The following is a 57,222-nucleotide window of genomic DNA, read 5'->3' on the forward strand; positions in this document are numbered from 1 at the left end:
GGCGCGGGCGCTGAAGCCCAGATTGCTCCAGAACGCGGTATCGCTGTTGAACGGCATCTCCCAGGCGCGGAAATGCTGCTGGTCCAGGAACACCGCGATCTGCTGGCGGTAGACCTGGTAGTTGACCCGGTCCTGCGCCGACAGCTGCGCCTGGTCGATCGCATCCAGTTCGCGCAGCACCTGCTGCCAGTAAGCGGTGCGCAGGTTCTGCGTGGCCAGATCGACCTTGGGCAAGTGATCCGCTGCCGCTCCCTGGCTGTCTTCGTCGTCGGCGCCGGCGGACTGCTCCTGGCGCCATTTCCACTCGCGCAGGTACAGCGCCTTGAAACGCGTGCCGGCGTCGCTGCTCGCCGTGGCCGCGGCGGGTGGCGCGGGTTCTGCGGCAGCGGCGACGCCCTGCCCTGCGAGCGCACAGACGATCGCCAGCAACAGCGGTGCGCGAAGTCGGGAATTCAGGCTCATTGCGCTTTCTCCGAAGTGGCGGCCGCGCCGGCCTTGGCCTGCGCGATCCAGGCGTCGATGCGGGCGTCGAGCAGGTCCAGCGGCATCGCGCCGCCGCCGAGGATCTGGTCGTGGAAGGCGCGGATGTCGAAGCGTGCGCCGAGTTCGCGCTTGGCCTTCTCGCGCAGGGCCAGGATGTCCAACTCGCCGAGCTTGTAGCCCAGCGCCTGGCCCGGCCACACGATGTAGCGGTCGGTCTCGGCCTGGATGCTGGGCTCGTCGTCGGACGGATGCGCGTGGAAGAAATCGATCATCTGCTGCCGGGTCCAGCGCTTGTAGTGCACGCCGGTGTCCAGCACCAGTCGGTTGGCGCGCAGCAGTTCGCCGGCCAGGCGGCCGTAGTCGCTGTACGGATCCTGGTAGAAGCCCACGTCCTTGCCCAGGCGCTCCGCATACAGCGCCCAGCCTTCGACGTAGGCGTTGTAGCTGGATTGCTGGCGGAACGGCGGCAGCGGCAGGCTCTGCGCGAGCGAAATCTGCAGGTGATGGCCGGGCACGCCTTCGTGATACGCGGTGGCCTCGATGTTGACCAGGGTGCGCTGCGCGTAGTCGCTGGTATTGACCATCACCAGCGCCGGCTTGCTGCCTTGCGCGTCGCTCTGCCAGTACTCGGCGCCCGGTGCGGTGCTGCGGAACTCGGCCATCGCACGCACTTCCAGCGGCGTCTTCGGCAAGGTGCCGAACAGCTTGGGCAGCTGCGGCTGCATCTGCGCGATGTCGTCGCGGTAGCGCTGCAGGATCTGCTCGCGCGAACTGGCGAAGAACTTGCGGTCGCGGGCCACCGCCTTGCGCAGCGCAGGCAGGTCGGCATAGCCGAGCTGCTTGGCGATGGCGCTCATCTCGCCTTCGATGCGCGCCACTTCGGCCAGGCCGATCTGGTGGATCTGCTCGGGCGACTTGTCGGTGGTGGTCTGGGTATGGATCGCGTAGCGGTAGCGGCGCTCGCCATCGGGCAGCGACCACAGTCCTTCCTGCGCGCGGCCCTGCGGCGCGTATTCGTCGGCGACGAAATCGGCCAGCTTGGCGTAGGCCGGACGCACCTGCTGGTCGATCGCCGCGAGCATCGCCTCGCGCAGGCGCGCGCGCTCGGCCGCCGGCACCGCGTCAGGGAAGCTCTTCAGCGGCAACGCGAACGGGCTGTCGGCGCCGGCCGGCGCGGCGATCGCGCGCACCTGCGCCGGGATCCGTTCGAGCAGGTATTTCGGCTGCACCAGCCCGTCCTTGGCGCCGGCGCGCGACAGCGCCACGACCTGGTCGAGCAAGGCCGGGATCGCCTGCAGGCGCTTGATGTAGTCCTCGTAGTCCTTGACGCTTGCGAACGGGAACGCCTGCGCGTAACCCGGCAGCGCCAGCTGGATGCCGCCGACCGGCTCCAGCGGCATCTCGTCGTTCTTCAGCGCGATCGCTTCCAGCCGGTCGCGCAACTGGCGCAGCATCATCTGCAGGCTCAGTTGGTCCTGCGCCGACAGCGCCTTGCCGTCGATCGCCTCGAAACGCTTCAGGAAATCCGCGGTGGCCTGTCGTTCGGCCTGCAACGCCGCCGGCGAGTAATCGCTCCAGCGGTCGTTGTAACGGGTGTCGCCGATGATGCTGGCGAACTCCGGATGGTGCTCGAGCTGGTACTGCCACTGCGCGTCGAGCAAGGCGGCGAAGGCCTGGCCCGGCTGTTGCGCCGGTGTACCCGCCGCGGCCGCCGGCTGCGGCGAGGCGGGCGGCGTGGCCGGCTGGCATGCGGCCAGCAACGCCGCGGCCAGCGCGCAGGGAAGCAACAGGCGGGCGAATCTCATCGACGGACTCCGGTAAGCGAATGGAACCTCTGCGGCGGCACCGTGCCGGCGGCCGCCGCCTGCATCAGGCGAACGGCCGATCGATCGCCGGCGACGGCGGCGTGAACCACTGCGCGCCGTGTTCGGTGACGTAGAAATGGTCCTCCAGGCGCACGCCGAACTCGCCCGGCACCACGATCATCGGCTCGTTGCTGCAGCACATGCCCGGCGCCAGCGCGAGCGCGTTGCCACGCACCAGGTACGGCGCCTCGTGGATGCTCATGCCGCAGCCATGGCCGGTGCGGTGCGGCAATCCCGGCAGGCGATAGTCCGGGCCCAGGCCGGCCGCCTGCAGCACCTCGCGCGCCGCCTGGTCCACCGCCGCGCAGCTAACGCCCGGACGCACCGCGGCGAACGCGGCCGCCTGCGCATCGTGCTCCAGCTGCCAGATGCGCCGCTGCTTCTCGCTCGGTTCGCCGAAGATGTAGGTGCGGGTGATGTCGGAGTGGTAGCCGTGCACGGTGCAGCCGGTGTCGATCAGCACCAGCTCGCCGGCACGCAACGCCTGCACGCCGGGAATGCCGTGCGGGTACGCGGTGGCATGGCCGAACTGCACGATGCAGAAGGTGGAGCCGTTGTCGGCGCCGAGCGCACGGTGCGCCTGGTCGATGAAGCGCACCAGTTCGGCGGTGGTGATGCCTTCGTGGATCAGGCCGGCGGCTAGCCGCTGCACCTGCAGGGTCATGTCGCAGGCCTGCTGCATCAGCGCCAGTTCCGCCGCCGACTTGCGCATGCGGCAACCATCGACGATCGGCGTCGCGTCGCGGATCGCGACCCGGTCCAGCACCGCGCTCAACCCGCTGTGCACGGCGAAGGCGATGCCGGGATCCAGCGCCAGCGCCTGCGCGCCGAGCTCGCTCAGCGCCTCGGCGACCAGCGCATGCGGATCCTCGTGCTCTTCCCACAGCCGCTTGCGCACCGGGATGCGCAGCACCGCGTCCAGCGAGCCTTCCTCGAACGCCGGGCAGATCAGCAGCGGATCGCCTTCGGCGGTCAGCAGCATCGCCACCAGCCGCTCGCTGGCGCCCCACGGCACGCCGGTGAAATAGCGCAGCGAGGCGCCGGCGCCGATCAGCAGCGCATCGGCGCCCTGCGCGCGCAGCAGTTCGCGCGCCCGCGCCAGCCGCTGCTGATATTCCTGCGGCTGGATCGGCGGCGCCTGCGCCGGCCATGGCGCCAGCTGCGCATGCGCCATGGCCAGGCTCAGCCCGCCGATCTGCGCGGTGGCGCTCATGCCGCGCGCTCCACGTCGGCGACGCTCCACTGGCCGTCGATCAGCCGCTGCACGCCGCCGGGATTGCGGTCGCGCAGCAGTTCCGGCAACAGCGCATCGGGCAGGCCGTCGTAGCTGTGCAGCGCGGCGAAGCGGCGGATCGCGGCCGGCATGCCGACCGCGGTGAAGCCCGGATGGCCGGTGCTCGGGTACGGACCGCCGTGATTCATCGCCGCGCTGACCGCCACGCCGGTCGGCATCTTGTTGCAGATCAGGCGTCCCACCCGCGGCCGCAGCGCGGCGGCAATCGCGGCGAACAGCACGTCGTCGCTGCCGTCGGCCGCACGGTAGAGCGTCCCGGTGAGGTTGCCCTCCAGGCTGTGCGCCAGCGCGGTCATCTGCGCCAGGCCGTCGACACGCACCACCAGGCTGACCGGACCGAACGCCTCGGTCTGCAGCGCCTCGGGCTGTTGCAGGAAGGCCTGCGCCGAAACCGCCAGCAAGGTCGGCGCATGCCGATAGCCCGGCTCCGGCGCGGCGTCGCCGCCGGCCAGCACCGCGGCGCCGGCATTGCGCAGCGTGGCCACGCCGCGCTGCAGGTGCTCGAGCACGCCGCGCGAGAACAGCAGGCTCGGCGCGGCGCCGGCGAAGTGCGCGCTGGCCGCGGCGACGAACGCATCGCCGTCCTCGCCCTCGGGCACCACCACGATGCCGGGATTGGTACAGAACTGGCCGCTGCCCATCGTGCACGAGGCGAAGAATTCCTGTGCCAGCGCGGTACCGCGCTCGGCCAGCACGCCCGGCAGCAGGAACACCGGATTGACGCTGGACAGCTCGACGTAGGCCGGCACCCCGGCACGGTCGGCCGCGGCCTTGAGCGCCAGTCCGCCGGCACGGCTGCCGGTGAAACCGATCGCGCCCAATCGCGGATCGCCGGCCAGTTCCAGGCCCAGCGTGTTGTCGAAGTGGTACAGCAACTGCACCGCCGCGGCCGGCAGGCCGTTGTCCAGCAGGGCCTGGTGCGCGAGCTGCGCCAGGCGCTGGCTGGTGGCCGGATGCGACGGATGCGCCTTGGCGATGACCGGATTGCGCGCGGCGATGGCCGAGGCGAAATCGCTGCCGGCCACCGCGTTGAATGCGAACGGAAAATTGTTCGGGCCGAACACCAGCACCGGCTTGTGCAGCGGCCCCAGCTGCGCGCGCAGGCCGGCGGCGGTATCGATCACCGGCTGCGTCCAGCTATGGCGGCGCACCGCCTGCGCGGCCTGGCGCAACTGCCCGCTGGCGCGCGGCAACTCCACCTTGGCCAGGCGCGGTTCGACCGGCAAGCCGGTCTCGGCATGCGCCAGCGCGACCAACTGCTCCACGTCGGCATCGATCGCCGCGGCGTAGCTGTCGAGGAACCCGGCGATGCGTTCGGGCGCCGCCGCGGCCAGCGCGTCGGCGACCAGCACCGCCGCGCTCAGCGCCGCTTCCAGATCGGCGGCGCCGCTGACCGGGAACTCCGGTCCGAACGCGTTCCCGTCGCGCGGGTCCTCGGCGCGGAAGCTGCCGCGCGCTTCCAGCGACGGCTGCCAATGGCCGGCAAGCAACAGCGGCTGCATGCTCATCTCAGAGCCCGGGGTGGGTGGCGATGGCGTGGTCGATCACCTTCAGCGCCGCTTCGCGCTCGGCGCCGTCGACGACCAGGCGCGGCGCGCGCACGCGCTCGCTGCCCAGGCCGACCTTCTCCTGCACCAGCTTGATCAGCTGCACGAACTTGGGCACGGTGTCCAGGCGCAGCAGCGGCAGGAACCAGTCGTACAGCGCCTTGGCCGCCGGGTAGCCGCCGTCGCGGGCCAGCTCGAACAGCTTCACCGACTCCTTCGGATACGCGTTGACCAGGCCGGCGATCCAGCCCTTGGCGCCCATGCTGAGGCCTTCGACGATCGCATCGTCCATGCCCACCAGCAGCACCAGGCGGTCGTTGAGCAACTCGCCCAGCGCGGCGAAACGGCGCACGTCGCCGGAGGATTCCTTGACCGCTTGCAGGTTCGGGAATTCGGCGGCCAGCTCGGCGATCTGCGCCGGGCTGAAATCGGTCTTGTAGGCGACCGGGTTGTTGTACAGGATCACCGGCAGGTCGGTGGCGGCGATGACCGCACGCGCATGCGCGCCCATCTCGCGCCAGTCGGTGGAGTACACGTACGGCGGCAGCACCATGAGCCCGCCGCAGCCGACCTGCTTGGCCGCCTGCGCCAGGCGCACGGCCTCGTCGGTGGACAGCGCGGCGATGCCCGGCACCACCGGGATGCGGCCGTCCAGCGCCTGCACCAGGGTCTTCAGGATCGCGACCTTGTCGTCGAAGCTGAGCGTGGCGGCCTCGCCGAGCGAGCCCAGCGGCACGATCGCGGTGCAGCCGGCGTCGACCATGACCTGCGCATGCTTGGCCAGGAACGCGTGGTCGATGCTGCCGTCGGCGTTGAACGGAGTGGTGATGGCCGGCAGCACGCCGTACCAGAAAGAAGCCTTGCTCATGGGATTACACCTTGTCGAGGGTTGTGAGTGGAGGTTCGGGAAGAAGCGGATCGGGAAGCGATTGGGCGAGCGCGTCCAGGCGCACCGGGAACAGCGGCGGCCGGCGGCCGTCGTCGGAAAAATCGTCGTGCCGCGGCGCCAGCCCCAACTCGGTCAGCGCACTGCCGCAGATGCGGCCCTGGCAGGCGCCCATGCCGCAGCGCGAGACCAGCTTGGCGTCGCGCAGGTCGGCATGGCCGCGCAGCGCCGACAGCGGCACGTCCTCGCAACGGCACACCAGCGTGTCCGCCGCGGCCAGCGTGTGGATGCGCGGGTCCAGCGCGAACTGGCGCTGCAGCAACGCGGCGAACGCGCGCGCGCGCCGCCGCTGCGGCTGCAATGCCTGCGCCGCGGCCGCCTGCCCCGCTGCCAGGTGCCCGGCGATGGCGCCTTCGACGCGCGCGCAATCGCGCCCGCCGATGCCCAGCGCCTCGCCGGCGGCGTACACGCCTGCGACGCTGGTACGCAACTGCGCGTCCACCGCCACGCACGGATGCACGCCGCTGCGCGCCAGGCGGCAGCCGAGCAGTTGCGCCAGTTCCACGTTCGGCACCAGTCCGTAGCCGACCGCCAGCTGGTCGCACTCGAGGCGGCGGCGGCCGCGCGGGCCGTCGATCTCCACCGACCGCAGCTGGCTGTCGCCGTGCGCCGCCAGCACCACGCTGCCGCTGTGATAGCCCACGCCGGCCAGCTGCGCGCGCAGGCTCAGCGCCTGCAGCGCCTTGTCCGGCCAGCGCCACGGCAGCTGCGCGGCGAAACCGGCCAGCGCGCGCAGCGGCGCCTGTTCGACGATGCCCAGCACCTGCGCGCCGTGGCGGCGCAGCGTCGCCGCGCTGGCCAGCAGCAGCGGACCGCTGCCGGCGACCAGCACGCGCTTGCCGGCCAGCGGCCAGCCCTGCTTGGCCAGCGCCTGCGCGCCGCCGGCGCCGGTGACGCCAGGCAAGGTCCAGCCGGGGAACGGCAGCAGCAATTCGCGCGCGCCGGTGGCCAGCACCAGCGCGTCGTAGCCGATCCAGCGCGCGCCCTGCGGGCCATCGGCCAGCAGCTGCCGGTCCTGCGCCATCAGCAACTGCGTCTGCGACAGAAATTCGATCTTGCTCGCCGCCAGCTGCGCCAGCACCCGCGCGGCCAGCTTCGGCGGCGCATGGGCCACGTCGTGGCGCCAGATCTGGCCGCCGGCGCGCGCCTGCAGATCGACCAGCGCCACGCGCCGGCCATGCCCGGCGGCGGCCAGCGCCGCCGCCAGTCCGGCCGGACCGGCACCGGCCACGACCACGTCGTACTGCAGCGCGCGCGGCTCAGCCATCGGTCCACACCTGCATGCCGTCGCGGACCGGAGTGATGCAGGCGCGCAACTGGCCGAGGCCGTCGATGCGCACCCGGCATTCGCTGCACACGCCCATGCCGCACAGCGGCGCGCGCGGCTGGCCGTTGCGCGAGCGGCGGAAATGCACCGCGACCTGCGCCACCGCCGCGGCCACGCTGCTGCCGTCCAGTACCTCGACGGCCTGACCGTTGATCTGCAGGCGCAGCATCGGCGCGCTCACGACAGCGCCCGCGCCGGCGCGAACGGCGCCGGGTCCAGCACGGGAGTGCGCTGCAAAATCAGATCCAGCAACAGCCGCGCGCTGCCCAGCGCGGTGGTCACGCCCAGCCCTTCGTGGCCGGCCGCGACCCACACGTCGGCACGCTCGGGCACCGCGCCCAGGTAGGGACGGCCGTCGGGGGTGGCCGGACGCAGCCCGGTCCACACCCGGATCGCCTGCAGCTGGCGCAACGCCGGCAGGAACGCGAACGCGCGCTCGAGCATGCGTTGCAGCATCGGCATCGACACGCTGCGGTCGCTGGCATCGAATTCGCGCGAGGAACCGATCAGGATCTGCCCGGTCGGCCGCGGCTGCACGTTGAATGCCACGCTGCTGCCGTCGCTGCCGTGCGCGCTGTCGGCATAGCCCAGCTCCAGCAATTGGTGGCCGACGAAGCCCGGATAGCGATCGGTGATGACCAGTTGGCCCTTGCGCGCGCGCATCGGCAGTTCCGGCAGCAACTCCGGCAACGCGCAGCCGGTGGCGACCAGCACCGGCCCGCTGAGGGTGCTGCCGTCGTCCAGGCGCAGTCCGCCGGCGGCCAGCGCCAGCGCGCGGCGCCCGGCGAACAGCTGCGCACCGGCGGCGAGCGCACGCTCGACCAGATGCCGCGCCATCCGCGGCGGATACACCACCGCTTCGGCGGCCACGCGCATGCCGCCGGCCAGCCCCGGCGCCAGCGCCGGCTCCAGCCGGTACAGCGTCTCGGCATCGATCGCCTCGGCATGCACGCCGGCCGCGGCCAGGCGCTGGATCTTGGCCGGGATCGCCTCCAGCTCGCGCGCCTGCCGCGCCACCCACAGCGTGCCGCAGCGGCTGAACTCGGCCGCCGGCAACTGCGCGAATTCTTCCCACAGGCGCAGCGAATAGGACGACAGCGCCAGTTCCGCCGGATCGTCGTCCATCGCCACCAGATGACCCATCGCCGCAGCGGTGGAACCGCCGCCGATCGTGCCCGACTCGACGATCGCCACCCGCAGCCCGGCGGCGGCGGCCGCATCGGCGCAGGCCGCGCCGACGATGCCGGCGCCGACGACGATCAGGTCGAAACCGCTCATCCGGCGCCGATGCCCCAGGCGAACGGATCCTGCGCATCGATCAGCAGCTGCGCGCGGGCGGTGATGTGCGCCTGCCCGGTGATCCGCGGCAGCACGCCGCGGGTGCCGGGCACGTAGCTGCCTTCGAACAGGCTGCCGAGGATGCCCTCCTGGCGCCACACCTGGCCGGCGGCCAGCTTGCCGTCGGCGGCCAGGCACGCCAGCTTGGCGCTGGTGCCGGTGCCGCACGGCGAACGGTCGTAGGCCAGGCCCGGGCACAGCACGAAGTTGCGCGCGTCGGCGCCGGTGTCCGGCGCCGGGCCGTTGATCTCGATATGGTCGATCTCGCCGTCGTCGGCGCCGCGGATGCCGGCCGCCTCCAGCGCCAGCCGCAGCGCCTCGGTGTACGCGGTCAGCGCGCGCTGGTTGCGCAGCTCCAGCGCGCACGGCGTCTGCTCGGTGATGAAGAACCAGTTGCCGCCCCAGGCCACGTCGCCGCGCACGCGGCCGTAGCCGGGCACTTGCACCTCGATGCCGGCGGCATGGCGGTAGCTTTCCACGTTGTCCACCGAAACCCGGCCGTCGCCGTGCAGCTCCACTCCCACCGTGCCCACCGGGGTTTCGATGCGGTGCGTGCCCGGCGCCAGCCGGCCCAGCTCGGCCAGCGTGCGCACCAGGCCGATGGTGCCGTGGCCGCACATGCCCAGGTAGCCGACGTTGTTGAAGAAGATCACCGCGGCGCAGGCGTCGGCCGCGATCGGCGGCAGCAGCAGCGCGCCGACCATGGTGTCCGAGCCGCGCGGTTCGCAGGCGATGGCGCTGCGCCAGCGATCGAAGCGATCGCGGAACAGATCGCGCCGTTGCGCCAGCGGGCCGGTGCCCAGGTCGGGGAAGCCGGCGACGACGACACGGGTCGGTTCGCCGCCGGTATGCGAGTCGATCACATCGAGTGTATGCATAGGTCCATGCTCACATTCCGGGCCGCCGGCGGCTAGCAGCGTTTGCTTGTCATAAATGCGGAAATTCGCACAACCCCGGCGTCCCCGCAGGCCCGGTTTAGGCTAGGATCGGTGCTCAGGGGTGGGCATGCCGCGGCTTGCCTGCCGCCGCAGCCTACAACCGCCCGGTGAGTGCAGATGGATACTTTGATTTCCGCATTGGAGATGCAGACGCTGTTCGATGCGCTGCCGGACGTGGTGTTCTTCGTCAAGGACCGCGACGGCCGCTACACCCACGTCAACCTGACCCTGGTGCGGCGCCTGGGCAAGAAGTACCGGGCCGACCTGATCGGCAAATCGGCGCTGGAAGTGTTCCCGCTGCCGCTGGGCGGCAGCTACCTGATGCAGGACCGGCGCGTGCTGTGCGGCGAAATGATCGAGAACCAGCTGGAAGTTCACCTGTTCCCGAACCGCACCCCGGGCTGGTGCCTGACCTTCAAGCGCCCGCTGTGCGAGCAGAACGAAGTGATCGGCGTGGTCGGCATCTCCCGCGACCTGGGCCAGCCCGACAGCCGCCATTCGGCCTACGAACGCATCAGCCGCGCGATGGAGCACATGCAGACCCACTACGGCGACAACCTGCGCGTGCAGACCCTGGCCGACCTGGCAGAACTGTCGGTGGCGCAGCTGGAACGGCATTTCCGCCGCGTGTTCCAGCTGACCCCGCAACAGCTGCTGACCAAGATGCGCATCGAAGCGGCGATGCGCCTGCTGCACGGCGAGGACAGCATCGCCAGCATCGGCCAGGCCTGCGGCTTCGCCGACCAGAGCGCGTTCGCGCGCCAGTTCAAGGCCACCGTCGGCATGACCCCGCGCGACTACCGCTCGATGAAGGGCAAGCTCTGAGAGGCCGGGATTGGGGATTCGGGATTGGGGATTCGTAAGGGCGCTGCATCTGCAGGAGGCAAAAATGCCGCTGTTGCGAATCCCGAATCCCCAATCCCCAATCCCGGCCCCACAGGGGCCTAACAGGCGCTAGTGGTAGCATTCCCGGTTTCCGGTACACGCGTTATCCATGGTCAGCCTATTCCGTCGCAACAAGCCCCAGGACCACGCTGGCGATAGCCGCAGCACCCAGCGCTACAGCATCGAGGAACTGGCCGCCGCCTTCCCCAAGCCGGCCGGCGCAGCGCCTGCCGCCGAGCCCGCCGCCGTTGCAGCGCCTGTCGCTGAACAGGCACCGCCGCGCACGGCGCCAGCCGCAGCGCCAGTGGCGCGCGACAGCGGCCGTCCGAGCGCCGACGCCGCACCGCTGCCGCCTGCCCCGATCGCCGTGCCGCCCCCCGGCGCAACGCCGCTGCCGCCACAGGCGCCGACCGCGCCAGCGGAAGCGCGCGTTCCCGCCCCGGCCGTTCCCGCCGTGGCGACGCCCAGCGCGCCCATGCCCACGCCGGCGCCGGCGAGCGCGCTCGCCGCAGGCGACGACCTGCAGCGCAGCGACGCCGCGCCGGCCGCACCTGCCGGCAAGCCGGGCTGGCGCGAACGCCTGCGCAACAGCGCCATCGCACGCAGCTTCGGCGGCCTGTTCTCGCGCAATCCCAAGCTCGACGACGACCTGCTCGACGAGATCGAGACCGCGCTGATCACCGCCGACGTCGGCGTGCCGGCCACCACCGCGCTGATCGAGAACCTGCGCAAGCGCATGAAGGCGCGCGAATTCGTCGATGCGCAGGCGCTGCTGCGCGCGCTGCGCGCCGACCTGATCGCGATCCTGCTGCCGGTCGCCAAACCGCTGCAGATCGACCGCACTGCCAAGCCGTTCGTGGTGCTCACCGTCGGCGTCAACGGCGTCGGCAAGACCACCACCATCGGCAAGCTGGCCAAGCGCTTCAAGGACGACGGGCACAGCCTGATGCTGGCCGCGGGCGACACCTTCCGCGCCGCCGCGGTGGCGCAGCTGCAGGCCTGGGGCGATCGCAACGGCGTCACCGTGATCGCGCAGGGCCAGAACGCCGACGCCGCCTCGGTCGCGTTCGACGCGCTGCAGGCCGGCAAGGCGCGCGGCACCGAGGTGCTGATCGCCGACACCGCCGGGCGCCTGCATACCCAGACCGGGCTGATGAACGAGCTGGGCAAGATCCGCCGCGTGCTCGGCAAGCTCGATCCGGCCGCGCCGCACGAAGTGCTGATGGTCATCGACGGCACCACCGGCCAGAACGCGCTGTCGCAGCTGCGCCAGTTCCACGCCGCGGTCGGCGTCACCGGGCTGGTGGTGACCAAGCTCGACGGCACCGCCAAGGGCGGCGTGGTGTTCGCGCTGGCGCGCGAGTTCGGCATCCCGATCCGTTTCGCCGGCATCGGCGAGCGCCCGGAAGACCTGCGCGTGTTCGACGCCGAAGCCTTCGTCGACGCCCTGCTGCCGGAAGCGCTGGGCGCCTGACCCAAAGCCCCTCTCCCGTCGGGAGAGGGGTTGGGCGAGGGTACGGCGAAGTCCGCTGCGCAGTCACTTGCGCTGTCCGAACCGCGCTGGGCTTCGCCCGTACCCTCATCCGCCCCTTCGGGGCACCTTCTCCCGAGGGGAGAAGGAAAGACAAAGCCAGCATGCGCCAGCCCCCAGACACCTTCGCCCCCCGCCTGCTCGCCTGGTTCGACCGCAGCGGCCGCCACGACCTGCCCTGGCAGCATCCGCGCAGCCCGTATCGCGTATGGCTGTCGGAAATCATGCTGCAGCAGACCCAGGTCGCGGTGGTGATCCCGTATTTCCTGCGCTTCCTGCAGCACTTTCCGACCCTGCCCGACCTGGCCGCGGCCGGCACCGATGCGGTGATGGCGCAATGGGCCGGGCTGGGCTACTACGCCCGCGCGCGCAACCTGCATGCCGCCGCCAAGCGCTGCGTGGAGCTGCACGATGGCGAACTGCCGCGCGATTTCGATGCGCTGCACGCGCTGCCCGGGATCGGCCGCAGCACCGCCGGCGCGATCCTGAGCCAGGCCTGGAACGACCGTTTCCCGATCCTGGACGGCAACGTCAAGCGCGTGCTGACCCGCTACCACGGCATCGCCGGCTATCCGGGCCTGCCGGCGGTGGAGAAACCGCTGTGGGCGATCGCGCAGGCGCACGTGGCCGCGGTCGCCGACGGGCGCATGGCCGACTACACCCAGGCGCAGATGGATTTCGGCGCCACCCTGTGCACCCGCGCCAACCCGGCCTGCGTGCTGTGCCCGCTGCAGGACGACTGCGTGGCGCGCCGCGATGGCCTGGTCGAGGCATTGCCCACACCGAAACCGGGCAAGACCCTGCCCGAACGCGAAGCGCTGGCGCTGCTGCTGGAAAACGCCGCCGGCGAGCTGCTGCTGCAGCGGCGCCCGCCGAGCGGCATCTGGGCCTCGCTGTGGACGCTGCCGCAGGCCGAGAGCGAGAGCGAGCTGCGCGCCTGGTTCGAACGCGAGATCCGCGGCCGCGGCTTCGACGATGCCGAGCCGATGCCGCCGATCGTGCACACCTTCAGCCACTACCGCCTGCACCTGCAGCCGCTGCGCCTGCGCAAGGTCGCCTTGCGCGACGCGGTACGCGACAATGACGACCTGCGCTGGGTCGCGCGTGCCGACCTGTCCGCACTCGGCCTGCCCGCCCCGATCCGCAAACTGCTCGACGGCCTCTGATCGTCGCCCACCGCGCCACCAGGAACCGCCATGTCCCGCACCGTCTTCTGCCAGTACCAGCAACGCGACGCCGAAGGGCTCGACTACGTGCCGTATCCCGGCGAACTCGGCCAGCGCGTGTTCGCGCAGATCGGCAAGGCCGGCTGGCAGGCATGGCTGGCGCATCAGACCATGCTGATCAACGAGAACCGGCTGTCGCCGCGCGATCCCAAGCACCGCGCATTCCTGGAAACGGAACTGGAGAAATTCCTGTTCCAGGGCGGCGCGCCCAAGCCCGAAGGCTACGTGGAACCCGAACAGGAATCCTGAGCCCAGGCAAGCCACGCCCCCTGTAGGAGCGGCTTCAGCCGCGACAGAACCCATCCGCAAAGTCCGCCGCAGCCGCAGCCACTCCTACACGCTGCGCCCGCCCGCTTCGATAGCGACCGCAGAACGCCTGACGCCGACGCTACTGCGCCGGCGCCGGCTGCTGCGACCGCTCCTGCACCTTGGCCTCGCGCAACTCCTTTTCCGAGGTACGCAGCGCTTTCACGTCGAGCGGGCGAATGCTCTGGATGCGGCACGGCAGGCGGATCGCGCCCGGGCTGCCGCCGATCACCAGCACGTCGTCGAAACGCGCCGACACCCGGTCGCTGAAGTGGGTGATGGCGATCGTCGGCGCAAAGTCCAGATCGGGGCAGCGGCCGCTCAGCTCCAGCAGATAGGCCTGGTTGGGCCGCGTCCACACCGCCAGCGCGCTGTCGCCGAGCGCGGTCCAGCCGCTGATCCGGTTGTAGTACTGGAAGTCGCGCACCGGCGCGGCGGCGTGCGCGCGGTACAGCGCCAGGCGCTCGTCGTCGCTGATCCGGTTGGTGGCGCAGCCGGCCAGCGCGGCCAGTCCGAGCAGTGACAGCAAGAGACGTTTCATGGCGAATGCTCCGGTGGCGATGCGCGAATGATGCACCCGCGCCATGCCGTGCCGCGTGCGTGCGCGCAGCGCGTTCAGCCACAAGGCAGCTGGCGGACCGAAGCCGCGGCGGGGGCCCAACCCCGTTGCCGGCCATCGCGCGTTTGCAGCCTCGGACCCACACCGAGCGCCCACCATGCAACTACGCCCGCACTGCACCGCCCTGCCGTCCCTGATCCTCGCCGCGCTGCTGGCAGGCTGCAGCACCACCAGCGACGATCGCGTCGCCGCACGCGCGCCGGCGGCGATCGATGCCGCCGCCGTGCCCGAGGCCTACATCCCGAGCGAACGCCTGGCCGAGCCCGCGCCGCCGCGGATGCTGGCCCCGCCATCCCCACCCGCGCCGCCGGCGCAGGCCGCAGCGTCGGTCGCGCCGTCGGTGGCCGGCAATACCGGCATCGACGTCTACATGCCTATGCCGCCGCTGGACCGCGAACGCTACGAACATCCAACCGACAACCCAGTGCACAGCGCGCGCGAACAGCCGCTGTCCACCTTTTCGATCGACGTGGACACCGGCAGCTACGCCAACGTGCGGCGCATGCTGCGCGATGGCCAGCGCCCGCCCGCCGATGCGGTGCGCGCCGAGGAATTCATCAACTACTTCGACTACGCGCACCCGGCGCCGCGCGACCGCGACACGCCGTTTCGGGTATCCACCGAGCTGGCGCCCGCGCCGTGGAATCCACAGCGGCAGCTACTGATGATCGGCATCAAGGGCTACGACGTCCCGCGCCAGGCGATGCCGCCGGCGAACCTGGTGTTCCTGATCGACACCTCCGGCTCGATGGAAAGCGCGGACAAGCTGCCCTTGCTCAAGCAGGCCTTCGCCATGCTGGTGCCGCAGCTGCGCGCGCAGGACCGCGTCTCGATCGTGGTCTACGCCGGCGCGGCCGGACTGGTACTGCCGCCGACGCCCGGCGACCGCCATGCCGAGATCCTCGCCGCGCTGCAACGGCTGCAGGCCGGCGGCAGCACCAACGGCGGCGACGGCATCCGCCTGGCCTATGCGACCGCGCGCAAGAGTTTCGTCGCCAGCGGCAGCAACCGGGTGATCCTAGCCACCGACGGCGACTTCAATGTCGGCACCATCGACCGCGGCGCGCTGGAGACCCTGGTCGCCGACCAGCGCCGCAGCGGCGTGGCGCTGAGCACGCTCGGCTTCGGCCGCGGCAACTACAACGACGCGATGGCCGAACGCCTGGCCGACGTCGGCGACGGCAACCATGCCTACATCGATTCGGCGCGCGAGGCGCACAAGGTGCTGGTGCAGCAGATGCAGGCCACGCTGCTGACCATCGCCCGCGACGTCAAGATCCAGGTCGAGTTCAATCCGGCGCAGGTCGCCGAATACCGCCTGATCGGCTACGAGAACCGGTTGCTGGCGCGCGAGGATTTCGCCAACGACAAGGTCGATGCCGGCGAGATCGGCGCCGGCCACAGCGTCACCGCGCTGTACGAGATCACCCCGGTGGGCAGCGCGCCGCAGCGCCTGCCGGCCTTGCGCTATGCCGCACCGGCGCCGGCGGCGCAGACGCCGCTGCACGCCGGCGAACTGGCGCAGTTGCGGCTGCGCTACAAGCTGCCGGGGCAGGAGCGCAGCCGCCTGTTGCAGAGCACGATCGCGACCGCCGCGGCGACGGCACAGCCAAGCGCGGATCTGCGTTTCGCCGCCGCGGCCGCCGCCTACGCCGACCTGCTGCGCGGCGGTACCCACATCGATGGCTGGGACTGGGCGCAGGTGGCCGACGCGGCGCGCGCGGCGACCGGCGAGGACCGCAGCGGCGACCGGCGCGAGTTCGTCGAATTGCTGGCGGTCGGGCAGCGCCTGGCCGCGCCACAAGTGGCGGATGCGGTGGATGCGGCAGACGCGGCCGCAGCGGCGGCAGCGCAGGTGTCCACGCGCTGAGCGCAGGCGTGCGCAGGCTGCGCACGCCCCGACATGAGCAGCCGCAGACGCCGGCTCAGTCGCCCGCGCCTGCCGCCACGCTCAACGCTGCGCGGTCTTCGCCGATTCGCAGAAGCGCTGCCGGTACTCCATCGCCTTGGGCATCAGCGCCTGCAGGTTCTGGATCCGCGTGCCCGGATTCGGGTGCGTGGACGAGAACTCGGGCGGCGCCTGGCCGCCGCTGCTGGCGCTCATCCGTTCCCACAGCGGCACCGCCTCCTGCGGATCGAAGCAGGCCGCGGCGGCCAGCATCAGCCCGACCTCGTCGGCCTGGGTCTCGTGGCTGCGCGCGTACGGCAGCAGGTAGCCGTAGCCCATCGCCGCCATCGCCATCTGTTGCTGTTGCGGGTCCATGCCGCTGGCCGCGCCGGCCATCTGCCCGATCTGGGTCAGCTTCTGCTGCGCCATGCGTTGCGCACCGTGGCGCAGCAGCGCATGCGCGATCTCGTGGCCCATCACCACCGCCATCGCATCGGCATTTTTGGCCACCGGCAACAGCCCGGTGTAGACCGCCATCTTGCCGCCGGGCAGGCAGAACGCATTGGCCTGCTCGGACTCGATCACGTTGACGTCCCAGTCGAAGCCGCGCGCATAGTGCTTGGCCTGCATGCCGTGCTCGGCGGCCAGCGCGTCCTCGACCACGTCGACCTTGGCGATCAGCCGCTGCGCGATCGCGCGCACCTGCTGCGCCACCTGCGATTGCGGATCGACTGGATGTTCCTGCGCCAGGATCTCCTGGTAAGCCTGCAGGCCCAGCGCCTTCTCGTCCTCGACCCCGAGCGCATTGTCGATCAGCACCTTCTCGCCGGTGTAAGGATCCTCGCTGCGATTGGAGAACCAATAGAAGCCCGCGTACACGGCGAAACCCAGCAGCACCAGCCAGCGCACCCCGCCCAGCGGCCCGCGACGGCCTCCGCCCTGTTCCCCGCCCTGGCGGCCGAAGACGTTGCTCATGTCCAATCCCCTTGCTGGCTGGTGGGCGGCGATGGCGCCTGCCTGTGCCGCGCACTGTAACGACGTGCGGTGCGCGGCCGCGTCAAATTCCGCGCACCAGGCGAAAACCGACCCTGGCGCTGGTGGTGTCGGAGTCCTGCATCAAGCGCCAGGCGGCACGGGTCTGCTCCGGCGCGTTGGCCCAATTGCCGCCGCGCACCACCCGCGAGCGGCAACCGGGGTTGTACCAGGCGGCGCCGTCGGCCGGCGCGCGGCGATAGCTGGAATGCCAGCAATCGGCGACCCACTCGCTGAGGTTGCCGCCCATGTCGTGCAGGCCCCAGGCATTGGCCTTGAAGCTGGCGACCGGCGCCGGCCCCCAGAAACCGTCGGCATAGCCGACGAAGGCGTTGTTCCAGTGCCGGCCGCTGGGCGAGACGTCGCCGCCGCCGGTGAAGTTGCCGGCGCCGCGCGGCGGCGTGCCGGCGTTGCCCCACGGATAGCGGCCGCGGCCGCCGGCGCGCAGCGCGTATTCGAACTCGGCCTCGCTGGGCAGCCGGTAGTGGCGCCCGGTCTGCTGCGACAGCCACGCCGCGTAGGCCTCGGCATCGCGCACGCTGACGTGCATCACCGGGCTGTTAGGCGCGGCGCGCGCGCCGTTGTAGCCGGACTGCCAGTCGGTGCCGCTGCGGCGCACGAAGTTGCCGCTGCGCTCGTCGTAGACGATCGAATGCCCGCGCCGGGTCGCCCGCGGCCGCGCGCCGCTGACCTCGACGAAGCGGCGGAACTCGGCCACGGTGACCTCGGTGATCGACATCGCGAAACCGCGGTCGAAGCGCACGTAGTGCAGCGGCTGCTCCGCCGGCATCGCGCCCGGCTCGGTCGCGCTGGCGCCCATGCGGAAGCCGCCGTGCGGCACCACGATCATCTGCGGCCCGCGCTCGCCGTTGCTCATGCCGTCGGTGAACACCTGGCCGGGGCGGAAGCTGCCGTAGTGGGTGGCCAGGTCGATGCGCTCGCGCAGCATCGCCGCCACCGGATCGCCCGGATCGGCGATGCGCAGCACCTCGCCCAGTTTCTCGCGCGCCGCCTTCAGTCCGGCCGGCGTGGCCAGGTCGCGCAGGCCGGCGTCGCGCAGCGCGGCGATGCGCGCGGTGCGCACGCCTTCCACCCGCGCACGCGCGTCGCGCACGGTGGCGGCGGCGTCGCGGATCCGCGCCGCGCGCGCCAGCCAGCTGCCGGCGGCGGCGAAATCGGACACCGTCGCGGCCGCCTCGGCGCGCCGGATCAGCGCGCTCTCCACCGCCGCCACGCCCTGCCGCGCACGCGCATCGTCCGCGTCCAACTGCAACGCTTCGCGGAAGTTGGCGAGCGCGCCGTTGCCGTCCTCGCCGAGCCGGCCGGCGCGCAGATCGTCTTCGCCGGCGCGGTTGTAGGCCAGCACCCGCTGCGCGGTCTCCACCCGCTGCTGCAGGCGCCGCACCGCCGGATCGTCGGCATCCAGCGACAGCGCCACCATCGCGATGCGATCGGCGCGCTCGAGCGCCTGCTCCTGCTGCTCCGATACGCGCAGCAGGTCGCCGCCGAGTTGCAGCAGCCGGCGCCGCGCCTTGCGCAGGCCGTCGCGCGCGACCGGGTCCTGCGGCGCCAGCGCGCGGATCGCCAGGTACAGCGGGATCGCCGACTGCGCGTCCTCGAACAGGCGGTCCTCGGCCAGCGCGCGCGCGGCGTCGCGGCGCGCCTGCGCCAGTTGCGCGCGCTCGAGCGTCGGCAGCGGCGGCTGCCAGCGCGCCACCGTCTCGGCGGCATCCTCGCCGCCGATGGTGACACTGGCCGCCTGCACCGGCTTGCCGGCCGCCGCTGCCGCCGCCTGCGCCGGCCTGGCGGGCGCAGGCTTGGTGGGCTGGGCCGGTGGCGCGGGCGCCGGTCCGCTGCAGCCGCACGCCAGCGCGACCAGCAGGGTCCAGGCGATCACAGGGCCGCTCGTACGCACGCTTCCTCCCAACGACATTGGCCTCCCGATGGCATCCGCGCCACTCCGTCCGTGCGGCCGGCGGGCCGACGTTAGGCTATTCTCGCCTGCCTGAGCAAACCCTGCATTCGACGGAAACCACGTGCCCTATTGGATCAAGCAACCCGCCGAGCTGGCCGAACGGCTGGCGCAGCGCCCGGCCAGGATCGGCCTGGATACCGAATTCGTTCGCGAACGCACCTACTGGCCGCAACTGGCGCTGGTGCAGATGGCGGTGGCCGACGAGATCCTGCTGATCGACCCGCTGATTCCCGGCATGCCGCAGGCGCTGGCGCCATGGCTGTCGGACCCGTCCATCCTCAAGGTCATGCACAGCGCCAGCGAAGACCTGGTCGCGTTCAAGTGCGCCTGCGGCGCGCTGCCGCGGCCCCTGTTCGACACCCAGATCGGCGCCGGCCTGGCCGGCATCGGCGCCGGCATGGGCTACCAGAAGCTGGTGCTGGAAATCACCGGCGTGCACCTGGCCAAGGGCGAAACCCGCTCGGACTGGCTGCGCCGCCCGCTGTCGCCGGCGCAGCTGGACTACGCCGCCGACGACGTGCGCCACCTGTTCGCGATCCACGACGCCTTGCAGCAGCGGCTGCAGACGCTGGACCGCAGCGCCTGGCTGCACGAGGACGGCGAGCGCCTGCTCGGCACCGTGGAGCACGACGAAGGCGAGCGCTGGCCGCACCTGGGCATGCGCTCGGCGCAGTTCATGGACCGGCCCTCGCAGCAGCGCCTGCTGCGCCTGCTGCGCTGGCGCGACGTGCAGGCGCGGCACAGCGACAAGCCGCGCAGCTGGATCCTGGACAACGAACTGGCCGCCACCCTGGCGCGCTTCCCGCCGGCCGACCGCCAGGAGCTGCAGGCGCTGCTGGACAAGCACCCCAAGGCGCCGCGCAAGCTCGGCGACGCGCTGTGGCAGGCGCTGACCACGCCGCTGCCCGACGAGGCGGACGCGCCGCTGGCGCTGGCCTCCAGCGACGACAACAAGGCGGCCTTGAAACGGCTGCAGGACGCGGTATCCGCACGCAGCGCCGAACTCGGCCTGCCCGACGGCCTGCTCGCCTCGCGCAAGCACCTGGAAGCCTTGCTGGAAAGCGGCCAATGGCCGCAGCCGCTGGCCGGCTGGCGCCGCCGCGAACTGGAAGCGACGCTGCAGCCGCTGCTCGGCAGCGCGGGCTGAGGGATTCGAGGGTATTTGGTATTTGTAGGAGCGGCTTCTGCCGCGACGGGCGTTACCGATAACGTCTGTCGCGGCTGAAGCCGCTCCTACAGGGATCCGTCGCCCGCGAACAGCGGCGCAAGAGTCACAGCGACGACCATGCCGCCGCCCGGCCTTCGGTCAATCCAGGCGCATTCCCTTCATCGAACGCTTCTCCGCCACGGTGTATCCGCGGCAAAACGCGGGCGACGCCAAGGCCGCATAAAACCAGCGCGCATAAAAAAGGCCAGGAAGCCTGGCCTTCTTCGACCGATCAGTATTTGACCAGCGGGAACTTCAGATCCGGATGGCGCGCCTTCCATTCGTTGTAGGCGGCGGTCCCTTCCCATGCGGCGAACGCCTTCGGCGTGCGGCCGCGGCCGGACCAGGTCTCGCCGGTGTGCGGCAGCTGGTACTTCGGCTTGACCTCGCTGCGGCCGCCGGCGGACTTGGCGCTGGCCACCTTCGGCGCGGCGCTGGTCACGTAGGCCGCGATCTCGTTGCGCTGCTTGGCGCTGAAGAACTCGGCGAACTGCTCGAGCAGCGACAGGATGTTGGCGTGCGCAGCGCTGGTCTCGCCTTCGCGCGCCTGCTTCTCCTGCTCTTCCAGCTTGCGAATCTCTTCGTGCAGTTTGGCCTTGGCTTCTGCGATCTGCTGCAAGTTGCGAACTTCCGTCATTTTTCAAAGACCCGTGGATAAAAGATTTGGAACGGACGGAATATTTCATCCGGAACGACGAAATCGTCTGGCGAGGATTTCGGCTCACGATTATATCGGCTCTGCCCGGCGGCTGCCCGGATACGGCGCCTCATTTCCGCGTTCAGCGGCAGCCCCAACCGCAGCCGACCGGCAGCGATGCGAAGGCGCCGCGCCGGCGCCTCGCATCGCCCCTCTTGGCACGCATGCCCCGGGCCAGTTAGACTATGCGTCTGATGTGGGGCGGTAGCTCAGCTGGGAGAGCGTCGCGTTCGCAATGCGAAGGTCGAGGGTTCGATCCCCTTCCGCTCCACCATCTTTCCGTCCTAGACGGTGCAAACAAGGCCAGAAAGCCCTGCGACATAAGGCTTTCCGGCCTTTTTTGTTTCCGAGGCAGTCTAGCCGAGACCGCGCAAATCCGGCGGTAGCTGACGGTAATTTTGGCGGTAGCGAGGGCATCCCCTACCCTGTTACCGCCAAGGAGCCGCCCAATGCCTCTCACCGATACCGCCATCCGTAAAGCGAAACCCACCGCTACGCCCCAGAAGCTGCGCGACGGCAACGGCCTGTATCTCCTGCTACGGCCAGACGGCGCACGCTGGTGGCGCTACGACTATCGCCGCCCGGTCACCGGCAAGCGCAACACCCTGTCGTTCGGCACCTACCCGGAAGTGAGCCTCTCGGACGCGCGGGAGAGGCTGGCTGAAGCGCGCCGCCTACTCGCGGCCAAGATCGACCCCGGCGAACAGCGGAAGGCCGTCAAGGCCGCTGGCGAGGCCGCCGCCGCGAACAGCTTCGAGGTCGTCGCCCGAGACTGGTTCGCCAAGCAGCAGAAGGATTGGAGTACCCAGTACGCGGACAAGATCATCCGCCGCTTACAGAGCGACATCTTTCCCTGGATCGGCAGCAGCCCCATCGCAGCCATCACCGCCCCGGAACTGCTGAAGCACCTGGAGCGGATCGAACAGCGAGGCGCCATCGAGACTGCTCATCGAGCCTTGCAGACCTGCGGCGCAGTCTTTCGGTACGCAGTGCGTACTGGCCGGGCCGAAGCCGATCCGACAGGTGCATTGAAAGGAGCGCTGACTCCCTGGCGGTCCATGCCGTTCGCTGCTGCCACCACATCGGATGAAGCGACGACCGTGCTGCGGAAGATTGACATCAGCACCAGTCGGCCAGTGGTTAGGAGTGCCCTGCGACTGGCACCGTTGCTGTTCGCTAGACCTGGCGAGCTTGTCCGTATGAGGTGGACGGAGCTAGACCTTGATGCCAGACAGTGGCGTTACTTTGTGACCAAAACCAAGCGCACCCATATCGCCACCCTCTCGACTCAGGCAGTGGAAATTCTTCGCGACCTACAGCCATTAACTGGGCGCGGCGAGTTCGTTTTCCCTGGTGGGCGCGACCCGCGCAAGCACATGTCTGGCAACGCCATTCTAGTAGCCGCGCGACGCTGTGGTATCGAGAAAGACGAAAGCACCATCCACGGATTCAGACACATGGCAAGCACATTGCTAAACGAGATGGGCTATTGGAACCCCGATGCAATCGAAGCAGCCCTAACCCACAAGATGCCCGGCGTGCGCGGCATCTACAACCAAGCTCAGTACCTGGAGGAACGCCGAAAGATGATGCAGGCATGGGCGGATTACCTCAACACACTGAAAGCTGACGCCACTAGCAAGGTCGTTCCCTTCAAGCAGAGAGTAGCGCAAAGCATGCTCTGAACTGAGGTCTAGGCGCTCCCTCGAGTGCCCCATCCTCACCTATGGACGGGTGCTGATATCAATTGGACACCGCACCATTTAGCTAAATACAGCGATGACGCTGGTAACTCGATTCCCTACGGCCGCTATCCACCTACAAGCGACCCCGTGCGTACCCCGCATAGGCGACGTTCGTGAAGGTCTGCCTTGCCATCGGGTCAACGTCCCAACAACGCGATTGACGGTTCTTGCGTTCCGGTAATATTAAAAGGAAAGTCATAGCCACCAAGGGGACCCCATGAAGTTGAAGTCAATGACGGTAGCGAACTTCCGCTGCTACAAGAGCCCACTCACGGTGACGTTCGACGATCTCACTGCTCTTGTTGGACGGAACGACGCCGGCAAATCAACACTGCTGGATGCGCTAGACGTTTTTTTCAACGACAAGGCTCTCGACAAGAACGATGCCTCGAAAGGAGGAGTAGCCAAGGCAGTAACCGTCACATGCGTGTTCTGGGACCTGCCCAACGAACTGATCCTTGACGAAACTGCTTCGACCAGCCTGGGTGGCGAATATCTACTCAACGCGGACGGCGAGCTGGAAATCACGAAGGTCTACAACTGCTCAATCGAGAAGCCGAAGCTCACTGCCCTACGTCTGAAGGCTGTCCATCCCAGCGCCGAAAAGGTCAAGGACCTAATAGCTCTGAAGATCGACGAACTAAAGGCTCGGGCCGAGGAGGTTGGCGTGGATATGTCATTGGTCAACAGGACTGTGAAGCGCGATCTGCGATCAGCCATTCGTACCAAAGTCGGGCAGCTGGAGACAGTTGTTAGTGATCTGCTTATCGGCGGTGATGGCGTTGACGACAAGAGTAACTCGATAAAGGTGTGGGATGGTTTAAAGGCGACGCTGCCGCTCTATGCGTTGTTCAAGAGCGACCGCCAGAGTTCCGACCAGGATTCTGAAGCACAAGACCCGCTGAAGATTGCCATCAAGGAGGCGGTCGCTGCAAAGGCTGTGGAACTACAGGCGGTTATGACGTTCGTAGAGCAGGAAGTTAAGAAAGTAGCCGATCTCACGCTGCAGAAGCTGAAGGAGATGGATGCGGCTGTCGCAGACACACTGGCCCCGAAGTTCGAGAAGCCGAACTGGGCCACGCTTATCAAAGCCAGCATTACAGGCGACGATGAAATCCCGTTGAATAAGCGGGGAAGTGGCGTGCGTCGCCTAATCCTTCTGAATTTCTTCCGGGCGAAGGCCGAGCGGGTCATGCGGGAGAGGGGGGCGCAGTCAACCATCTACGCTATCGAAGAGCCGGAGACCAGTCAGCATCCGCACAATCAGCGTCTGCTGATGCGGGCATTGCAGCAGCTTGCCGTGGGCGACGATCAGGTGATCGTCACAACGCATACGCCTAACCTGGCGCGTTCACTCTCGAGTACCTGTTTGAGATTCCTAAGCAAGGATGCAAATGGCGCTAGGAGCATCACCATCGGCGGCGGGGACGCAGTCAATAAGGCGATAGCCGACAGCCTGGGTGTATTGCCGGATCACACGGTAAAGGTGTTTATCGTTGTGGAAGGCATCCATGACATTACTTTTATAAAAAGCCTGTGCAAGATGTTCCGGTCGCATGGGACCCCAGTTCCTAACCTCGAAGCACTGGAGCTGACAGGCGAAGTGGTGTTCGTGCCGTCTGGCGGGGCGGGCAATCTAGCGCTGTGGTCCTCACGTCTGCATGCACTGAATCGTCCAGAGTTCCATCTTTATGACCGTGACGCCCCCTCCGGTGCCCCTGCCAAGCATCAAGACAAAGTGAATGCGGTGAATCAGCGCGCCGGCTGCAAAGGGGTTTCGACATCAAGAAATGAGATGGAGAACTTCGTCCATCATGCGGCGATCAACGCATGTGCGCAGGCGCTGCAACTTGCGTGCAATCTCGCGGGGCCGTTTGGACCTGACGATGATGTTCCGGCGCTGCTGACAGCAGAACTCAATCTGCACGCCCCTGCTGGGGCCAGGTGGGGACACAACAAGGTGAAGGCGTGGCTAGCCGACGTTGTGGTGCCGGCAATGGACGCTCACATGCTTGGCCAGATTGATCCGGCCGGGGAGATGCGCGGATGGTTGTCGGACATTGAGCTGATGCTTGCCCCGCCTGAAGTACCGTAGGTCGCATCCTTACGCGCAGTCGGGATGCCCCAATGAAGTCATGCACGCATGACCGCTACTGGCCGAGAGCAGATGTTTGTTTAGAACCAGCGCAATGCCCGGGCGCAACCGGCACTGATGCTTAACTGAACCAGAATTTGCCCCCAGGCTCTCGCGATTCAAATAATTGGCTTACTACCCATTGCCCGATGCAACAAAATGAATGACTCGCGGGCCCGCACAAGCCCCAGCCTTATTTCCGTGATGGCTTCAACAGGTTTATCCATGAAGTAAGCCACGTCTTCTGGTGATCCGATCATGCCTTCCAACACTTCAAGGTGCGTCCCCGCAATTAGTGGATTTGCGACCTTGCCATAACTCAGGGACTTGGCAAGGCTCTTGAGGCAGATCGCCATGAAGTACGTTTTCTCTGCGGCATCATGCCCAGCATTCGCTGCGACCAAATCCGCTTTAGCCTTAACTGCTGAAGCAAGTGCATCCACGGCATTGATACTTTGGCGGAACCTCCAGAAGTTCCAAAGGTAGCGTGCAAGCCAAAGACCCACTGCACATACTGCAACCATTCCTACGAGCTCAAGCATTGCGCCTCCTGCGTCAACGGCATCTGTATCATTTCGGTGGCTACTGCTGACTGGGCGAACCATTGCACTGGAACTCAACGGTCACTCGCCTTGATCCGCAGTTTCCGAATCCTCGGCGCGACAGGCATTCGGTACTCTGCGAACCAAACGGCTCTGCGCCCTTGTACCCCCAATTCCTGCACTTCTGAGCGGCAAGCTGGACGGCCTCTTGTTCGCTCAAGTCGGGGCGCTGGAACTCATTGCGCTCGTACGAAAGCGCAATCACACCATCTGCGCGGCTCGCTTTGGTTACCAGCCAGTCGGCGTGAGTGGCACATGCGCCGACAAGCAGCCCGACGGCCGCCGCACCGCAAAACTTCAATTTCATGGTGAATCCCCTTGGCATTCGGACCTTGGTTGTACAGGGCAGTCGCAGAGCTGTCCTAGCGCTCCACCAAAGAATGATAGAAGAGCCAGACGTCAATGTCACTCATAGAGGGTGTCCTCATAGGGCGTGGCCCGATAGAGGTTGCAACTGCATCGTTCTCTGATGCCAGAGAAATCGATACCAACCGATCCCCGCGTCCTGTTTGGGCTGCGACTTGCCGAGGTCCGTAAGGCCAAAGGACTCTCCCAGGAACGCCTTGCCTTGGAGAGCGGGTTGGCGCGTAGTTACCTGGGCGGCGTCGAGCGTGGGCAGCGCAACATTGCCCTGTTGAACATCTACCGTCTCGCCGAGGCGCTGGGCGTGCATCCAACCTTGTTGCTAGAACCCCCATCGGCCTCTAGCCCTGGGGAGCCCTAGCCATATCTGCCGCGATAGTCGGCCTTGCAAGTCATTGATCTTGAAGGCCGCATCATTTTGGTACACATCCAGCTGAAGAAGACATCTTCTGTTGGCGCGTACCTTCAGTAATAAGAAGTAGCAGCTTTCCGTTGGGTCGAAGCAATCCTAGGAAGCTGCGCGCGTCTCCTATGACCACTTACAAGGAGACAGCCATGAGATATGACGCTGTAATGGAGCAGTTCAAACATGCTCCCACTCGCCTGATCCCACTCGGCGACATACGAACCCACGACGCTCTGCAACCACGCGTTGCCCGCTTGGTACCGTTCAAGGACAAAGGTCGGGCAGAGGAAAGCAGCGAGCAACACATCGTAACGTTTCGCTATGTACTGGAAGCGACTGAGGATGGGCAGCTCGATCCTATTTGGCTTGCCGACATTGGTAGCGCCGAGCCAGTGGAAGCTGGCTTGTATCTGGTGGATGGTCATCACCGCCTGAAGGCATACCGACAAGCAAACAGACAGCAAGTCCCGGCATGTGTTCTGGCGTTAGATTGGCGAACTGCCCTGGTTGTTTCCAAACTGGTCAACTGCACTGGCAGATCGCTCGCCCTTCACAACGAGCAGCGCCGGGACGCGGCTTGGCAGTACCTTGCAGATCTAACGCATCGAGGAGCTATCGAGCTTCCCAGTGTGGGGGAGTCTTTACGCTCTGTCGCCGCTCGATTTGGCATCAGCAAGAGTACGGTAAGCAGCATGCTCACCAATATGCCTCACGTCATCGCTACAGAGTTCCACGCGCTGGCGATAGACCCCGGCACGGGTTGGCCGAGGTGGCGACATGTACGCGAAGCAAAGAACTCTTGGCAAACAAGCCTGCCTAGCTCGGACCAGCAGCAGCTAGACCGGGATGCAGAAAGGGTTGCGCGCCACATAGTCAAGCTCGTGGATGGCTCATCCCCAGCCGTGCGCGCCAGAGCGCTTGAGATGCTGGCGAACGACGAGGTGAGTGCCACAGACCAACTCGCATCGGTGGAGCTTCTTGCTCACTTCAGCCCAGCACGCCGCCCTGTCCCAATTGGGACACCCGCTGTCCCAGCGCAACCGGCACATCTGGACAACTGACAGCCCCAGCCTGATTTGACCGCACTGCCGGCGGGAGAAGAAACAAGATTTTCGCTGCGAAATTACGCGGCAGTCACTTCAACCATCCAAGGCCCAGCCGCCCCCATGCCCCCCCCTCCGGGGAAAGCTGCCCAACGGCAGGCACCACACCAACCCAAAGGCTCGCTGCAGTCTCATGCAGCGGGCCTTTCTCATTTCAAGGAAGCCATGACGACTCAACCACAGACGACACTGCCGTATCACTTCATGCGCTTGCCCGAGGTCATCGCGACCGTCGGCGTCAGCAAGTCCACGCTCTATGCCTGGGCCGCTGCGGGCAAGTTCCCGAAGCCAGTACAATTCCCCGGTGGCAACATTGCCGCTTGGGTCTCCACCGAAGTGGCCGCATGGATGAGTGCAGCGGTAGACGAACGCAATGGTACGCAGGGCCTAGCCGCATGAGCTTGGCGGTAACTATGGCGGTAACAGCGCTCACCGCATCGGAAATACCTATTGCATTACAGTCACTTGCAGGTATTATTCGGGAGCCTTCCGCCCACCACTTGTTCAGACGAAAAGCCTCGGAGTCGCCTCCGGGGCTTTTTTGTGTCTGCGCGCTGGCGGCACGCCGTGGCCGCCTCGCGGGCCGCGCCGATGGCGGCGCGCGAAACGCGCTCAGCCGGTCTTCTGGCCGTCGCCGGACTTGGGTCCGCGCTCGTGCGCTTCGCGCAACTTCTGGTCCTCCAGTCCGGGGCGCTGCTTGGCCACCTCGTCCTGCGCGCGGTCCTGCCGACCGTCCTGAATTCCCTGCTGCGCGTCGGGCTGCTTGTCGTTGTCTGCCATGGTCCGGATCTCGCGATGGCGGGCGGATGCCCTGTCGCGCAGACACTAGCGAGGCGGCCGTGATGCGCATATCACGGCAGCCGCCTGTCGATTCGGACGATGCCGCTTCTGGCCTGCGCAGCACCAGTTGCGGTGCCCGCAGCCGCAGCGCCTGCGTTGCGCAGGCACCGGGTACACACCGCCACGCCGCGTCGCCCAGCCACCGCGCCTGTGCAGTGGCGCAGTTGCGCCGCCTCAGGCGGCGGCCGGCAACGCCACGTCGGCGATATCGTCCACGCGCAGCAGGCGCGCGCGATCCAGCAGGATCACCAGCCGGTCTTCCAGCTTGCCCATGCCCTGCAGCAACTCGTCGCGGATGCCGCTGCCGAACGACGGCGCCGCCTCGATCTGCTGCGCCGGGATGTCCAGCACCGCGCTGACCGCATCGACCAGCAGGCCGAATGCCTGGATCGTGCCGCCTTCCTCGGCGGTGACGATCACGATGCAGCTGCGCCGGGTGACGCGGCTGGGCGCGCGCCCCAACCGCAGTTGCAGGTCCACCACCGGCACCACCGCGCCGCGCAGGTTGATCACGCCGCGCACGCAGGCCGGCATGGTCGGTACCGGGGTCGGCGCACGGTATTCGATGATCTCGTGGATGCCGTCGATGTTCAGCCCGAACAGTTCCTGTTCCAGCTGGAAGGTCAGGAACTGCGACGGCGCCTCCTGCGTCTGCAGCGGCACGGCCGCGGCGTTGTCCAGATGCGTACCCATGGTCTGCTCCTCAGAAGCTGGCGAACTGGGATTCGTCCGGGCTCGCCATCGCGTAGGCCGGCTGCGGCGCGCGCGGGCGCGCACGCTTGGGTTCGACGCGGCCGCTGATCGCCTTGGCGCTGGGCTTGTCGGCGACGCGCGGCGGACGCGGCGCCTCGGCGTGACCCAGGCGGAAGAACGCCATCGACTGCTGCAGGTACTCGGCCTGCGAACTCATTTCCTCGGCGGTCGCGGCCAGCTCCTCGGACGCGGTGGCGTTCTGCTGCGTGGTCTGGCTCAGCTGCACCACCGCCGAGTTGATCTGCGCCACGCCGGAGGACTGCTCCTGCGACGCCGCGGCGATCTCCTGCACCAGGTCCGAGGTCTTCTTGATGCTGGGCACGATGGTCTCCAGCAGGCGCCCGGCCTTCTCCGCCAGCTCCACGCTGGAACCGGCGACCTCGCCGATCTCCTGCGCGGCCACCTGGCTGCGTTCGGCCAGCTTGCGCACTTCCGCGGCGACGACGGCGAAGCCCTTGCCATGCTCGCCGGCACGCGCCGCTTCGATCGCCGCGTTCAGCGCCAGCAGGTTGGTCTGGTAGGCAATGTCGTCGATGATGCCGATCTTCTGTGCGATCTGCTTCATCGCCGCCACCGTGGCGACCACCGCTTCGCCGCCTTCCACCGTTTCCTTGGCGGCCTGCGCGGCCATGCCGTCGGTGATGCGCGCGTTCTCGGTGTTCTGCCCGATCGACGCGGTCATCTGCTCCAGCGAGGCGCTGGTTTCCTCCACGCCCGCGGCCTGCTCGGTCGACGCCTGGCTCAGCGACTGCGCGGTCGCGCTGACTTCTTCCGACGCGCCGGCCAGGGTCTGCGCGCTGGCGTTGACCTCACCGACCACCTGCTGCAGTTTCTCGACCATGCGCCGCATCGCCAGCAACAGCTGCCCGGCCTCGTCCTTGGAGCTGCTCTCGATCAGGATGCTCAGATCGCCATCGGCCAGCGCATTGGCGACATCTACCGCCTTGCCGATCGGCTTGGTGACGCTGCGGCTGATGAAGAAGCCCAGACCGATGCCAAGCAATACGCCGCCGGCGATGATCGCGGTCAGCGTCCTGGCGCCGCTGACGTGGATGGCGTTGGTGGCAGCGCTGGCCTCGGCCGCACGGGTTTCCTTGATGGCGGCCAGTTCGCTCATCAGCGTGTCGAGTTCGTCGGAGGCGCTGCGCACCGTGGCTGACAGCGCGATAAGTTCCGGATTGGGCTGCTGCAGCGGTTGCTGCGCCGCTTTTTCGATGAACTGGGCGCGATGCGTCAGGTACTGCTTCCATACCTCGTCGAAGCGCGCCAGCTTGGCCTTGGACTCGGGACTCTCGAACGAGGTACGCGCCTTGGCCACGTAGTCGATCACGTTCGCGGTGTATTTATCGATGCTGGCAAGATGCTTGGCGCGCTCTTCCTGGGTGGTGGCCAGTTGCAGGTTGGAACGCGCGCGGCCGGCATAGATCAGGTTGACGTTGGCTTCCTTGATGTTGGACAGGCCGAGCAGTTCGCGCTCGTACAGCACGGTGGCGTAGTCGTTGATGCGCCCGGAATTGCGGATGCCGATCGCGCCGATGCACGCGCCGATGGCCGCCACGATCAGGAACGCGCAGGTGAGCCTGACGCCGATTTTCATATTGCCCAACATGATGTCTTCCCCGATTGTTTGCTAACGACCGCGCCACGACGACGCGTCTGGATGTCCCTTCCCGTTGCACCTCGTGGATCGGGAACGATGGCGACGGCGTATGCGATGCGACCGAGATGACTCGATGCGGCAGGTGCATTCGCCCGTTGCTTGAAGGCTATCGGCAGACCGGAAAGTCGCCTTTAATCGGCCGCACAACTGCGGAATTCAGCACACATGTGCACATTTGCGCTGCTTCGATGAATACGTGCCGAGCCTTTCCGCGCAGTGTTCATGCGCTGCAGCAGGAGGCCTGGGCCAGGCTCGACACGCATGCCGCACTTGTTCTGTGCGCCGTTTTTCGCCCGCGCACAGATGACGAACAACTGGGATGAGCACCTAAGTTATTTGTAGACAAGACGTGAAAACCGCACGACCGCGGCGCCGCCGCGTTGTTATGTGAATGAGTTAGTGTTACGCGATACCGCTTCGTGGCGACATCGCGTATTCCGCGTATTCAACGCAGGCTGGCGAGCATTTCGGCGATGGCATCGCGTGTGCCGGACGTCGCCGTCTCTGTCAGCCGCTGCCGCGCCACGGCGCTGTCGGCCGCGCTCAGGTCCTGCAACGTTTCGAAACGCTCCGCTACCCACGTCGCCACCGGCACGCCATCACGATAGAGCACCCGCGCGCCGGGCACGCGTGGCACCCGGTTGCCCGGCAGCACGCTGCCGAGCAGGTTGGCCGGATCGGCCGCGGCCACGCACAACCAGGCGCCATCGTGCGGTTGCCGCCGCACCTGGCGCAGCAGGCCGATCGCCTCGGGCAGCGCGAACTGCTCGCCGGACAGCCCGCTGATGAAACGCCCGCCGCGGATCTCGCCGCGCGCCTCCAGGCGCTGACAGACGCGCAGCAGCTCGCGCCACGACGGCAGCCACGCCGCCTCGCGTTCGAGCAGGCGCCAGCAGATCACGCCGTAGCGGCGCAGCAGAGTCCGCGCCAGGTGCTCGAGCGCCTCGCCCCGCGCCGCGGCGTCGCCGGCATCCGCAGCAACGCGCAGCAGCGCCCAGCGTCCCGCATCCTGGATGCCGTACAGCGGCACCCGGCGCCGGCGCCGGGCCAGCGCCGACGGCCGCTTCGATGCCGGCACCAGCAACGCGCGCAGGCCGGCGTAGCTGTCGCAGTGGATGCGGCCTGCGCCGACGAGCTCGGCCAACGCCTCTTCCAGTTCGGTGGACAGCAGCCGCGTCGCATCGGCGATCTCGTCGAAGAACGAGGCGCCGTGCGTCCCCAGGTAATCGGCGACCTTCTGCGCGCGCGAACCGAGCGCGCCCGGTTCGGCCGCCGCCGGCGCCAGGCGCGACCACTGCGCGGCGCTGCGCCGCGGCAGCAGCAGGATCGGCGTGCTGCGCAGCGAGCCCGTGCCGCCCGCACCGACCGCGCCAGCCGCTGCCGGGCGCAGGCGCGTCCACAGCGTGCGTCCGGCGCTGCACAGTTCGTCCAGCCAGGCCGGGGCATAGTCGCGCACCCGCGCCGGCAGCAGGTCGGCCTCCCACAGCGCCGCCGGCGCCTCGAAGCCCTCCAGTTGCGCCAGCACGCTGGCCAGCGCCTCCGCGCCGGCGACGCGGCCTTCGCCATCCAGGTGCTGCCAGCGGAACAGGAAGCGCGCGTAGTCGCGCGGCGCCACCGGTTCGATCTCGCGGCGCAGCCGGCCCAGCGTGTAGCGGTGGATGCGCGCCAGCAGATGGCGCTCGCACCACTCGTCGTCGCCGGCCTCGGGAGTGAAGCGGCCGGGCAGGATGTAGCCGTCCTGCTGCAAGGCCAGCAGCGCCGCCTGTACCTCGCGCAGCGGCATCTGCAGCGGCGCCGCCAGCGCCGCCGCGGTCACCGGACCCAGGGCCGCCAGGCGCGAGCGCAGCAGTTCGCGCAGCGCGTGGTCGCGTTGCCAGTCGTCGATCGCGTAGCCCTCCGGCACGGCGATGCGCGGCTGCGCGGCAGCCTGAGGATACAGCGGCGCGATCAGCGCCAGCGACTCGGCCGCGACCCACAGCGCGACGCCGTCGCCGCCGTTGCCCTGCAGGCGGGTGGCACGCGCGTCGGCGGCCAGTTCGGCCAGCCAATTAGGCCAGGCCGCGTGTGCGGCAGCCTCGCTGTCGGTGAGCACGCCGAGCGCGACCAGCGCCTCGTGCATCTCGTCGCGGCTGCGCGGCTGCGGCCAGGCTTCCTCGCGCACCGCGGCGATCGCGTCCGGATCGAGCCGGCCGAGGTCGTCGGCGCTGTCCGGATCCTGGTAGCGGCGGCTGTGCACGGCCTGGGTACGACGCTCTTCCAGCGGCGCATCGTCGAGGAACGCGTACGGCCGCGCGTCCAGCGCCTCGGCCGCCAACGGCGACGGCGCCGCCAGATCGCGCGCCAGCACGCGCACGCTGCCGTCCTCGATGCCGCGCAGCAGCTGCAGCCAGCCGTCGCTGTCCATCGCCTCGTGCAGGCAGTCGTGCAGGGTCTGCGCGACCAGCGGGTGTTCGGGGATCTCGCGCTCGCCGACCAGGTTCTCGGCGCAGGCGACCTGGTCCGGGAACACCGTGGCGAGCAGATCCTCGGACTTCATCCGCTGCAGCTGCGGGGCGACCTTGCGCCCGCCGGTGAAGCGCGGCAAGGCCAGCGCGTTGGTGGCGTTCCAGCGCCAGCGCACGCCGAACAGCGGCGCGTCCAGCAAGGCCTGCACCAGCACCTCCAGCGCCGACGACGCATGCAGGTAACGTGCGACCTCTTCCAGCGCGAAACTGTGCCGGGTCGACAGCGACAACACGATCGCGTCCTCGGTGGCCGCCGCCTGCAGTTCGAAATTGAAGGTGCGGCAGAAGCGCTTGCGCAGGGCCAGGCCCCAGGCGCGATTGATGCGGCTGCCGTACACGCTGTGAATCAGCAACTGGGTGCCGCCGCTGTCGTCGAAGAAGCGCTCCAGCACGATGCAGCGCTGCGTGGGCAGCGCGCCCAGCGCGGTGCGGGCGCGGCCCAGATAGTCCACCAGTTGCTGCGCGGCGGCGGCGTCCAGCGCCAGCTCCTGGTGCAGCCAGGCCAACGCCTGCGCCGCATCGCCCTGCTCCAGGCACCGCTCCAGCTGCGCGCGCAGCCGCGACACCCCGGCCGACAGTTCGTCGCTGCGCCCCGGCGCTTCGCCGAGCCAGAACGGGATGTTCGGCGGCGCGCCGCGCGCGTCTTCCACCCGCACCCGCCCCGGCTCCACGCGCAGGATGCGATAGCTGGCGTTGCCGAGCTGGAACACGTCGCCGCTGAGGCTCTCCACCGCGAAGTCTTCGTTGACCGTGCCGATGGTCTCGGCCTGCGGCTCCAGCAGCACGCTGTAGTCGCCGGTCTCGGGAATGGTGCCGCCGGAGGTCAGCGCCGCCATGCGCGCGCCGCGGCGCTCGCGCACGCGGCGATGCACCGCGTCGCGATGCAGGTAGCCGGCGCGCGGGCCGAGCCGCGTGCTGAAGCCCTCGCTCAGCATCCGCAGCACCGTGTCGAAGCGCTCGCGCGGCAACGTCGCGTACGGCCAGGCACCGCGCACCAGCGCGTACAGCGCGTCCTCGTCCCATTCCTGGCAGGCCACCTCGGCAACCAGTTGCTGCGCCAGCACGTCCAGCGGCGCCTCGAGGATGCGCAGCGCATCCAGTTCGCCGCGGCGCACGCAGTCGAGCAGTGCCGCGCATTCGACCAGATCGTCGCGCGACTGCGGGAACAGCCGCGCCTTCGGCGTGCCGCCGACGGCATGCCCGGAACGCCCGGCGCGCTGCAGGAAACTGGCGATCGAGCGCGGCGAGCCGAGCTGGCACACCAGGTCCACGTCGCCGATGTCCAGGCCCAGTTCCAGCGAAGCGGTGGCGACCAGCACCTGCAACTGGCCGGCCTTGAGCCGCTGCTCGGCGAGCAGCCGCGCCTCGCGCGCCAGGCTGCCGTGGTGCGCCGCCACCGCCTCGTTGCCGAGCAGTTCGCCCAGGTGCCGCGCGGTGCGTTCGGCCATGCGCCGGGTGTTGACGAACACCAGCGTGGTGCGATGCGCGCGCACCAGCTCGGCCAGGCGCGCGTACACCTGCTGCCACTGGTCGTTGGACATGGTCACGCTGAGCGGCGTCGGCGGCAGCTCCAGCGCCAGGTCGCGGGCACGCGCGTAGCCGATGTCGACGATCGCGCAATCCGGTTGTCCTGCGTGCACCGCAGCGCTGCCGACCAGAAAGCGCGCGACCGCATCGATCGGCTTCTGCGTCGCCGACAGGCCGATGCGCAGCGGCGGCGTCGCGCACAACTGCTGCAGCCGCTGCAGCGACAGCGCCAGGTGGCTGCCACGCTTGTTCGCGGCCAGCGCGTGGATCTCGTCGACGATCACCGTGCGCACGTGACGCAGCGCGTCGCGCCCGGACACCGAACCGAGCAGCACGTACAGCGACTCGGGCGTGGTCACCAGCACGTGCGGCGGGCGCCGCCGCGCCTGCGCGCGCTCGCGCTGCGGGGTGTCGCCGGTGCGCACCGCGGTACGGATCTCCACATCGGGCAGGCCCAGCGCGGCCAGCTCGGCGCGGATGCCGACCAGCGGCGCCTCGAGATTGAGCTGGATATCGTTTGAAAGCGCTTTCAGCGGCGACACGTACAGCACCTGGGTGCGATCGGCGAGTCCGCCATCGCGCAGGCCTTCACGCAGCAGCGCATCGAGCGCGGCGAGGAACGCGGTCAGGGTCTTGCCGGAGCCGGTGGGCGCCGCCACCAAGGTATGCCGCCCGTCCTGGATCGCCGGCCATGCGGCCAGCTGCGCCGGCGTCGGCGCGGCAAAACAGCGCTCGAACCAGCGGGCGACGGCAGGATGGAAGCGTGCTTGCACGAGCGACATGCGGTCTCCTGCGGCGCGCGATTGCGATCGGATGCACTGCGCGCGAAAGGTGGAATGTCTCGATTGTCCTCGGTGCGACAACCGCGTCAATGACGCATGCGCAAGATGGTGACGTTACCAGCCCCGATCAAGCGAGCATGCGCGGCGCAGCTGTTTTCAAGGGATTTTTCGGTTAATCGTTCAGTGAAAAGCGCACTGTCTACCACGAGCACCGAGATGCGCGGTTATGTTGTCGATGACGTCACGCCTGCGCCTCTAGCGTCAACGCAACGGACGTGAAATTCGCTTCGGGGAGCCTTGCATGCAGCATGGCAGCATGATCGAACAACCGCGTCGATGCCGGCGCAGCCACGCAGGCGCGGCGCATGCCTGCGCGCGCGATGGCATTGCGCAACGCAGGTGGTCCGCGATGGCCGCCACGCGCGACAGCATCGCAACGCGCGTGTGCGGTATCGGCGTGCATCGCGGCAGCGTCCGCACCGACGACGATGGTTTCTTCGCTCCACCCATTTGCTCGCCATCGGCGGCATGGCGATTCCGCGTCGACTTCCACTCTTCACTTCCCTAGCCAAGGAGCATCACCAATGGCACACAGCAGCTCGAATGTTTCCACCGCCCACTGGGTGCAGCGCGTCAACGAGAGCAGCGATGCGCTGGACCTCACGCCCAGCGTGTTCGAACGCGACGACCCGGTGTCCATCGCCCGTTCGCTCAAGCACTCCGCCGACCAGAGCGCGCGGCGCCGCACCGGTCCCTACCGCTCGGCGATGTCGATGCTGACCTTCTACATCAACCGCGCCGGCAAGCAGCTGCCGGCCCAGCGCCGCGAGGTGCTGGAACAGGCCAAGGACGAACTGCGCAGCCTGTACGGCAAGCCGCGCAAGGGCGCCACCGGCTGAGCGCCGCGACGCGGCATGCGGCGGCGCGGCGTGATGCGCACGGCAGTTCCGTGCTTCGCTAGCGCAACCCCGGCGCGTTCCGATTGCCCTGCGCCGAACCATAGGCGCATGATCGCGACATGACCAGGGAACCCGACATTTCGGACTGGGTCCAACGCCCCGCCGATACCGCTGCCGAGCGCGGCCCCGTTGCCTCGGCGATGAGCGAGGATGCGCTGCTGCTATCGCGGATCATCCTCGCCCAGGGCGAGATCGCCGCCGCCGGCAGCGATCCGCTGCAGGTAGTCGATGTGGTGACCCGCCGCGCGCAGGAGCTGACCCGCTCCAACGGCGCGGTGGTGGAGATGTGCGACGGCAACGACATGCTGTACTGGTCGGCCAGCGGCATCGCCGAACAGCACCTGGGCTTGCGCCTGCCCAGCGACGGCAGCCTGTCCGGGCTGTGCATGCGCAGCGGCAAGGTGCTGCAGTGCGACGATTCGGAACAGGACCCGCGGGTCAATCTGGATGCCTGCCGCAAGGTCGGCCTGCGGTCGATGCTGGTGGTGCCGCTCAGCTACGGCGATCGCGGCATCGGCGTGCTCAAGGTGATGTCGCCCTACCCCTGCAGCTACACCCCGCAGGACGTGCGCACGCTGGAAATGCTGGCGACCCTGGTCGGTGCGACGTTGGCGCTGGCGATGGACCGTGCCGCGCTGCAGACCGATATCGCGCGCCGCCAGAACGCGGAGAAGCACGCCTTCCGCGAGAAGGCGGCGATCGCCACGCGCATCCGCGAGGTGGTCGCCAACGAGCGCCTGCAGATCGTGACCCAGCCGGTGCTGGCGCTGTCAACGCAGCGCATCGTCGGCGTTGAGGCCCTGTCGCGGTTCCCGTCCAATCCCGGCCTGGCGCCGTTGCGCTGGTTCGACGACGCGAGCAGGGTCGGGCTGGCGCTGGAACTGGAGCTGGCCGCGGCGCGCAAGGCGCTGCAGTTGCTGCCGCAGCTGCCGGCCCCGCTGTACCTGGCGATCAACGTCTCCGCGCAGACCCTGCTGCACCCGCAGCTGGAGGCGCTGCTGCACGGCCACGACCTGTCGCGGGTGGTGCTGGAGATCACCGAGCAATTGCAGGCGCCGGACTATCCGCGCCTGTCCGAGCATATCGGCGCGCTGCAGCGGCAGGGCCTGCGCATCGCGCTGGACGACGCCGGCACCGGCTTCGCCAGCCTGCGCCACCTGCTGCACCTGTCGCCGGACATCATCAAGCTGGACCTGACCCTGACCCGCGGCATCGACGCCGAACCGCGGCGCCAGCGGCTGGCGCTGGCGATCCTGTCCTTCGCCGCCGAGACCGACGCCAGCGTGATCGTCGAAGGCATCGAGACCGAGAGCGAACTGGCCACGCTGCAGGCGCTGGGCGCGCGCTACGGGCAAGGCTACCAACTGGCGCACCCGGGGCCGCTGTCGGCGCACCTGGCGCGCTATCCGGTGATCGGCGACGAGGCGGACTGAGCGCTTGGTTAGTACTTTGGATTGCTCCTGTAGGAGCGGCTTCAGCCGCGACCTGGCATTGCCGGGAAAGCTCCTGTCGCGGCTGAAGCCGCTCCTACAAGGGATCGCGGGGAGATCGCGAGGATCGCGGCCTGCCGCATTCCGGCCGCTCACCGAACGCATCGCGCGCAAATGCCGCGCATGAAAAAAGCGGGCCGAAGCCCGCTTTTTCCTTGCTGCAGCGTTGGACGCCGACGGCTTACTCGGCCGTCACGCCCTCGCCTTCTTCCACGGCCTTCATCGACAGGCGGATACGGCCCTGCTTGTCGACTTCCAGCACCTTGACCTTGACCAGATCGCCTTCCTTCAACACGTCGCTGACCTTCTCGACGCGGTCGCTGGAGATCTGCGACACGTGCACCAGGCCGTCCTTGCCCGGCAGGATGGTGACGAACGCACCGAAGTCCATGATCTTGGCGACCTTGCCTTCATAGATGCGGCCCGGCTCCACGTCCGAGGTGATCTGCTCGATGCGCGCCTTGGCGGCCTGCGCAGCGATCGCGTTGACCGAGGCGATGACGATGGTGCCGTCGTCCTGGATGTCGATCTGGGTGCCGGTTTCCTTGGTGATCGCCTGGATGGTCGAGCCGCCCTTGCCGATCACTTCGCGGATCTTGTCCGGGTGGATCTTGATCGTCAGCAGGCGCGGCGCGTAGTCGCTCAGTTCCGAACGCGGGCTGGTCAGCGCGCTGGCCATCTCGCCGAGGATGTGCAGGCGGCCGGCCTTGGCCTGCGCCAGGGCCTGCTTCATGATCTCTTCGGTGATGCCTTCGATCTTGATGTCCATCTGCAGCGCGGACACGCCTTCGGCGGTACCGGCGACCTTGAAGTCCATGTCGCCCAGGTGATCTTCGTCACCCAGGATGTCCGACAGCACCACGAAGTCGTCGCCTTCCTTGACCAGGCCCATCGCGATACCCGCGACCGGCGCCTTCACCGGCACGCCGGCGTCCATCAGCGCCAGCGAGCTGCCGCACACCGAGGCCATCGACGAGGAACCGTTGGACTCGGTGATTTCCGAGACCACGCGGATCGTGTACGGGAACTCTTCCATGCTCGGCATCACTGCTAGCACGCCGCGCTTGGCGAGGCGGCCGTGACCGATCTCGCGACGCTTCGGCGCACCGAAGCGGCCGCACTCGCCCACCGAGTAGGGGGGGAAGTTGTAATGGAACAGGAAGTTTTCCTTGTACTCGCCGCTGACCGCGTCGATCACCTGGCCGTCGCGGGCGGTGCCCAGCGTGGTGATGACGATCGCCTGGGTCTCGCCGCGGGTGAACAGCGCCGAGCCATGGGTGCGCGGCAGCACGCCGGCCTTGACGCTGATCGGACGCACCGTGTCCAGCGCACGGCCGTCGATGCGCACCTTGGTGCTCAGCACCGAGCCGCGCATGGTCTGGTATTCCAGCTCGCCGAATTCCTTGGACAGGTCGGCAGCGACCCAGCCTTCGACGGTGGCGCGCGGCGCCAGCTGCGCCAGCACGTCCTTCTTGATCGCCGAGATCGCGTCGCGACGCTGCAGCTTGTCGCGCACCTGGAACGCCGACGCCAGCTGATCGCCGACCGCTTCCTTCAGCGCCGCGATCATGCCTTCGTTCTTCGCCGGGGCGACCCAGTCGGACGGCTTGGTGCCGGCTTCGACGGTCAGCTCGTTGATGATGTTGATGACCTTCTGCATCTCGCGATGGCCGAAGGTGACCGCGCCCAGCATCACTTCTTCCGACAGCAGCGCCGCTTCGGACTCGACCATCAGCACCGCGTTGGCGGTACCGGCCACGACCAGCTCCAGCTGCGAATCCTTCAGCTCGGTGATGGTCGGGTTGAGGATGTATTCGCCGTTCTTGTAACCGACCTTGGCGGCGCCGATCGGGCCGTTGAACGGGGTGCCGGCCAGCGACAGCGCGGCCGAGGCGCCGATCAGCGCGGCGATGTCGCCGTCGATGTCCGGGTTCATCGACATCACCGTGGCGATGATCTGCACTTCGTTCTTGTAGTCCTCCGGGAACAGCGGACGGATCGGACGGTCGATCAGACGCGAAATCAGCGTCTCCTTCTCGGTCGCACGCCCCTCGCGCTTGAAGAAGCCGCCGGGGATGCGGCCGCCGGCGTAGAACTTCTCCTGATAGTCGACCGTCAGCGGGAAGAAGTCCTGACCTTCGCGCGCGCTCTTGGCGGCGACGGCGGTGACCAGCAGTACGGTGTCGTCCATCTTGACGATGACGGCGCCGCCGGCCTGGCGGGCGATCTCGCCGGTTTCGAGGGTGACGGTGTGCTTGCCGTACTGGAAGGTTTTGGTGATTTTTGCCACGGGGTTTCCTTGGATGATGCTGTCTTCGAATGGACCGCTGACGGCCCATGCCGCTGGCGGGTGGCCGGGAGGATCCGGCCGGCGGCGCGGAGCATTCCCCGGGCCACGGTACTACCCAAAACAAAACCGCGGCGCATCACTGCGCCGCGGTAGGGTTCGTTGACTCAGCGACGCAGGCCGAGCTTCTCGATCAGCGCCTTGTAGCGCTCGCCATCCTTCTTCTTCAGATAGTCGAGCAGGCTGCGGCGGCGGTTGACCATCTGCAGCAGGCCGCGGCGGCTGTGGTGGTCCTTCTTGTGGGTCTTGAAGTGGCCGGTCAGCAGCTCGATGCGCGCGGTCAGCAGGGCGACCTGCACTTCCGGGGAGCCGGTGTCGGCGGCGCCGCGCTTGTTTTCTTCGATGACTTTCTGGGTGTCGATGGACATGGTGTGTTTTCTCAGAGATGCGGGGCCGGCAGAAACGTGCTGATGAGACGCACCGCCTGGCTCGCCGATTGCGAAGGATTGCGCCGGAGCGCAGGGTTGCCGTAAAGGCCGCCGAATTGTACCGGCCCCAGCCCGGACGAACAAGGTGTTAACGCCGCGTCACGGCCAAGCCGGCCGCATCGCGGCCCGCGCCGGGCTCCTCGGCAGGTCGCGAATCAGAGGTTGAACATGCGCTGCGGCGCCAGCAGCCCGCCGCCATCGACCTGGCCCAGCCCCAGCGGCAGGCCGTCCTCGCCGAACACCGCGACCGCGCCCGGCGCCCAGGCCGCATCGCGCAGGCGCTGGCCCATGCGGAAACGCTGCGCCGCAGCATGGTCCAGGCGCAACGGCGGGAAGTCGACCAGGCCGGCGGCCAGCGGCAGCAGCAGCGCCTCCAGCGCCTGCGGCTCCTGCGCGGCCAGTTGCTGCAGCTGTTCCAGGGTCACCATCTGCGGCTGCCGGAACGGCTCCACCCACAAGCGCCGCAGCCCGGCGATATGCGCGCCGCAGCCCAGCGCCTCACCCAGGTCGCGGGCCAGGCTGCGGATGTAGGTGCCGGAACCGCAGGCCACATGCAGGCGCAGGCGCTCGCTCTCGTGGGCGAGCACGTCGATGGCGTGGACCTCGACCTCGCGCTCCGGCGCCTCGATCGCCTCGCCGCGGCGCGCCTTCGCGTACAGCGGCTCGCCGCCCTGCTTCAGCGCCGAATAGATCGGCGCGCGCTGGCGGATGCGTCCGCGCAGCGGCGCCAGCGCCGCCTGCAGGGTCGCCGCATCGATCGCCGGCACCGGCCGGGTGCGCAGCACCGCGCCGTCGGCATCGTCGCTGTCGGTGCTCACGCCGAGCACGATCTCGGCTTCATAGGCCTTGGCCGACCCGAGCAGCAGCCCGGCCAGCTTGGTCGCCTCGCCGAAGCACAGCGGCAGCAGGCCGGTGGCCAGCGGATCCAGGCTGCCGGTATGGCCGCCCTTCTCGGCACGGAACAGCCGCCGCGCCGCCTGTAGCGCCGCGTTGGAACTCATGCCGGCCGGCTTGTCGAGCAGCACGATGCCGTCGAGGCGGCGGAAGGAGATGCGGGGCAGTCGGGGGCCGAAGACGGGCATGGCGTTGGAAGCTGGGGGATTCGGGATTCGGGATTCGGGATTCGGGATTCGGGATTCGGAAATCGGGAATCGGGAATCGGGAATCGGGAATCGGGAATCGAACGGTAAGGCCTGCGATCGTCGCAGGCCACAAGGAAAAGCAGGCCGATGCAGAAGGATCTGCCGGCCGCGCAGACAAGGCTGCGGAGCACGGGCCGCCGCAAACATGGGTGGCCTGCAGTGCGCCCGACGCGCGGTGCCGATGCAATCGCACCGGCGGCAACGACTCAGGCTTTCGGCGGGACCGCGTCGCCGTCGCTGTCGCCCTCGGCGTCTTCCGACTGCTGCAATTCGGGCATGTCGCGCAGCAGGTTGTCGATGCGCTCGCCGCGATCGACCGAATCGTCGTAGTGGAAATGCAGTTCGGGCACGTGGCGCAGCTTCATCGCCCGCGCCAGCTCGCTACGCAGTTGCGGCGCCAGCTCTTTCAGGCCCTTGACCGCCTCTACGGAGCGCTCGGGCAGCAACGCGGTGACGAACACCTTGGCATGGGCCAGGTCGCGGGTGACCTCGACGTCGGAAACGCTGACCGACGGCAGGCCGTGATCGCGCACGGCCGAATGCACGATCGTGCCCAGGTCGCGGCGGATCTGCGCAGACACGCGATCGGTACGGTGAAAGGATTTTGTTGCCATGGTCCGGAATCTCTCTGTTCGGAGCGCGGGACCGGGAATGGGCGGGAACGAGCGACGCGCACCAAGCCGCCGCTTTTCCCAATCCCGATTCCCGAATCCCGACTCCCGGCTTCTTACAGCGTGCGCTGCACTTCGATGCGCTCGAAGCACTCGATCTGGTCGCCCGGCTTGACGTCGTTGTAGGCCTTCACGCCGATACCGCACTCGGTGCCGTTGCGCACCTCGTCGACGTTCTCCTTGAAGCGACGCAGCGATTCCAGCTCGCCCTCGAAGACCACGGTGTTGTCGCGCAGCACGCGGATCGGCTTGTTGCGCTTGACCACGCCCTCCACGACCATGCAGCCGGCGACCGCGCCGAACTTGGAGCTGCGGAACACGTCGCGCACCTGGGCGGTACCGATGATCTCTTCGCGGATTTCCACGCCGAGCAGACCGGAGGCCACCTGCTTCACTTGGTCGATCACGTCATAGATGATCGAGAAGTAGCGCAGGTCCACGCCGTTGGTTTCGATGATGCGCCGCGCCGAAGCGTCCGCACGCACGTTGAAGCCGATCACCGTGGCCTTGGAGGCCAACGCCGAGTTCGCATCGGACTCGGTGATGCCGCCGACGCCGGAGTGGATCACGTTGATCCGGATCTGCTCGTTGGACAGGGCCACCAGCGACTGCTTCAGCGCTTCCACCGAACCCTGCACGTCGGCCTTGATCACCAGGTTCAGCGACAGCTGGCCTTCGCCCTTGCCGAGCTGCGACATGATGTCTTCCATGCGGCTGCCCGCCGAAGACACCAGGCGCGACTCGCGGCGCTTGGCCTCGCGCTGCTGCGCCACGTCCTTGGCCAGGCGCTCGTCGTCGACCACGACGAAGTCGTCGCCGGCATCCGGCACGCCGGACAGGCCGAGCACCTGCACCGGGATCGACGGACCCGCCTCGGCCGGCTGGCCGCCGGTCTCGTCGAACAGCGCACGCACGCGGCCGTACTGCACGCCGCACACCAGGTAGTCGCCACGCTTCAGGCTGCCCTGCTGCACCAGCACCGTCGCCACGGGGCCGCGGCCCTTGTCCAGCGAGGATTCGATCACCACGCCGCTGGCGCGGCCATCGAACACCGCCTTCAGTTCCAGCACTTCGGCCTGCAGCGAGATCGCGTCGAGCAGCGTGTCGATGCCCGCGCCGGTCTTGGCCGAGACTTCGACGAACTGGGTGTCGCCACCGAATTCTTCGGCGACCACGTCCTGCGAGAGCAGTTCGTTCTTGACCCGCAGCGGGTCGGCGCCGGACTTGTCGATCTTGTTGACCGCCACGATCAGCGGCACGCCCGCCGCCTTGGCGTGCTTGACCGCCTCGATCGTCTGCGGCATCACGCCGTCGTCGGCCGCAACCACCAGCACCACGATGTCGGTCAGCTTGGCGCCGCGCGCGCGCATCGAGGTGAAGGCCGCATGGCCCGGGGTATCCAGGAAGCTGATGACGCCGCGATCGGTTTCGACGTGATACGCGCCGATGTGCTGGGTGATGCCGCCGGCTTCGCCGGAGGCGACCTTGGTGCGGCGGATGTAGTCCAGCAGCGAGGTCTTGCCGTGATCGACGTGACCCATGATGGTGACCACCGGCGGCCGCGAGCGCTTCTCGCCCTGCTCGTCCTCGGTGTGCGCCAGCAGCGCGTCCTCGGCATCGGCACTGCCCGCGCGCACCGGCTTGTGGCCGAGCTCTTCGGTGATCAGCGCCGCGGTATCGTGGTCGATGGACTGGGTGATGGTGGCCATCACGCCCATCTTGAACAGCGCCTTGACCACGTCGCCGCCCTTCAGCGCGAGCTTCTGCGCCAGGTCGGCCACGGTGATGGTCTCGCCGATCGCCACTTCGCGCACCACCGGTGCGGTCGGACGCTCGAAGCCATGCGCGCCGCCGCCGCTGCGCGAGGGCTCGGGCTGGCGACGGCCGCCGCTGTTGCCGCCGCGCGGCTTGCCGCGCACGTTGGAACGGCGCGCACGATCGGCCGCGGACAGGTGCAGCTGGCCGGCGAAGCGGCTGGTGCTGTCGTCGTCCTCGACGCCGGCGACCATCACGTGCGAGCCGCGGGTCTTGTGCTTGTTGCCGGCGTTGCGGTCGTCGCTGCGCGGCGCGGCCGGCTTCGGCGGATGGTGCGGCGCGCTGGCCGGACGCGGCGCACGCGGCGCAGCGGCGGCACCGGTGCCGGCACCGGTATTCGGGGTCGCAGCGGACGCAGGCGCAGCCGCGGCCGCCGGCGGCGCCGACTCGGCTTCCAGCGCGGCCTGCGCGGCCTTGCGCTCGGCTTCCACGCGGTCGCGCGCATCCTGCTCGGCCTGGCGCTTGCGCTCGATTTCCTCGGCGCGCGCACGGTCCTGCTCGGCGAGCTTCTGCTGTTCGGCCAGGTTGCGCTGCTTGGAGGCTTCCAGCTTGCGCAGGATCTCGGCGCGCTCGTCATCCACCCGTCCGCCCGACGACATGCCCGCGCGCTCGGCAGCGAGGTCTTCGGCGGTCTTGACGTAGGTACGCTTCTGCCGGACCTCGACGTTGACCGTGGTCTTGCTGCGACCGGCGCTGACCGTCACTTCCTGCAGCTTGCGCCGGTTCAGGGTGATCTTCTTCGGCGCGGCCTGGGCTTCTTCCTCGACCGGCTTGTCGGTCTTGCCGTGGGTACGGCGCAGGAAGCCGAGCAGCTTCATCTTTTCGGTACTGGTCACGACCTGGTCGGGACCGCTGAACTTCATTCCGGCCTCGGCCAGTTGAACCAGCAGTTTATCGACCGGCGTATTCACCAGTTCGGCCAGCTTGCGGATGGTGGTTTGCTGCGACATTCGGATCCTATGATCTGGTTGGCGCCCCCTCGCGTGCGAAGGTAGCGCGGATTCTAAGCCCTGATCGGTTCAGGGCGGCATTCATCGCTGACTCATTCGCCGCGTTCCAATCGGGCGATCTCCTCGGCACGGGCTGCCAGGATGAGCGCAGCGGCGCGCTCCTGGTCCACATCCTCGATGCCGAATTCGAGGATTTCGTCCGCAGCCAGATCCGACAGGTTCTCGCTGGTCCGCACGCCATGGCTGGCCAGCGCGTAGGCGGTGGCCTCGTCCATGCCTTCCAGCGACAGCAAATCCGCCGACGGCACGCCGCTGTCGTCGCTTTCCTCGGCGGCCAGCGCCTCGTTGAGCAGCGCATCGCGCGCGCGGGCCCGCAGCTCCTCGACGATGTCCTCGTCGAAGCCTTCCACCGCCAGCAGCTCGCCGACCGGCACGTAGGCGATTTCCTCGACCGAGTTGAAGCCCTCGGCGACCAGGATCGCGGCGATTTCCTCGTCCACTTCCAGCTTTTCCATGAACAGCTGACGGGCGACGGTCTGCTCGGCCTCGGACTTGGCCGCGACCTGCTCGGCGGTCATCACGTTGAGCTGCCACCCGGTCAGGCGGCTGGCCAGACGCACGTTCTGGCCGCCCTTGCCGATCGCCTGGGCCAGCCGGTCTTCGGCCACCGCCAGGTCCATCGAGTGCTTTTCCTCATCGACGATGATCGACTGCACCTCGGCCGGCGCCATCGCGTTGATGACGAAATTGGCCGGGTTGTCGTTCCACAACACGATGTCCACGCGCTCGCCGTTGAGCTCGTTGGACACCGCCTGCACGCGCGAACCGCGCATGCCGATGCAGGCGCCGATCGGGTCGGTGCGGGTGTCGTGCGCCAGCACCGCGATCTTGGCGCGGTCGCCCGGATCGCGCGCGCAGGCCTTGATCTCGACCAGGCCCTGGCCCACTTCCGGCACTTCCAGCTTGAACAGCTCGATCATGAATTCCGGCGCGGCGCGGCTGATGAACAGCTGCGGGCCGCGCGGCTCCGAGCGCACTTCGGCCAGGTAGCCGCGGACGCGGTCGCCGGCGCGCAGCACGTCGCGCGGGATGCCCTTGTCCTTGGGAATGAAGGCCTCGGCGTTGCCGCCCAGATCGACATAGATGTTGCCGCGCTCGGCGCGCTTGACCACGCCGGTGACCAGCTCGCCGATGCGGTCCTTCCACGCGTCCACCACCTGCTGGCGCTCGGCCTCGCGCACGCGCTGCACGATCACCTGCTTGGCGGCCTGCGCGGCGATGCGCCCGAAATCCGGGTTCTCGATCTGCTCTTCGATGTAGTCGCCGACGTCCACGCCTTCGGCTTCGTCGACCGCGTCCATCAGGCGGATCTGCCGGTCCGGCGATTCCATCACCACGTCGTCGGCCACCACTTCCCAGCGGCGGTAGGTTTCGTAATTGCCGTCCTTGTGATCGATGGTGACGCGCGTCAGCACGTCCTGATCGGGGTAGCGCTTCTTCGCCGCCGAGGCCAAGGCGGCCTCGATCGCGTCGAAGATCACTTCGCGCGGCACGCCTTTTTCGTTGGCCACCGCGTCGACTACCAGCAACAGTTCCTTGCTCATTCTTTCGCTCCGCGCGCAGCCTTGTCGGCTGCCGGTTCGTTGGATGGTTTCTTATTGGGTTTTGCGGTCTTGCCGGCCGGCTTGGGGCGCTTGGCCGGCGGCTTTGGGGTGCTACCCGGCTGCTTGGGCGTCTTGCCCGGCTTGGTCGGGGCCAGGCCCAGCGCCGCCCAGTCGGGCAGGATCCGCGCCTTGTCGATATTGTCGAAGTCCACCGCCAGTTCGGCGCCGTCGACCTCGAACACGATGCGGCCGGCGTCCACGTCCACCTGGGCGATGCGCCCCTGCAGGCGCCGACGGCCCTGCTGCGGCAGCTTCAACACCACCTTGGCCGACTCGCCCTGGTGGCGCGCGAACTGCGCGGCGGTGAACAGCGGACGGTCCACGCCGGGCGAGGACACTTCCAGCGTGTAGTTGCCGCTGATCGGATCTTCCACGTCCAGCTGCGCCGACACTTCGCGGCTGACCCGCTCGCAATCGTCGATGTTGACGATGCGCTCGGGCTGTTCGGCCAGCGGCACGTCGATATACAGGCGCAGCGTGGCGCCGCCCGGGGCCGGCAGGTATTCCGCCCCCAGCAGTTCCAGACCCAACGCGTCCACGGTCGGGCCCAGCAGATTCGCGATTTCGTTTGCCTTGTCGCTCACAGCCTGCCTTGCATTTGAATGAATGAAATCGGTCCTGGCGGTTTTCCCGGACCCCGGAAACGACAAAGGGCCCGTTGGGCCCCTTGTCCGGTACGACTCCGGTAAAGCTGGATTCCGGTTGCAAAGACGGGAACATGCGTCTTCGCGAAGCCCAAATTTCCCTACCGCAGACAACCGGTGAACTGGTTGCCGCTGTAGACAAATATGGTAGCGGGGGCAGGATTTGAACCTGCGACCTTCGGGTTATGAGCCCGACGAGCTGCCAGACTGCTCCACCCCGCAGCAGAAGCGGAATTATGAAGAACCAGCGCGATTATTGCAAGCCCTGATTTTCATCCGACCCGGTGGCGATGCCGCCGGTCTTCGAGCGACATGATAACCGCACGCGACCGATAACGGAATACCGATAGCATCGCTCGATGCACAAACGACAACGCCGCCAGGACGGCGGCGTTGTCGCAAACAGCTTGAAAACAGCGCTTTGGCGCGCGATCAGGCCAGATGCGCGAACGCGCGCTGGCACCACGCCATCAGCGGGCTCCAGGCCAGGCCCAGCGCCAGCAAGCCGATCGCATTGACGCCGAGCACCACGCCGAGCACGCGGTCGTCGTTGGCCGGCAACGGCTCGCCGACCGGCTCGTCGAAATACATCACCTTGATCACGCGCAGGTAGTAGAACGCGCCGATCACCGCGCACAGCACCGACAGGATCGCCAGGCCGGTCCACCACAGGTTGTCGGTCGGCACCGCGACCACCGCGCCGAGCACCGCCAGCTTGGCCCAGAAGCCCAGGAACGGCGGCACGCCGGCCAGCGAGGCCATGATGCACAGCACCAGCAGCGCCATCCAAGGGTTGCGCGCGTTCAGGCCCTTGAAGTCGTCGATGTGCTCGGCCTCGAAGCCCTTGCGCGACATCGCGATGATCGCGCCGAACGAGGCGGTGGACATCACCGCGTAGCAGATCGCATAGAACAGCGCCGCCGCATAGCCGCGCTCGCCGCCGCCGGCCACGCCGAGCAGCAGGAAGCCGATGTGCGAGACGGTCGAATACGCCAGCATGCGCTTGAGGTTGCTCTGCGCCAGCGCCATCAGGTTGCCGACCAGCAGCGACAGCGCCGCCAGGCCGCCGATCACCCAGTGCCACTGCTCGGCCAGCGGGCCGACGCCCACTTCCAGCAGCCGGTAGGCCATGCCGAACGCGGCCAGCTTCGAGGCCGAGCTGATGAACAGCGCGATCGGTGCCGGCGCGCCCTGGTACACGTCGGGCAGCCACATGTGGAACGGCGCGGCGCCGAGCTTGAACGCCACGCCGGCGATCATGAAGATGGTGCCGGTCAGCAGCAGCGTGCGCTCGTGGGTCGAACCGATCGCCTCGTGGATGCCGGTCAGGCTCAGCGTGCCGGTGGCGCCGTAGATCAGCGACATGCCGTACAGCAGCAAGCCCGAGGCCAGCGAGCCGAGCACGATGTACTTCATCGCCGCTTCGGTGGCCATGCCGTTGTCGCGGTTCGACGCGACCAGCGCGTACGAGCACAGCGCCAGCAGTTCCAGGCCCAGGTAGACCATCAGCAGGCTGCCGGCCGAGACCAGGATCATCATGCCGACCGTGGCGAACAGCACCAGCACCGGGATCTCGCCCTGGTACAGCTTGCGCTCGCGCAGGTAGCTCCAGCCGTAGATCAGGGTCAGCGCGCTGAGGCCGACGATCACCGTCTTCATCACGTCGGCGGCGGCGTCGCGCACGAACATGCCGTTGAACACCTCGCCCTGCCCGCCCACGCCGGCGAGCAGCATCGCGAACACCGCGACCAGGATCGCCACCGAGACGATGTGGGTCCAGGCCTTGTTGCGCTCGCTGACGAACAGATCGAGCATCAGCAGGGCGAAGGCGCCGCCGGTCAGCACCAGCTCGGGGAGCAGGGGCGGCAGGTCGACGGCGGTCAGGGGCAGTAGCGCAGGGGTGGTCATCATCAAATCTCTGGAATCATTTCGCTCGACGGCCCGATTACAGCTTGCTGGTGGCGATCTGCGCCGCCAGCTTTGCGATCGAGGGTTCCATCAGGTCGGTCAGCGGCTTCGGATACAGGCCCAGGACCAGCACGCCCACCGCAAACACGCCCAGCACCAGCGCCTCGCGGCCGTTGATGTCCTTCAGCTCGGCCACGTGCGCGTTGGCCACTTCGCCGAAGAACACGCGCCGGTACAGCCACAGGGTATAGGCGGCGGTGATCACCAGGGTCGTGCCCGCACCGACGGCCAGCAGCGGATGGGTCTGGAAGCTGGCCATGAGCACCATGAACTCGCCGACGAACCCGCTGGTTCCCGGCAGGCCGGCATTGGCCATGAAGAACAGCATCGAGAACGCGGCGAACCACGGCATCACGTTGGCCACGCCGCCGTAGTCGGCGATGCGGCGGGTATGCATGCGGTCGTAGAGCACGCCGACGCAGGAGAACATCGCGCCGGACACGAAGCCGTGCGAGATCATCTGCACCATCGCGCCCTGCAGGCCCAGGCGCGCCGCATCGGTGCTACCGAAGCCGACCAGGGCGAAGGCGATGAAGGTGCCGAGGGTGACGAAGCCCATGTGCGCGATCGACGAATACGCGATCAGCTTCTTCATGTCGTCCTGCACCAGCGCGACCAGGCCGACGTAGATCACCGCGATCAGCGACAGCGCGATCACCAGCCAGGCCCACTCGTTGCTGGCGTCGGGCAGGATCGGCAGGTTGAAGCGCAGGAAGCCGTAGCCGCCGATCTTCAGCGCGATCGCCGCCAGGATCACCGAACCGGCGGTCGGCGCCTCGACGTGCGCGTCCGGCAGCCAGGTGTGCACCGGGAACATCGGCACCTTGACCGCGAACGCGATCAGGAACGCGAAGAACAACCAGGTCTGTTCCTTGGAGGTCAGCGACAGCTGGTACAGGTCGGCGAGCTGGAAGCTGCCGCCCTTCAGGTACAGGTAGATCAACCCGACCAGCATCAGCACCGAGCCGAGGAAGGTGTACAGGAAGAACTTGACCGCGGCGTAGATGCGGCGCGGGCCGCCCCAGATGCCGATGATCAGGAACATCGGGATCAGCATCGCCTCGAAGAACACGTAGAACAGCATCGCGTCGGTGGCGGCGAAGATGCCGACGGTGACGCCTTCCAGGATCAGGAACGCGGCCACGTACTGGTTGACCCGCTTCTCGATCGAGGTCCAGGCGCCGATCAGCGCCAGCACCGTGACCAGCGTGGTCAGCACGATCAGCGCGATCGCGATGCCATCGACGCCGAGGTTGTAGCCGATGTCGTAGGCCGGGATCCACGCATGGGTCTCGACGAACTGCAGCGCGTCGCTGGCGTAGTCGAAGCCGGTGAGCAGCGGCAGGCTGAGGGCGAAGGTCAGCAACGCGACCAGCAGCGACGCCCAGCGCGCCGCCTTGGCGTCGCGCAACGCGAGGATCAGCGCGCCGCCGAGGATCGGCAGCCAGATCAGGAGAGTCAGTAGGGGCCAGTTCGACACGTGTTCTTATTCCGTACAGGTCAACGCCAGAAATGCATCAGCACGCCCAACAGGGCAATGAGACCGATGATCATCGCGAAGGCGTAGTGATAGAGGAAACCGGATTGCGTGCGACGCAGCAGGTTGGCCGCCAGGTCGATCACGCGCGCGGTGCCGTTGACCATGACGCCGTCCACGACATGCGTATCCACCGCGCGCGACACCTTGCCCAGGCCCAGCCCGCCGCCGGCGAAGCCGTCGATCCAGAGCTTGTCGAAACCGTACTTGTTCTCGAGGATCCACACCGGCAGCGAGAACGTCTTGCGCGCCTTCGCCGCCAGCTCGGGCTTCCACAGGTACAGGATCCAGGCCAGGGCGAAGCCGGCCAGGGTCAGGAAGAACGGCGGCTGGGTCAGGCCGTGCAGCGCGAACGCGACCGGGCCGTGGAACTCTTCGGCCAACGCGCCGACGCTGTCGCGCGCCGGGTTGTAGAAGTCGATGATGCCGCTGAAGAAACCGACCGCCTGGCCCTTGATCGCCACCGCGGCATGGTGCCCCGCCCAATCGGTGCCGAACAGCATCGGGCCGATGGTGAAGAAGCCGATCGCGATCGACGGGATCGCCAGCAGCACCAGCGGCACCGTCACCACCCACGGCGACTCGTGCGGCTCGTGCGCGCCATGGTGGCCATGGCCGTGGTCGTCGTGGGCGTGCTCGTCGTGCGCATGCGTGTCGTGCGCGTCGGCATGCGCACTGTCGTGGTGCGCGTGCGCGTCGTGCGCATGCGCATCGCGGAAGCGTTCCTTGCCGTGGAAGGTCAGGAACAGCAGGCGGAAGCTGTAGAAGCTGGTGATCAGTACGCCGCCGAGCACCGCCCAGTAGCCGTAGGTCGCGATCCAGTTGTGCGACTCGTGCGCATGGTGCGCGGCCGCCTCGATGATCGTGTCCTTGGAGTAGAAGCCGGCGAAGAACGGGGTACCGACCAGCGCCAGGGTGCCGATCACGCTGGTCCAGTAGGTGACCGGCATGTACTTGCGCAGGCCGCCCATCTTGCGCATGTCCTGCTCGTGGTGCATGCCGACGATCACCGAGCCGGCGGCCAGGAACAGCAGCGCCTTGAAGAAGGCGTGGGTCATCAGGTGGAACACCGCTGCCGAGTACGCCGACACGCCCAGCGCCACGGTCATGTAGCCCAGCTGCGACAGCGTCGAGTAGGCGACCACGCGCTTGATGTCGTTCTGCACGATGCCGATCAGGCCGGTGAAGAACGCGGTGGTGGCGCCGATGAACAGCACGAAGTTCAGCGCGGTTTCCGACAGCTCGAACAGCGGCGACATGCGCGCCACCATGAAGATGCCGGCGGTGACCATGGTCGCGGCGTGGATCAGCGCCGAGATCGGGGTCGGGCCTTCCATCGAGTCGGGCAGCCACACGTGCAGCGGCACCTGCGCCGACTTGCCCATCGCGCCGATGAACAGGCAGATGCAGATGATCGTCGCCACGTTCCACGGGTGGCCCTGGAACAGCTGCACCTGGGCCAGGCCGCCGGCCGTCTCGCTGCCGAGCACCGCCGTGGCGTTGGCGAACACGCTGGCGTAGTCGAGCGTGCCGAACCACAGCAGCACGCCGGCGATGCCGAGGATGAAGCCGAAGTCGCCGACGCGGTTGACCAGGAACGCCTTCATGTTGGCGAACACCGCGCTCGGCCGCTTGAACCAGAACCCGATCAGCAGGTACGACACCAGGCCCACCGCTTCCCAGCCGAAGAACAGCTGCAGGAAGTTGTTGCTCATCACCAGGCTCAGCATCGAGAAGGTGAACAGCGAGATGTAGCTGAAGAAGCGCTGGTAGCCGGGATCCTCGGCCATGTAGCCGATGGTGTAGATGTGCACCAGCAGCGACACGAAGGTCACCACCACCATCATCATCGCGGTCAGCCGATCGACCATGAAGCCGACGTGGGCCGAGTAGTGGCCGACCTCGAAGAAGGTGTACAGGTTCTGGTTGAACGGCGACGCGCCCTGCCCGACTAGCTGGTACAGCGTCCAGCACGACAGCGCGCAGCTGATCGCCACGCCGAGGATGGTGACGGACTGGGCGCCCTTGCGGCCGACCTGGCGACCGAACAGGCCGGCGACGATGCTGCCGACCAGCGGCGCAAGCACCACCGCGATCAGCAGACTCTTGGAGAGAGTGATTTCCATCTACGGGTCAGCCCTTCAGCGAATCGACTTCGGCCACGTTGATCGTGTGGCGGGTACGGAACAGCGTCACCAGGATGGCGAGGCCGATGGCGGCCTCGGCCGCGGCCACGGTCAGGATGAAGAACACGAACAGCTGGCCGGCGGCGTCGCCGAGTTCGCGCGAGAACGCGACGAAATTGATGTTGACCGACAGCAGCATCAGCTCGATCGACATCAGCAGCACGATGACGTTCTTGCGGTTGAGGAAGATGCCGGCCAGGCTGATGCAGAACAGCACCGCGCCGAGCGCCAGCATGTGGCCTAGGGTGATCATGGCTGGCCCTCCTGCGGCGCCGGAGCCGGGGTGTGCAGCGTGGGCGTTTCGGCATCCATCTTGACGATGCGCAAGCGGTCGCCGGCCTTGACCCGCGCCTGCTCGCCCGGGTTCTGGGTCTTGATGCCGGTGCGCTTGCGCAGGGTCAGCATCACCGCCGCCACCACCGCCACGGTCAGGATGATCGCAGCGAATTCGAACGGCAGCAGGAACTGGGTGAACAGGGTCTTGGCCAGCCAGGTGATGTTGGAGGTGTCGGCGGCCTGCGCGGCGGCGTTGTCGACCGGGAACGGGGTGGCGGTACGCGCCTTGACCCCGATCAGGGTGACCATCTGCACCAGCATCGCCACCGCCACCACCAGCCCGACCGGCAGGTAGCGCACCCAACCCTGGCGCAGCCGCGCGGTATCGATGTCGAGCATCATCACCACGAACAGGAACAGCACCATCACCGCGCCGACGTAGACCAGCACCAGGGTCACGCCGAGGAACTCGGCGCCCACCAGCAGCCACACGCAGGCGATGGAGAAGAAGGTCAGGATCAGGCACAGCACCGCGTACACGGAGTTGCGCACGCTGATCACCGCGCCGGCGGAGACCGCGGCGATGGTGGCGAAGATCCAGAAAGCGATATTTACCCAATCCATTTCGGGACCTCAGCGGAAGGCGGCGTCGGCGGCGCGGCGCTCGGCGATCTCGGCTTCGAGCCGGTCTCCGATCGCCAGCAGCTGCGGCTTGGTGACGATGTTCTCGCCGCGGTTCTCGAAGTGGTACTCGAGCACGTGGGTTTCCACGATCGAGTCCACCGGACAGCTTTCCTCGCAGAAACCGCAGTAGATGCACTTGAACAGGTCGATGTCGTAGCGCGTGGTGCGGCGGGTGCCGTCCTCGCGCTTGGCCGAATCGATGGTGATCGCCAGCGCCGGGCACACCGCCTCGCACAGCTTGCAGGCGATGCAGCGTTCCTCGCCGTTGGGATAGCGGCGCAGCGCGTGCAGGCCGCGGAAGCGCACCGACTGCGGGAACTTCTCCATCGGGTACAGCACGGTGTACTTGGGACGGAACGTGTACTTCAGGGTCAGCCACAGGCCGCCGAGCAGCTCGAGCAGCAGCAGGCTCTTGAAGTAATGGGTGACTTTATTCATCGCTTACACGCCCTTGTGGATCACGCCGTAGAACACCATCAATGCCGTCACCGCGATCCACACGATCGTCAGCGGAATGAACACCTTCCAGCCCAGGCGCATGATCTGGTCGTAGCGGTAGCGCGGGAAGCTGGCGCGGAACCAGATGTAGGCGCTGGCGAAGAACAACACCTTCATCAGCAGCCACGGCCAGCCGCCGGTCCAGATCCAGTTGACCCACGGCGAGATGTCCGCCGTGACCCAGCCCTGGATCGGGCTCAGCCAGCCGCCCAGGAAGAAGATCGAGACCAGGAAGCTGACCAGGATCATGCTGGCGTATTCGGCCAGGAAGAACAGCGCGAACGCGCCGCCCGAATATTCGACCATGTGTCCGGCGACGATTTCCGACTCGCCCTCGACCACGTCGAACGGCGCGCGGTTGGTCTCGGCCACGCCGGACACCCAGTACACGATGAACAGCGGGAACAGCGGCACCAGGAACCAGTCGAAGAAGCCGGAGTTGCCGGCCTGCGCCGCCACGATCGTGCTCAGGTTGAGGCTGCCGGCGGCGATCATCACCCCGACCAGGGCGAAGCCCATCGCGATCTCGTAGCTGACCACCTGCGCGGCCGAGCGCATCGCGCCCAGGAACGCGTACTTGGAGTTGGACGCCCAGCCGGCCAGGATGATGCCGTACACGCCCAGCGAGGTCATCGCCAGCAGGTACAGCAGGCCGGCGTTGGCGTTGGACAGCACCAGCTTGGCGTCGAACGGCACCACCGCCCACGCCGCGAACGCCGGCGCCAGGGTGATCAGCGGCGCGATCACGAACATCGCCTTGTGCGAGCTGCTGGGCTGGATGATTTCCTTGAACAGCAGCTTGAACACGTCGGCGAAGGCCTGGAAGATGCCCATGCCCACGTACATCGGTCCGTGGCGCACGTGCATCCAGCCGATCAGCTTGCGCTCCCAGACCACGTAGAACGCCACCGAGATGATCACCGGCATGGCGATCAGCAGGATTTTCAGCACGATCCACAGGACCACGCCGATCGCGCCCAGGCCGACGAACCACTGGTGCAGCGGATCGACCACGTTCAACAGCATCTCGTTCATGCAGCCACCACCGTTACCCGGCCGGCACCGATCGGCGCCGTCGCACCATGGCCGGATTCGATCCAGGCCACCCCTGCCGCGACCCGCGGATCCAGCACCACCGGCAGCGTCGCGTTGCCGACGGCGTTGCCGACCTTGACCACCTGCCCGGCGGCCACGCCCAGTTGCGCGGCATGCTCGGGATGCAGGCGGATCGCCGGCGCGTCGTTGAGCGGATGCGCCTGCAGCGCGGGCGCACGGCGCACCACCGCATCGGTGCGGTAGATCGCCGGCGTCGCCGCCACTTCGATGCCCTCGCCCGCCGCCGCGCCCTGCGCCGAACCGCGCAGGCTCACGCTGCGCGGCTGCACGCCGGCACGCAGGCCGGCCAGGTCGGTGAAGTCGAAGCCGGCCAGCTGCAGTTCGCCGCCGAGCGCACGCAGCACCCGCCAGCCTTCGCGCGCCTGGTCCGGCAGCTTGCCGGCGGCACGCGCCAGCTGCTCGACGCCGTCCAGGTTGGTCAGCGTCGCGTCGATTTCCGGCAGCGCGCCGATCGGCAGGATCACATCGGCGACATCGCGGGTGGAGGCGCAGGCGAACTGGCTGAACGCCACCACCTTGGCCGCGCCCAGCGCGGCGCGCGCGGCGCCGGCATCGGCGAAGTCCAGGCCCGGCTCGATGCCGTAGAGCACATAGGCGCTGCGCGGCTCGGCGAACATGCCGGCCACGTCGCGCGCGCTCGGCAGCACGCCGAGCTTGGCCAGGCCCACCGCATTGGCGCCCTGCGGCACGCGGCACAGCGCCGCGCCGGTGGCAGCGGCGAAGTCGCGCGCGGCGGCGCGCAGCGCGGCGGCCTGCGGATGGTTCTCGACCAGCGCGCCGACGATCAGCACCGCACGCCCGGCGGCGCCCTGCACCGCCTCGCGCAGCGCCGCATCGGCGAGCGCGGCGGCGAAACCGGACGGGGCCACGATCTGCTTGCCGGCCTGGTCGAAGGCGAAATCGAAATCGACCGGGTTGATCGAGTACACGCGCGCCTGGCGCTGCATCCGCGCCTTGCGGATGCGGGCGTGCAGCAGCGGCAGCTCATGCCGCAGGTTGCTGCCCAGCACCACGATCACGTCGGCCTGCTCGATCTGCGCCAGCGGCACCGCGAACGGCTCGGCCACGGCGGCATCGGAGAAATCGCGGTTGCCGATGCGGTGGTCCAGGTTGCCGCTACCCAGGCCGTCGGCCAGGCGCGCCAGCAAGGCGCCTTCCTCGTTGGAGGTGGCCGGGTGCGCGAGCACGCCCAGCGCATCGCCGCGGTTGCTGTTCAGGATGTCGGCGGCGGCGGCCAGGCCATCGGCCCAGGACACTTCCTGCCACTGCCCGTCGATCTTGCGCAGCGGCCGGGTGGCGCGGTCGGCCGCGTACAGGCCCTGGT

49 protein-coding genes and 2 tRNA genes (2 of these 51 running past the window's edge) are annotated in these 57,222 nt (G+C 68.0%); 14 read left to right on the forward strand and 37 right to left on the reverse strand.

Going from position 1 to position 57,222, the window contains the following annotated elements:
• The 9 genes from H9658_RS05780 to H9658_RS05820 form a co-directional block, all read right to left on the reverse strand.
• Positions 1-462, reverse strand: partial view of a DUF885 domain-containing protein gene (locus H9658_RS05780; protein ID WP_191824681.1) — the beginning only. It extends 1,365 nt beyond the left edge of the window; 462 of the gene's 1,827 nt are visible here — the first part of the coding sequence; it begins with the start codon at positions 460-462; its stop codon lies off the left edge, out of view.
• Positions 459-2,288 (reverse strand): DUF885 domain-containing protein, encoded by a 1,830-nt coding sequence (locus H9658_RS05785; protein WP_191824682.1) that lies wholly within the window; start codon positions 2,286-2,288, stop codon positions 459-461. Before H9658_RS05785 ends, H9658_RS05780 begins: the two co-directional genes overlap by 4 nt.
• Before the next feature lie 64 nt (positions 2,289-2,352).
• Positions 2,353-3,561, reverse strand: coding sequence for a M24 family metallopeptidase (locus tag H9658_RS05790; protein ID WP_179563883.1), 1,209 nt, complete (start codon positions 3,559-3,561; stop codon positions 2,353-2,355).
• The gene (locus H9658_RS05795; RefSeq protein WP_191824683.1) at positions 3,558-5,150 is read right to left on the reverse strand and encodes an aldehyde dehydrogenase family protein; all 1,593 of its coding nucleotides are present in this window, start codon (positions 5,148-5,150) and stop codon (positions 3,558-3,560) included. The genes H9658_RS05790 and H9658_RS05795 overlap by 4 nt, the downstream gene beginning before the upstream one ends.
• 1 nt (position 5,151) lies before the next feature.
• A complete protein-coding gene (locus H9658_RS05800) occupies positions 5,152-6,057 on the reverse strand; it encodes a dihydrodipicolinate synthase family protein (protein WP_179563881.1) in 906 nt (301 codons plus the stop codon).
• A 4-nt stretch (positions 6,058-6,061) separates the two neighbouring features.
• Positions 6,062-7,402 carry an NAD(P)/FAD-dependent oxidoreductase gene (locus tag H9658_RS05805; protein ID WP_191824684.1) on the reverse strand — a complete coding sequence of 447 codons (1,341 nt, stop codon included), beginning with the start codon at positions 7,400-7,402 and terminating at the stop codon, positions 6,062-6,064.
• The gene (locus H9658_RS05810) at positions 7,395-7,631 is read right to left on the reverse strand and encodes a (2Fe-2S)-binding protein (protein WP_179565526.1); all 237 of its coding nucleotides are present in this window, start codon (positions 7,629-7,631) and stop codon (positions 7,395-7,397) included. Before H9658_RS05810 ends, H9658_RS05805 begins: the two co-directional genes overlap by 8 nt.
• An 8-nt stretch (positions 7,632-7,639) precedes the next feature.
• Positions 7,640-8,740 carry an NAD(P)/FAD-dependent oxidoreductase gene (locus tag H9658_RS05815; protein ID WP_191824685.1) on the reverse strand — a complete coding sequence of 367 codons (1,101 nt, stop codon included), beginning with the start codon at positions 8,738-8,740 and terminating at the stop codon, positions 7,640-7,642.
• Positions 8,737-9,678, reverse strand: coding sequence for a 4-hydroxyproline epimerase (locus tag H9658_RS05820; RefSeq protein ID WP_179563878.1), 942 nt, complete (start codon positions 9,676-9,678; stop codon positions 8,737-8,739). Before H9658_RS05820 ends, H9658_RS05815 begins: the two co-directional genes overlap by 4 nt.
• 177 nt (positions 9,679-9,855) lie before the next feature.
• Between H9658_RS05820 and H9658_RS05825 the strand changes: the two genes are divergently transcribed.
• The 4 genes from H9658_RS05825 to H9658_RS05840 all read left to right on the forward strand — a co-directional run bounded on the left by H9658_RS05825 (position 9,856) and on the right by H9658_RS05840 (position 13,629).
• Positions 9,856-10,563 (forward strand): AraC family transcriptional regulator, encoded by a 708-nt coding sequence (locus tag H9658_RS05825; RefSeq protein WP_179563877.1) that lies wholly within the window; start codon positions 9,856-9,858, stop codon positions 10,561-10,563.
• Positions 10,564-10,732: 169 nt separating this feature from the next.
• Positions 10,733-12,097: a signal recognition particle-docking protein FtsY gene (gene ftsY, locus H9658_RS05830; RefSeq protein WP_191824686.1), complete on the forward strand. Its 1,365-nt coding sequence runs from the start codon at positions 10,733-10,735 to the stop codon at positions 12,095-12,097.
• A gap of 161 nt (positions 12,098-12,258) precedes the next feature.
• Complete coding sequence (mutY, locus tag H9658_RS05835) at positions 12,259-13,320, forward strand: A/G-specific adenine glycosylase (protein WP_191824687.1); 1,062 nt, start codon at positions 12,259-12,261, stop codon at positions 13,318-13,320.
• A 30-nt stretch (positions 13,321-13,350) separates the two neighbouring features.
• Positions 13,351-13,629, forward strand: coding sequence for an oxidative damage protection protein (locus H9658_RS05840; RefSeq protein ID WP_191824688.1), 279 nt, complete (start codon positions 13,351-13,353; stop codon positions 13,627-13,629).
• Between the two features lie 139 nt (positions 13,630-13,768).
• Here H9658_RS05840 and H9658_RS05845 read toward each other — a convergent pair whose 3' ends face one another.
• On the reverse strand, positions 13,769-14,227 hold the full coding sequence (locus tag H9658_RS05845; RefSeq protein WP_191824689.1) for a DUF6491 family protein: 459 nt from the start codon (positions 14,225-14,227) through the stop codon (positions 13,769-13,771).
• A gap of 175 nt (positions 14,228-14,402) precedes the next feature.
• Here H9658_RS05845 and H9658_RS05850 point away from each other — a divergent pair, with 175 nt between their 5' ends.
• The gene (locus H9658_RS05850) at positions 14,403-16,175 is read left to right on the forward strand and encodes a vWA domain-containing protein (RefSeq protein ID WP_191824690.1); all 1,773 of its coding nucleotides are present in this window, start codon (positions 14,403-14,405) and stop codon (positions 16,173-16,175) included.
• 81 nt (positions 16,176-16,256) lie between these two features.
• On the opposite strand, the gene H9658_RS05855 is transcribed toward H9658_RS05850, so the two are convergent.
• On the reverse strand, positions 16,257-17,168 hold the full coding sequence (locus H9658_RS05855; protein WP_191824691.1) for a M48 family metallopeptidase: 912 nt from the start codon (positions 17,166-17,168) through the stop codon (positions 16,257-16,259).
• A gap of 82 nt (positions 17,169-17,250) precedes the next feature.
• Complete coding sequence (locus H9658_RS05860) at positions 17,251-19,158, reverse strand: formylglycine-generating enzyme family protein (RefSeq protein WP_191824692.1); 1,908 nt, start codon at positions 19,156-19,158, stop codon at positions 17,251-17,253.
• Positions 19,159-19,261: 103 nt separating this feature from the next.
• On the opposite strand from H9658_RS05860, the gene rnd reads away from it, so the two are divergent.
• Entirely contained in the window at positions 19,262-20,347 is a 1,086-nt protein-coding gene (gene rnd, locus H9658_RS05865; protein WP_191824693.1) for a ribonuclease D, read from the forward strand.
• A 292-nt stretch (positions 20,348-20,639) separates the two neighbouring features.
• Here rnd and H9658_RS05870 read toward each other — a convergent pair whose 3' ends face one another.
• On the reverse strand, positions 20,640-21,044 hold the full coding sequence (locus H9658_RS05870) for an H-NS histone family protein (protein WP_191824694.1): 405 nt from the start codon (positions 21,042-21,044) through the stop codon (positions 20,640-20,642).
• Positions 21,045-21,302: 258 nt separating this feature from the next.
• Here H9658_RS05870 and H9658_RS05875 point away from each other — a divergent pair.
• The 3 genes from H9658_RS05875 (at position 21,303) to H9658_RS05885 (ending at position 24,944) form a co-directional block, all read left to right on the forward strand.
• A tRNA-Ala gene (locus H9658_RS05875) sits at positions 21,303-21,378 on the forward strand.
• Positions 21,379-21,553: 175 nt separating this feature from the next.
• Complete coding sequence (locus H9658_RS05880; protein WP_191824695.1) at positions 21,554-22,789, forward strand: tyrosine-type recombinase/integrase; 1,236 nt, start codon at positions 21,554-21,556, stop codon at positions 22,787-22,789.
• A gap of 277 nt (positions 22,790-23,066) precedes the next feature.
• Complete coding sequence (locus tag H9658_RS05885; protein WP_191824696.1) at positions 23,067-24,944, forward strand: ATP-binding protein; 1,878 nt, start codon at positions 23,067-23,069, stop codon at positions 24,942-24,944.
• 158 nt (positions 24,945-25,102) lie between these two features.
• On the opposite strand, the gene H9658_RS05890 is transcribed toward H9658_RS05885, so the two are convergent.
• From H9658_RS05890 to H9658_RS23350, 3 genes are all read right to left on the reverse strand, one after another.
• Positions 25,103-25,525, reverse strand: a complete 423-nt coding sequence (locus H9658_RS05890; RefSeq protein ID WP_191824697.1) for a hypothetical protein — start codon at positions 25,523-25,525, stop codon at positions 25,103-25,105.
• A 40-nt stretch (positions 25,526-25,565) separates the two neighbouring features.
• Positions 25,566-25,892: a YecR family lipoprotein gene (gene yecR, locus H9658_RS05895; RefSeq protein ID WP_191824698.1), complete on the reverse strand. Its 327-nt coding sequence runs from the start codon at positions 25,890-25,892 to the stop codon at positions 25,566-25,568.
• Between the two features lie 117 nt (positions 25,893-26,009).
• Complete coding sequence (locus H9658_RS23350) at positions 26,010-26,204, reverse strand: hypothetical protein (protein WP_455275811.1); 195 nt, start codon at positions 26,202-26,204, stop codon at positions 26,010-26,012.
• On the opposite strand from H9658_RS23350, the gene H9658_RS23355 reads away from it, so the two are divergent.
• The 3 genes from H9658_RS23355 to H9658_RS05910 all read left to right on the forward strand — a co-directional run bounded on the left by H9658_RS23355 (position 26,154) and on the right by H9658_RS05910 (position 27,856).
• On the forward strand, positions 26,154-26,309 hold the full coding sequence (locus H9658_RS23355) for a helix-turn-helix domain-containing protein (RefSeq protein ID WP_455275810.1): 156 nt from the start codon (positions 26,154-26,156) through the stop codon (positions 26,307-26,309). The two genes, H9658_RS23350 and H9658_RS23355, sit on opposite strands and share 51 nt — an antisense overlap.
• A gap of 194 nt (positions 26,310-26,503) precedes the next feature.
• A complete protein-coding gene (locus H9658_RS05905; RefSeq protein ID WP_225209787.1) occupies positions 26,504-27,415 on the forward strand; it encodes a ParB N-terminal domain-containing protein in 912 nt (303 codons plus the stop codon).
• A gap of 207 nt (positions 27,416-27,622) precedes the next feature.
• Positions 27,623-27,856 (forward strand): helix-turn-helix transcriptional regulator, encoded by a 234-nt coding sequence (locus H9658_RS05910; protein WP_225209788.1) that lies wholly within the window; start codon positions 27,623-27,625, stop codon positions 27,854-27,856.
• A 213-nt stretch (positions 27,857-28,069) separates the two neighbouring features.
• Here H9658_RS05910 and H9658_RS05915 read toward each other — a convergent pair whose 3' ends face one another.
• The 5 genes from H9658_RS05915 to H9658_RS05935 all read right to left on the reverse strand — a co-directional run bounded on the left by H9658_RS05915 (position 28,070) and on the right by H9658_RS05935 (position 36,076).
• Positions 28,070-28,237, reverse strand: coding sequence for a hypothetical protein (locus H9658_RS05915; protein WP_191824700.1), 168 nt, complete (start codon positions 28,235-28,237; stop codon positions 28,070-28,072).
• A 234-nt stretch (positions 28,238-28,471) separates the two neighbouring features.
• Complete coding sequence (locus H9658_RS05920; protein ID WP_179563866.1) at positions 28,472-28,990, reverse strand: chemotaxis protein CheW; 519 nt, start codon at positions 28,988-28,990, stop codon at positions 28,472-28,474.
• 10 nt (positions 28,991-29,000) lie between these two features.
• Positions 29,001-30,659: a methyl-accepting chemotaxis protein gene (locus H9658_RS05925; protein WP_191824701.1), complete on the reverse strand. Its 1,659-nt coding sequence runs from the start codon at positions 30,657-30,659 to the stop codon at positions 29,001-29,003.
• 496 nt (positions 30,660-31,155) lie between these two features.
• The gene (locus H9658_RS05930) at positions 31,156-35,523 is read right to left on the reverse strand and encodes a DEAD/DEAH box helicase (RefSeq protein WP_191824702.1); all 4,368 of its coding nucleotides are present in this window, start codon (positions 35,521-35,523) and stop codon (positions 31,156-31,158) included.
• A gap of 241 nt (positions 35,524-35,764) precedes the next feature.
• Positions 35,765-36,076: a hypothetical protein gene (locus H9658_RS05935; protein WP_191824703.1), complete on the reverse strand. Its 312-nt coding sequence runs from the start codon at positions 36,074-36,076 to the stop codon at positions 35,765-35,767.
• Between the two features lie 31 nt (positions 36,077-36,107).
• On the opposite strand from H9658_RS05935, the gene H9658_RS05940 reads away from it, so the two are divergent.
• Positions 36,108-36,422: a DUF3175 domain-containing protein gene (locus tag H9658_RS05940; RefSeq protein WP_179563862.1), complete on the forward strand. Its 315-nt coding sequence runs from the start codon at positions 36,108-36,110 to the stop codon at positions 36,420-36,422.
• A 119-nt stretch (positions 36,423-36,541) separates the two neighbouring features.
• Positions 36,542-37,915, forward strand: coding sequence for a sensor domain-containing phosphodiesterase (locus H9658_RS05945; protein ID WP_191824704.1), 1,374 nt, complete (start codon positions 36,542-36,544; stop codon positions 37,913-37,915).
• A gap of 238 nt (positions 37,916-38,153) precedes the next feature.
• On the opposite strand, the gene pnp is transcribed toward H9658_RS05945, so the two are convergent.
• The 16 genes from pnp to nuoG all read right to left on the reverse strand — a co-directional run.
• Positions 38,154-40,262 carry a polyribonucleotide nucleotidyltransferase gene (pnp, locus tag H9658_RS05950; RefSeq protein ID WP_179563860.1) on the reverse strand — a complete coding sequence of 703 codons (2,109 nt, stop codon included), beginning with the start codon at positions 40,260-40,262 and terminating at the stop codon, positions 38,154-38,156.
• 164 nt (positions 40,263-40,426) lie between these two features.
• A complete protein-coding gene (gene rpsO / locus H9658_RS05955) occupies positions 40,427-40,687 on the reverse strand; it encodes a 30S ribosomal protein S15 (protein WP_003467392.1) in 261 nt (86 codons plus the stop codon).
• A gap of 215 nt (positions 40,688-40,902) precedes the next feature.
• The gene (truB, locus tag H9658_RS05960; RefSeq protein ID WP_191824705.1) at positions 40,903-41,829 is read right to left on the reverse strand and encodes a tRNA pseudouridine(55) synthase TruB; all 927 of its coding nucleotides are present in this window, start codon (positions 41,827-41,829) and stop codon (positions 40,903-40,905) included.
• A gap of 266 nt (positions 41,830-42,095) precedes the next feature.
• Positions 42,096-42,503: a 30S ribosome-binding factor RbfA gene (rbfA, locus tag H9658_RS05965; RefSeq protein ID WP_179563858.1), complete on the reverse strand. Its 408-nt coding sequence runs from the start codon at positions 42,501-42,503 to the stop codon at positions 42,096-42,098.
• Between the two features lie 113 nt (positions 42,504-42,616).
• The gene (gene infB, locus H9658_RS05970) at positions 42,617-45,325 is read right to left on the reverse strand and encodes a translation initiation factor IF-2 (protein ID WP_191824706.1); all 2,709 of its coding nucleotides are present in this window, start codon (positions 45,323-45,325) and stop codon (positions 42,617-42,619) included.
• A 92-nt stretch (positions 45,326-45,417) separates the two neighbouring features.
• Positions 45,418-46,929, reverse strand: a complete 1,512-nt coding sequence (nusA, locus tag H9658_RS05975) for a transcription termination factor NusA (RefSeq protein WP_191824707.1) — start codon at positions 46,927-46,929, stop codon at positions 45,418-45,420.
• Positions 46,926-47,573, reverse strand: a complete 648-nt coding sequence (rimP, locus tag H9658_RS05980) for a ribosome maturation factor RimP (protein ID WP_191824708.1) — start codon at positions 47,571-47,573, stop codon at positions 46,926-46,928. The genes nusA and rimP overlap by 4 nt, the downstream gene beginning before the upstream one ends.
• Before the next feature lie 205 nt (positions 47,574-47,778).
• Positions 47,779-47,855: transfer RNA gene (locus tag H9658_RS05985), tRNA-Met, on the reverse strand.
• 210 nt (positions 47,856-48,065) lie between these two features.
• On the reverse strand, positions 48,066-49,541 hold the full coding sequence (nuoN, locus tag H9658_RS05990) for an NADH-quinone oxidoreductase subunit NuoN (RefSeq protein ID WP_191824842.1): 1,476 nt from the start codon (positions 49,539-49,541) through the stop codon (positions 48,066-48,068).
• 37 nt (positions 49,542-49,578) lie between these two features.
• Entirely contained in the window at positions 49,579-51,081 is a 1,503-nt protein-coding gene (locus tag H9658_RS05995) for an NADH-quinone oxidoreductase subunit M (RefSeq protein ID WP_179563854.1), read from the reverse strand.
• A 20-nt stretch (positions 51,082-51,101) separates the two neighbouring features.
• A complete protein-coding gene (gene nuoL, locus H9658_RS06000; protein ID WP_191824709.1) occupies positions 51,102-53,264 on the reverse strand; it encodes an NADH-quinone oxidoreductase subunit L in 2,163 nt (720 codons plus the stop codon).
• A 7-nt stretch (positions 53,265-53,271) separates the two neighbouring features.
• Complete coding sequence (gene nuoK, locus H9658_RS06005) at positions 53,272-53,577, reverse strand: NADH-quinone oxidoreductase subunit NuoK (protein ID WP_179563852.1); 306 nt, start codon at positions 53,575-53,577, stop codon at positions 53,272-53,274.
• Positions 53,574-54,224, reverse strand: a complete 651-nt coding sequence (locus tag H9658_RS06010) for an NADH-quinone oxidoreductase subunit J (protein WP_191824710.1) — start codon at positions 54,222-54,224, stop codon at positions 53,574-53,576. Before H9658_RS06010 ends, nuoK begins: the two co-directional genes overlap by 4 nt.
• 9 nt (positions 54,225-54,233) lie before the next feature.
• Positions 54,234-54,722, reverse strand: coding sequence for an NADH-quinone oxidoreductase subunit NuoI (gene nuoI / locus H9658_RS06015; RefSeq protein ID WP_003467418.1), 489 nt, complete (start codon positions 54,720-54,722; stop codon positions 54,234-54,236).
• 3 nt (positions 54,723-54,725) lie between these two features.
• Entirely contained in the window at positions 54,726-55,817 is a 1,092-nt protein-coding gene (nuoH, locus tag H9658_RS06020; RefSeq protein WP_191824711.1) for an NADH-quinone oxidoreductase subunit NuoH, read from the reverse strand.
• On the reverse strand, positions 55,814-57,222 hold the 3' portion of the coding sequence (gene nuoG / locus H9658_RS06025) for an NADH-quinone oxidoreductase subunit NuoG (protein ID WP_191824712.1). 844 nt of this gene lie beyond the right edge of the window; only the last 1,409 of its 2,253 coding nucleotides appear in the window; its start codon lies beyond the right edge, outside the window — the gene reads right to left on this strand; its stop codon occupies positions 55,814-55,816. The genes nuoH and nuoG overlap by 4 nt, the downstream gene beginning before the upstream one ends.

The sequence above is a fragment of the Xanthomonas bonasiae genome (assembly GCF_014836395.1).
Lineage (GTDB): Bacteria > Pseudomonadota > Gammaproteobacteria > Xanthomonadales > Xanthomonadaceae > Xanthomonas_A > Xanthomonas_A bonasiae.

What these genes read in the sequence shown, in the direction of transcription:
- H9658_RS05860 (WP_191824692.1), bottom strand. Translation starts at nt 19,158, where the DNA reads ATGTCGTTGGGAGGAAGCGTGCGTACGAGCGGCCCTGTGATCGCCTGG.
- H9658_RS05810 (WP_179565526.1), bottom strand. Translation starts at nt 7,631, where the DNA reads ATGCTGCGCCTGCAGATCAACGGTCAGGCCGTCGAGGTACTGGACGGC.
- truB (WP_191824705.1), bottom strand. Translation starts at nt 41,829, where the DNA reads ATGCCCGTCTTCGGCCCCCGACTGCCCCGCATCTCCTTCCGCCGCCTC.
- H9658_RS05800 (WP_179563881.1), bottom strand. Translation starts at nt 6,057, where the DNA reads ATGAGCAAGGCTTCTTTCTGGTACGGCGTGCTGCCGGCCATCACCACT.
- H9658_RS05925 (WP_191824701.1), bottom strand. Translation starts at nt 30,659, where the DNA reads ATGTTGGGCAATATGAAAATCGGCGTCAGGCTCACCTGCGCGTTCCTG.
- H9658_RS05840 (WP_191824688.1), top strand. Translation starts at nt 13,351, where the DNA reads ATGTCCCGCACCGTCTTCTGCCAGTACCAGCAACGCGACGCCGAAGGG.
- H9658_RS05910 (WP_225209788.1), top strand. Translation starts at nt 27,623, where the DNA reads ATGACGACTCAACCACAGACGACACTGCCGTATCACTTCATGCGCTTG.
- rbfA (WP_179563858.1), bottom strand. Translation starts at nt 42,503, where the DNA reads ATGGCAACAAAATCCTTTCACCGTACCGATCGCGTGTCTGCGCAGATC.
- H9658_RS05820 (WP_179563878.1), bottom strand. Translation starts at nt 9,678, where the DNA reads ATGCATACACTCGATGTGATCGACTCGCATACCGGCGGCGAACCGACC.
- H9658_RS05850 (WP_191824690.1), top strand. Translation starts at nt 14,403, where the DNA reads ATGCAACTACGCCCGCACTGCACCGCCCTGCCGTCCCTGATCCTCGCC.
- nuoL (WP_191824709.1), bottom strand. Translation starts at nt 53,264, where the DNA reads ATGGAAATCACTCTCTCCAAGAGTCTGCTGATCGCGGTGGTGCTTGCG.
- H9658_RS05790 (WP_179563883.1), bottom strand. Translation starts at nt 3,561, where the DNA reads ATGAGCGCCACCGCGCAGATCGGCGGGCTGAGCCTGGCCATGGCGCAT.
- ftsY (WP_191824686.1), top strand. Translation starts at nt 10,733, where the DNA reads ATGGTCAGCCTATTCCGTCGCAACAAGCCCCAGGACCACGCTGGCGAT.
- nusA (WP_191824707.1), bottom strand. Translation starts at nt 46,929, where the DNA reads ATGAGCAAGGAACTGTTGCTGGTAGTCGACGCGGTGGCCAACGAAAAA.
- yecR (WP_191824698.1), bottom strand. Translation starts at nt 25,892, where the DNA reads ATGAAATTGAAGTTTTGCGGTGCGGCGGCCGTCGGGCTGCTTGTCGGC.
- nuoH (WP_191824711.1), bottom strand. Translation starts at nt 55,817, where the DNA reads ATGAACGAGATGCTGTTGAACGTGGTCGATCCGCTGCACCAGTGGTTC.
- H9658_RS05795 (WP_191824683.1), bottom strand. Translation starts at nt 5,150, where the DNA reads ATGAGCATGCAGCCGCTGTTGCTTGCCGGCCATTGGCAGCCGTCGCTG.
- H9658_RS05785 (WP_191824682.1), bottom strand. Translation starts at nt 2,288, where the DNA reads ATGAGATTCGCCCGCCTGTTGCTTCCCTGCGCGCTGGCCGCGGCGTTG.
- H9658_RS05815 (WP_191824685.1), bottom strand. Translation starts at nt 8,740, where the DNA reads ATGAGCGGTTTCGACCTGATCGTCGTCGGCGCCGGCATCGTCGGCGCG.
- H9658_RS05945 (WP_191824704.1), top strand. Translation starts at nt 36,542, where the DNA reads ATGACCAGGGAACCCGACATTTCGGACTGGGTCCAACGCCCCGCCGAT.
- nuoN (WP_191824842.1), bottom strand. Translation starts at nt 49,541, where the DNA reads ATGACCACCCCTGCGCTACTGCCCCTGACCGCCGTCGACCTGCCGCCC.
- H9658_RS05845 (WP_191824689.1), bottom strand. Translation starts at nt 14,227, where the DNA reads ATGAAACGTCTCTTGCTGTCACTGCTCGGACTGGCCGCGCTGGCCGGC.
- mutY (WP_191824687.1), top strand. Translation starts at nt 12,259, where the DNA reads ATGCGCCAGCCCCCAGACACCTTCGCCCCCCGCCTGCTCGCCTGGTTC.
- H9658_RS05825 (WP_179563877.1), top strand. Translation starts at nt 9,856, where the DNA reads ATGGATACTTTGATTTCCGCATTGGAGATGCAGACGCTGTTCGATGCG.
- rpsO (WP_003467392.1), bottom strand. Translation starts at nt 40,687, where the DNA reads ATGTCCATCGACACCCAGAAAGTCATCGAAGAAAACAAGCGCGGCGCC.
- H9658_RS05940 (WP_179563862.1), top strand. Translation starts at nt 36,108, where the DNA reads ATGGCACACAGCAGCTCGAATGTTTCCACCGCCCACTGGGTGCAGCGC.
- H9658_RS05905 (WP_225209787.1), top strand. Translation starts at nt 26,504, where the DNA reads ATGAGATATGACGCTGTAATGGAGCAGTTCAAACATGCTCCCACTCGC.
- H9658_RS05855 (WP_191824691.1), bottom strand. Translation starts at nt 17,168, where the DNA reads ATGAGCAACGTCTTCGGCCGCCAGGGCGGGGAACAGGGCGGAGGCCGT.
- H9658_RS05885 (WP_191824696.1), top strand. Translation starts at nt 23,067, where the DNA reads ATGAAGTTGAAGTCAATGACGGTAGCGAACTTCCGCTGCTACAAGAGC.
- nuoI (WP_003467418.1), bottom strand. Translation starts at nt 54,722, where the DNA reads ATGAATAAAGTCACCCATTACTTCAAGAGCCTGCTGCTGCTCGAGCTG.
- H9658_RS05930 (WP_191824702.1), bottom strand. Translation starts at nt 35,523, where the DNA reads ATGTCGCTCGTGCAAGCACGCTTCCATCCTGCCGTCGCCCGCTGGTTC.
- H9658_RS06010 (WP_191824710.1), bottom strand. Translation starts at nt 54,224, where the DNA reads ATGGATTGGGTAAATATCGCTTTCTGGATCTTCGCCACCATCGCCGCG.
- nuoK (WP_179563852.1), bottom strand. Translation starts at nt 53,577, where the DNA reads ATGATCACCCTAGGCCACATGCTGGCGCTCGGCGCGGTGCTGTTCTGC.
- H9658_RS05915 (WP_191824700.1), bottom strand. Translation starts at nt 28,237, where the DNA reads ATGGCAGACAACGACAAGCAGCCCGACGCGCAGCAGGGAATTCAGGAC.
- H9658_RS05920 (WP_179563866.1), bottom strand. Translation starts at nt 28,990, where the DNA reads ATGGGTACGCATCTGGACAACGCCGCGGCCGTGCCGCTGCAGACGCAG.
- H9658_RS05805 (WP_191824684.1), bottom strand. Translation starts at nt 7,402, where the DNA reads ATGGCTGAGCCGCGCGCGCTGCAGTACGACGTGGTCGTGGCCGGTGCC.
- H9658_RS05890 (WP_191824697.1), bottom strand. Translation starts at nt 25,525, where the DNA reads ATGCTTGAGCTCGTAGGAATGGTTGCAGTATGTGCAGTGGGTCTTTGG.
- H9658_RS05870 (WP_191824694.1), bottom strand. Translation starts at nt 21,044, where the DNA reads ATGACGGAAGTTCGCAACTTGCAGCAGATCGCAGAAGCCAAGGCCAAA.
- H9658_RS05880 (WP_191824695.1), top strand. Translation starts at nt 21,554, where the DNA reads ATGCCTCTCACCGATACCGCCATCCGTAAAGCGAAACCCACCGCTACG.
- infB (WP_191824706.1), bottom strand. Translation starts at nt 45,325, where the DNA reads ATGTCGCAGCAAACCACCATCCGCAAGCTGGCCGAACTGGTGAATACG.